Source organism: Streptomyces sp. NPDC025721 (genome assembly GCF_055558595.1).
On record NZ_JBVHMF010000020.1, the window covers coordinates 1 to 53,666 of the forward strand.

The window sequence follows — 53,666 nt, forward strand, 5'->3', positions numbered from 1 at the left end:
TGATTTGCGTTTTGCCTTTCGTGACTATGATGCAGTCCCTGCGAGGTACACGTTCTCCCCCCCCCCCCCCCCCCCCCCCCCCCCCCCCCCCCCCCCCCCCCCCCCCCCCCCCCCCCCCCCCCCCCCCCCCCCCCCCCCCCCCCGGCGCATTCCTTTACGGCTTCGCAATCCACCCCATGTTTAGCTGAATCCGGCGCGACGGGTGCGACGGCCACGACGTACCCCCACGCACGCCGTACGCCCCACGCATGCCCCACGCACGACGTACGCCCCACGCACGCCGTACGCGGCACGCGTGCCGTGCGGCCTGCGCCGGGAGAGCATCGCGGCTGACGTGGTGCACGGCGACCCGACCGCCGCCCTGAGCGGCTGAGGGCAACGACCGCTCGGGGCGCGGGAGTCGGAACCCCCGACGGGACGGGGAGTGCGCGCTACGCCAGCCGGGCCGGGAAGCCGCCGGTGGCGATGGGGCCCCACCGCTCCGGGGTGACGCGGATCAGGGACTTGCCCTGCCGCACCATCGCGGAGCGGTACTCGTCCCAGTCGGGGTGCTCGCCCGAGATGTTGCGGAAGTACTCGACCAGCGGCTCGACGGACTCGGGGCTGTCGATGACCTCGGCGGTGCCGTCGACCTGCACCCAGGGGCCGTTCCACTCGTCGGAGAGGATCACGAGCGAGGCGCGCGGATCGCGGCGGGCGTTGCGCGTCTTGGCCCGCTCGGGGTAGGTCGACACGACGATCCGGCCGGAGTCGTCGACCCCGCAGGTGAGCGGGGACGCCTGCGGGCGGCCGTCGGAACGGGTGGTGAGCAGGATCGCGCGGTGCCGCGGGCGCACGAACTCCAGCAGCTCATCCAGCGTGACGGACGTATTCGTGGCGATGTTGGGAGCCATGCCAGCACCCTACGTCGGGCACCCGCGGATGCGGCCGCAGGCGCCTGCGGCCTTACGCCGAAACGGCGTCCGACGAGAGGGGGCGGGCCGCCGTGCCGTGACATCGGCTCCGGCGGCACGCCCTTCGTGCTGGGTCCCGGTGGACGGCCTCGGCCGTCCCCTGCTCCGGCCGTCCTCCGGGACCCGGTCCCGTCCGCCGCCCTGGACCTCTCCGCTGTGGGAACAGGACAGTCGGCCGGGAGTTCCTGCGGGCCGGGTGACCGGCCCTCCCGGTTACCGGGTCTGGTCGCCCGACCGGTCCCGGACGGCTTCCGCCTCGGGCGTACCCGTCTGGGTGGCGGCGATGTCCGCCGCGCCGGTCTCGGCCGCCGCCAGCTCCGCGACGGCGACTTCCGCCGCCCGGCCCGTACCCGCCTCAGCCTGCTGCAAACCGCTGCGGGTGCGCAGGGCGGTCTCCTTGACGAAGATCACCAGCAGGAAGGAGAGCAGGGCGAAGGGCGCGGCGTACAGGAAGACGTCGCCGATGCCGTGGCCGTACGCGCTCTCCACGATCCCCCTGACGGGGGCGGGCAGTTGCTCGACGTCCGGGATGCCGCCGCCGGTCCCGGCGCCGGTGATGTGGTGGTCGGCGAGGCCCGTGGTGACGAAGTGCGTGACGCGGTTGCCGAGCACCGCGCCGAGCGCGGTGACGCCGACCGCGCCGCCCAGCGAGCGGAAGAAGGTGACCAGGGAGCTGGCCGAGCCGAGGTCCGCGACGGAGACCTGGTTCTGCACGGCGAGCACCAGATTCTGCATCATCATGCCGACGCCGAGGCCCAACAGGGCCATGTAGACGGCGACTTCCCAGTACGGGGTGTCGTTGCGGATCAGGCCGAGGGTCGCGGAACCCGCGGTGAGCAGGACCGCGCCGGAGACCAGGAACGCCTTCCAGCGGCCGGTGCGGGTGATGATCTGGCCGGAGACGGTCGAGGCGATGAACAGGCCGCCGATCAGCGGGATCGTCATGATGCCGGACATCGTCGGGGTCTTGCCGCGGGCGAGCTGGAAGTACTGGCTCAGGAAGACCGTGCCGGCGAACATCGCGATGCCGACGAAGAGGCTCGCGATCGAGGTGAGGGTGATCGTCTTGTTGCGGAACAGCCGCAGCGGGACGATCGGTTCGGCCGCGCGGGTCTCGGTGTAGACGAACAGCGCGCCGAGCACGAGGGACAGCGGCACCATCACGTAGCTCTGCCAGGACACCCACGCGTAGCTCTCGCCGGCGAGCGAGATCCACACCATCAGCAGCGAGACGGCCGCGGTGATCAGGAAGGCGCCGGTCCAGTCGATCCGCACCTTCCGCTTGACCACCGGCAGGTGCAGCGTCTTCTGGAGCACGACCAGCGCGGCGACGGCGAACGGCACACCGACGTAGAAGCACCAGCGCCAGCCGAGCGTGGAGTCGACGATGACACCGCCGATCAGCGGGCCGCCGACGGTCGCGATGGCGAAGGTCGCGCCGAGGTAGCCGCTGTAACGGCCGCGCTCCCGGGGCGAGATCATCGCGGCCATGATCACCTGCGACAGCGCGGACAGACCGCCCGCGCCGACGCCCTGGACCAGGCGGCAGGCGATCAGCATGCCGGGGTTGGTGGAGAAGCCGGCCACGATCGAGCCGACCACGTAGATCACCAGCGAGAGCTGGATCAGCAGCTTCTTGCTGAACAGGTCGGAGAGCTTGCCCCAGATCGGGGTGGTCGCGGTGACCGCGAGAAGCGAGGCGGTGACCACCCAGGTGTACGCGCTCTGCCCGCCGCCGATGTCGGCGAGTATGCGGGGCAGGGCGTTGGAGACGATCGTGGACGACAGGATCGCCACGAACAGGCCGAGCAGCAGCCCGGACAGCGCCTCCATGATCTGCCGGTGCGACATGGGCGCGGATTCCTGGCCGCCGTGGCCCGGTTCCGGTGCCTGCCCGTCCCGCTTGTCGGCCTGGGTTGTTGTTGCCATCTTCAGTCCTCTTCAGCCCGTCTGGGCGCGCGATATGTGGTGGGCGCCGCCGCGCGAGGCGGCGGAGCGGCAGTCGCCGAAGCTGTCACGCAGCCGGGCGAGCAGTTCGGAGAGCCGGGCCACGTCGGCGTCCGGCCAGTCGGCCAGATGGTCGGCGACCACGGCGGCGGCCCGGTCGGACGAGGACCGCAGTGTCCGCGTGCCGTGTTCGGTGAGCCGCAGCAGCCGTGAGCGGCGGTCCAGCGGGTCGGGGGCCCGGTCGATCCAGCCGCGCTCGACGCCGAAGGCGACATGACGGCTCGTCACGGACATGTCGACGTCGAGGAGTTCGGCGAGCCTGCTCATCCGCAGCTCGCCGTGGCGGTCGAGGGCGCCGAGCACCATGACCGCCGTGAGCGGGGTCTCGGGCGGCAGCCCCCGGGCGATCTCGCGGCTGACGACGAAGGTGGTGCGGAGCTGGTGTGCGAGTTCCACGCACTGCTCGCGGTCCGCCATGCGACGGTCACCTGTCCTTCCGCTGCGGGAGCTGCCTGTGAGTCCGCTGTGATCTTTGGTTGCCTGAAGCAACTGTAAAGTAGTTGGTTGTGCCAGACAAATTCTTTGCCCGGAATCGCGGCAAAGATTCAGCAAAGGAAACGCCTGTATCCGCCCAAGAGGTACGTGTCCGGGTTGCCTGAACGGCTCGGGCCGGAGGCCGTGTGGCCGCCGGGCGGGCCGGGGGTGCGGGCCCTTCCGTCGAGACGCTAGGGTCAGGCGGCATGTCGAACCCTGAGAACAACTACGACCCGGCCGGCAACACCCAGATGTTCCGTGCCTTCGTCGACGAGCAGCCGCCCGCCGCCGAGGTGCAGCGGGCGCAGGGCCGCAGCAAGGTCGGCCTGGTGATCGGTGTGATCGTGGCGGTGGCCGTGGTCATCGGAGTGGTCGCGCTCGCGATGCGCTGACCGCCCGGCCTGCCCGTCCCTACGCAGCAGGATGTGCCAACGGGGGCATATCGCCACGGATGTCCGTGGACAGGTCGGTAGACAGGTCGGTGGGCAGGTCCGTGGACGGGTCTTGACGGGTCCGTTGTCGGGGCTGTCCTTGGGTCCACGGGCGGATCGGGGGACAGACCGGGACCGGGTCGGCGCCAGGAGGCGCCGGTCAGGACAGCGTGACGTCCCTGGTCTCGATGTGCATGCCCAGCGGCACCCGCCAGGCGTCCACGCACAGGTCCCAGGAGGCGGTGCGCGACGCCCCGCCCGCCAGCGGCACCGGCACGGGCTTCGCCGTCTCCACGGTCGCCCAGTCGATGCCGAGCCCGCCGATGATGTGGGTGCCGAAGGTGACCGTGCCCGCCGTGACCGGCAGACCCCCGGCGTTGGTGAAGGTGACGGCGACCTTCTCGCACCAGCGGTCCGCGTCCGCCGTACGTGTGGGCGCGCTCATGGTCAGCCGCGCGGCCGTCGGCGGCGCCGTCGTGGCCCTGCCGGACCCGCCGCCCGAGCCCGTACCGCCCGGTCCCGTACCCCCTGAACCCGTGCCGCCTGAACTCGTACCCCCTGAACCCGTACCGCCGCCCGTAGCCGTGCCCGAGCCCGTACCGGAGTCCGTGCCGCCGCCCGCTTGGGCCGTCGAGCCGCTGGCCGGTCCGCCGGGGGTCGTGGGGGTCCCGTGGGGCGAGGGGGGTGTCCGGGGCGCTCCGGAGGAGGGTGTACGCGGCCCCGTGCCGGTGTCCGTGCCCGAGGGCGTACGGGACGGCTTCGCGGCGCCGGGGGCCGGGCCGTCGAGCGGGACCAGGACCACGTCGCCGTCCGGGGGGACGTCGTGGGGAGCGCTCGGGGAGGGGCCGACGCCGCCGATCGCGACATGGCCGGTGGTGCCGCCGCCCGCGCAGCCGGTGGCCATGACGAGCAGGCCCAGCGCGGCGAGCGCCGGAGCCGTGGTGCGCAGCAGTGCTTGGGTCTTCCTCAACGCGACGTACGAGACCAACGCGACCATCACGTCAGTTTACTGACGGGGTGTCAGGTCGTCACCACCCCGTCAGTGCCACCTCATGCCTCTGCGGTGAGGCCGTCACGGAGCTGTGCGAGGGTGCGGGTGAGCAGCCGGGAGACGTGCATCTGGGAGATGCCGACCTCCTCGCCGATCTGCGACTGCGTCATGTTCGCGAAGAACCGCAGCATGATGATCTGCCGTTCGCGCGGCGGCAGTTGGGCCAGCAGCGGCTTGAGCGACTCGCGGTACTCGACGCCTTCGAGCGCGGTGTCCTCGTAGCCGAGGCGGTCCGCGAGGGTGCCCTCGCCGCCGTCGTCCTCGGGCGGCGGGGAGTCCAGCGAGCTGGCGGTGTACGCGTTGCCCACCGCGAGGCCGTCGACGACGTCCTCCTCCGACACCCCGAGGCAGACCGCCAGTTCGGCGACCGTCGGCGACCTGTCCAGCTTCTGGGAGAGGTCGTCGCTGGCCTTGGTGAGCGCCAGCCGCAGTTCCTGGAGGCGGCGCGGGACCCGGACCGACCAGGAGGTGTCGCGGAAGAATCGCTTCACCTCACCGACGATCGTCGGCATCGCGAAGGTCGGGAACTCCACCCCGCGCTCGCAGTCGAAGCGGTCGATCGCCTTGATCAGGCCGATCGTGCCGACCTGGACGATGTCCTCCATCGGCTCGTTCCGACTGCGGAAGCGAGCGGCTGCGTACCGCACGAGTGGCAGATTCAGCTCGATGAGCGTGTCACGTACATAGGTGCGTTCCGGGCTGTCCACCGGCAGTTCCGCGAGGCGCAGGAACAGCGATCGGGACAGCGTGCGGGTGTCGATGGCCTCGCCGTGAAGAGCATCGTGCGGTGCGGTCGCCGTGTCGGGCTTGAGCACCTTGGGACTGCCCACCTGTACGGACATGCCACCCCCTTGAGGTCGCGGACGGGTGTCGCGAGCGACGGTTGTTCCTCCACTGGAATACCGGAGGCCGGCTCGCGACAAACGCGGTACCCGCAGAATGTCACATGTCGGCAACACGCTGTAGCGCCATGTCGACATATCCGTGCAGGTGACTTAATCCTCTTCAGCTACGCTTCGAGCTGGTTTGCGGACCTCAGCCGCGCGAAGCTCCGGGACAGCAGACGGGACACGTGCATCTGCGAAACCCCCAGTTCCGCACTGATCTGGGACTGCGTCAGGTTGCCGAAGTAGCGGAGCAACAGGATTCGCCGCTCCCGCTCGGGAAGTTGGACCAGAAGATGGCGGACGAGGTCGCGGTGCTCGACCCCGGACAGCGCCGGGTCCTCGTAGCCGAGCCGGTCGAGCAGCCCCGGCGCCCCGTCGCCCTCCTGCGCCGCCTCCAGTGAGGTCGCGTGGTAGGCGCGGCCCGCCTCCAGGCACGCCAGCACCTCCTCCTCGGCGAGCTTGAGCCGCTCGGCGATCTCGGCCGTCGTCGGCGACCTGCCGTGCAGCACGGTCAGGTCCTCGATCGCGCCGCTCACCTGGACCCACAGCTCGTGCAGGCGGCGCGGCACGTGCACGGTCCGCACGTTGTCCCTGAAGTAACGTTTGATCTCGCCGACGACGGTCGGCATCGCGAAGGTCGGGAACTGCACGCCGCGCTCCGGGTCGAACCGGTCGATCGCGTTGATCAGGCCGATCGTGCCGACCTGGACCACGTCCTCCATCGGTTCGTTGCGGCTCCTGAAGCGGGCCGCCGCGTAGCGCACCAGCGGCAGATTCACCTCGATCAGCGCGGCCCGCACCCGTGCGTGCTCGGGGGTGCCGGGCTCCAGCTTGGTGATCTGCTCGAAGAGCACCTGGGTGAGCGCTCTCGCGTCCGCCGCGTTGGCACTGGGCGTACGGGTTCTGCCTCGGGGATACGTTGTTGACGCCGTATGGGCCGACACCGGCACACCACACCCCTTATCGGTCCACTCATCCGGCAAAAGCGGTCATAGCATCACAATTCATGTCCGCTTTGTGCAAGCACCGCATATTGCCGTGTTGTACGAACCGGCGGCCCGGAAGTCCCCCGTCCGGCGGTGTGAATCCGGAGCGAAGGGTGCGCGGAGGTGGCGCGCGAGGGGGCTCAAAGGGCGCGAAAACGCCCCCCGCCGGTCGGCGGGGGGCGCGCGAACGCTCGTCGTGCGCTCGGCCGGGAGGTCAGATCTCCAGGTCCGCGATCACCCAGGTGGCGAACTCCGACCAGAGCGCGACGGCCGCCCGGTGCTCCGGGTGTTCGAGATACGCCGTCAGCGCCGCCGCGTCCGCGACGGTGGAATTGATGGCGAAGTCGTAGGCGATCGGGCGGTCCGTGATGTTCCAGCCGCACTCCCAGGAGAGCGTTTCCGGCACCTTCTCGCCGAGCTCGGCGAAGGCCCGCGCGCCCGCCTGGACACGTGGTTCGTCCTGCCGCACGCCCTCGTTGAGCCTGAACAGGACCAGATGCCGGATCATGGGACTCCCTCGCCGCCGGCATGCCGCCGCGTGCCGCTGGGTACTGGTGGTGCGCCGCCGGAGCGGCCGGGACGGCCCGCCGGTCAGTTGGCCAGGTCGTGCATGAACTTCCCGATGCTCTTCGCGGCGTTCGATATGCCCTGGAAGCCTACCTGGACGAGATCAGCGGCTCGGGCCGGCTGATTGATGATCGTGTAGAGGATGAAGATCACCAGTACGTACATGGTGATCTTCTTCGCCTGCGCCATGCGCCTTTGCCCTCCCCAGCCCGCAGCCCGCACCGACGGTCACAAGTGTGCAATCACGGAAGTCTATCCATCAGATGGCGTAATCAGACGGCCTGTTGTCCCAATCATCTTCTTAGAAGATGAAGGTCGGGCTCGGGTTCGTGGCAGGTCCGGAGCGTGGGATCGGCCTGTCGGCACCGCTTGCCGCCGCTGGCCGCGGCTTACCGCCCCTTGACCTCGCTTTGCCGTCGCTTTGTTCCGGCCGCCCGCCGTCACGTCCTGCGGCGCCGGAGCAGCAGCAGCCATGTGCCGCCCGCCGCCGCCAGCAGCACCACCAGGGCGGACCCGCCGGCGATCTCCGTGCCGGTCAGCCGGGCGTCCCGCCCCGAGGCGGCGGGCGCGCCTGTACCCGGTCCCGCCGTCGTGGCGTCCGCGGCCGACGCCGCGCCCCTGCTCGTACCGCTGCTGGTACCGCTGCTCGTACCCGTGGTCGTACCGCTGCTGGTACCCGTGGTCGTACCGCTCGCCGTACCGCCCGACGCGCCTTCCGGGAGCGGGGTCCGGCGGCCGGGCGCCACTCGTACCGGCACGGTCTTCGCGACCGAGCCGTCCGCGTTCAGCAGCACCGCGCGCTGCTGGGGCCGGGCGAAGTCGAACATCGGGTCGAGCGGGTGCGCGGTCGCGTCGAAGGAGCCGTCGCCGATCCGGCCCGTCCCCCAGTTGTCCTCGATGAAGCGCAGGACGGACGACTGGGTGGTCAGCGCGTGCTCGACGTGATCGCGCCGGGTGTAAGGGGACACGACCAGCAGCGGCAGCCGGGGTCCCGGACCGCAGCGGTCGAGGTAGCCGCCTGCCGCGGGCGGGCCGTCGGCGCACATCGCGGTGTCCGCGCCCGCGTCGGTGGAGCCGTTGGCGATCGCGGCGGCGACCTGGTCGTACCAGCCGTCGGAGTCGTCGTACGCCACGATTACCGCCGTGCTCGCCCACTGCGGCGACCGCTGGACCGCGTTGATCTCGCGGACCAGGAAGTGCTGCTCGTCCAGCGGGTCGGAGTAGCCCGCGTGCCCGTCCTGGTACTCGGCCGCCTTCAGGAACGACACCGCGGGCAGATTCCCGGCCGCGAGCGCCGTGTCGAAGTCGGTCAGGTCGTACTGGTGGTTGGCCCGGTCCTGGCGGCCGATCATCGCGGCGGACGTCGGCGGCAGGTGGTGCGGGTTCGCCGTCGACTCGTAGTACTGGAACGGCTCGTGGTGCGGCGAGTAGTCCACCGACGCGTTGCCGCCGACATTGGCGTGGGTCGCGCCGCAGACCGCCGTGCCGCCCGGCGAGGACGTCGGCGCGAAGCCGCCCTGGAACCAGCCCCAGCTCACGCCCTTGTCGTTGAGCAGGTCCCCGACGTTGCGGCCGCGCATCGCGGTGAGCTGGCCGCTCGCGGTGTGGTTGTTGTCCGAGCAGTCGTCGTACGCCGGGTCCGGGTCGGTGACGACCGTGCCGACCCCGGTCGTCGGGTCGGGGCTGCGTACGGTCGTGGACCGCTCCACCGGGACCTGCTCGCCGGTCTTCGGGTCGATCGAGACGCCGCCGTGCGTCTGCCCGGAGACCAGGCCGAGCGCGCCGGGCGTGGAGGGGCCGAAGACGTCGCCGAAGCTGTTGTCGCCCAGCGTGTAGTTCTGGGCGTAGTTCCACAGCGCGGTGACGGTGTTCCCGTCGAAGTAGTCCATCGTCAGGCCCGGACTCCCGTACAGGCCCGAGCACTTGTCGCTGCTCGTGTGCTGCACGAATTGGTCCATCGCGCCGCCGTCGTAGGCCTGCTGCTCGGGCGTGTAGCTGTGGTTCTGGTCGCAGGTGAGCGCCTGCGACGGGCTCAGGCGGCGCGGCTGGTACTGGTTCGGGTTGTGCGTCAGCAGCCGGGAGCCGTCGCTGAGCAGATTCACCGGGGCCGGGGTGCCGGGGGCGGCCGTGAAGCGCGTGCCGTCGGTGTTCGCGGCCTGCGGATACGTACCGAAGTAGTGGTCGAAGGAGACGTTCTCGTCGAAGATGACCACGACGTGTTTGACCGGCGTGGCCGTCGCGGCCTCGGGTCCCGGAGCGCCGGACGCCCCGGACGCCCCGGACGCCCCCGGCGCCACGGCCAGCACGGCGGCGGCGGTCAGGGCCGTCGCGGCCAGCGCGATCCGCCCGCGGTGCGCGTGTCCGCGGTGCGCGTACCCCTGATGTGCGTACCCCTGGTGTGCGTGTCCCTGGTGTACGTGTCCGCGCCGGACCCGCCCTCGGCTCCTCGTTCGCTCAGCCAGGTCCATGCTCCCGATCCCACCTTCGCTCTCGTGCCGCCCGCACCAGACATATCAGGACACACCGACCGTCGCGCCGCCTTCGCCGATCCGCCCTTCGGTGAACGCGACCCCGACTCCGTACGAACGTACGGAGTCCGCCCCCCAAGGGGAACGCCCCCGCCCGCCCCGGCCGCCCCCCGCGCGACGAGATCAGGCCACCCCGGCCAGCCCCGCGAGGTAGGTCGCGTTGAGGGACGGTTTGACGTATTGACGGGATGATGGTGTCATTGTGTCATGCTGTATGAAACGCCTGGCCTGGACGACGTGGATGAGCGGGTCCTCGGTGAGATCGAGGGGATGCGCGACCGGCTCCGGCTCCACCTGCGGACGCCGCGCCGTTGGGAGGGGCAGCTCCGCCGCAATCTGACAGCGCGGGCGATCGCCGGCTCGAACACGATCGAGGGATACGCGGCGAGCGTCGCCGATGTCGAAGACATCATGCTCGGCGAGGCGCCGATCGAGGCCGACCAGACGGTCTCCGCCGAGATCGAGGGCTACCGGCAGGCCATGACGTACATCCAGCGACTGACGGACGCCGGGCCGGACTTCGCCTACGGCAAGGGTCTGCTCAACGGTCTGCACTTCATGATGCAAGGCCACCACCTGCTCAAACGTCCGGGCTGGTGGAGGTCCGGTGCGGTGTACGTGACCTCACCCGAGGACCCGACCATCGCGGCCTACACCGCGCCTGACGCCGACTCGGTGCCGGATCTCATCGCGGAACTGGTCGTCTGGCTCAACGAGGGCGACCTGGAAGCGCCCGCTCTGGTGCGAGCCGCGATGGCGCACCTCAATCTCGTCGCGATCCACCCCTGGGCGGACGGAAACGGCCGGATGTCCCGCGCGCTCCAGACCTTGGTCCTGGCGCGGGAAGGGATCGTCGCGCCGGAGTTCTCCAGTATTGAGGAGTGGCTGGGCCGGGCCCGCAACACCTATCGCTACTACGACGTACTGGCGGAGGTCGGCGGCCCGGTCTGGACGCCGGACCGGGACACCCGCGCCTGGGTCCGGTTCTGCCTGCGCGCCCACCATCAACAGGCCCAGGCCGTACAGCGGCAGGTCGAGACCACCCGCACGGTGTGGTCCGCGCTTGAGGAGGCCGTCGAGCGACAAGGGCTGCCCGAGCGCACGCTGTACGCCCTGTACCCGGCCCTGATGGGAAACCGGGTCCGGCGGGCGACGTACCAGGCGGACGCGGAGTTGAGCGAGCAGCAGGCCCAACGTGACATCCGTGAACTCGTCAGGGCGGGATGGCTGTCAGCCCACGGTGAAGCGCAGGGGCGCTACTACGCACAGGGCCCCGGGGTGCCGGAGGAGATCGTTCGCGGAGTACGTGATCCGCGACCGCTCATCGAGCCGTACTCCGCGACGTGAGCCCCGCGAGGTAGGTCGTGATCGCTTCGGGGGGCCAGGTGTGGGCTTCGCGGAGGCCCGCGGCGAGGTGGGCGAGGTAGGCGGGGGACGGGGGGACCGGCTGGGCGTCGGGGGCGTGCCAGGGGGCGGTGAAGGTGAGGAGGGGGTGGGTTTCGAGGTCGCCGAGGTGGAGGAGGGTTTCGTAGCGGCCGGGGCCGAGGCGGTCGCGGCCCTCGGCGAGGACCCGGGTGAGGTCGAGGTCGTGGCCGGGGGCGGCGTACATCTCCTGGGCGGCGATGTCCGAGAACTGACCGAGGGTCAGGAGGTGGGCGCGGGCCCAGGCGCGGCCGGGGGCCAGCGGGTCGTAGAAGGCGCGTCCGCCGTGCCAGACCGGCGACCAGGTGGCGAAGTACACCGTCCCCGGCAGCTCGATCCCCACCGAGCGCTCCGGCATCCGCGGGTCGCGGCAACCGGGATACGTACGCCCGCCGCCGTCCGCGGTGTCCTGGGCCGTGCCGCCCGTCAGGTAGCAACGCAGGCGCGCCAGCGACATGTTGGAGCCGTACGACACGTACCAGACCAGGCGCTCCGACGTGGCGGGCATCGGTTACGGGCCGGGGGTCGTCGGTTCCGTCGCGGGCAGGCCGCGCGGGAGGACATCGGGGAAGAGGTCGAACCGCGGTTCGCCGTCGCCGGGTTCGAGGGCCTGGGGATTGCGCCGGTGCGGGCGCGAGGCGCGGGTCGCGTCACCCGGCACCGCGAGGAATTCGTCGTGCGTCGACCCCGCGGGCCACCGCGGCGCGCCCGGCGCCGCGCCTTCGCCGGTCGTGGCATGCACGGGGGAGGGCATGGCTCCGATTCTACCGGGGGAGCGGGCCGGGTTTATTGAGTAACCGCTGGTCACTGAAGAGGTGAGGCTCGGGAGCAGTGATGTCCCAGCTTCCTACTGCTGTTGTCGATGACTCCGTTCGCGGAAACGGGTTCCGACTCAATCGCCCCGCGCGGAGCTCAGCAGTGGTCCTCGACGTAGAGCATGCGGTGTCCCGGCTCGGCGCGGAACTCGTGAGCCAGGTAGCGGCCGGTCGACCATGTTCCGCCGGGGCCCATGTACTCGTCTTTGATCCGGTCCCAGAGCAGGGGACGTTCGGCCGCCGTCGTGAGCCGGGGGCTCATACCGCCCATGTCTCCCCAGAAGACAAGTGTGGTGGCGTCCTTGACCAGCCGACGGACGATGCGCAGGTCAAGCCGCTTGCGATGAAGAATCCAGCTCGTCCCTTCGTCGTCAAGGAGGGTCAGGGGTCCGCTCAGACTGTCGGGGCTGGCGGAAAAAGACTGCATACGTCGATTCTTCCATGCGCCTTCACCGCGGCGACGTCGGCGAAGGCCGCCAAGGCGTCTGGGAAGTCGAACCTGTCCAGGCTGCCACCGACGGCGGCGAGGAACTCGGCTCCGAGAGTCGTGCCGATGCCCGGGACGCTCAGCACGATGTCAGCGAGCTCGTGCTCGCGAAACCGGTCCTCGATGAGCTTGTCCAGCTCGACAACATGCTCGTTGAGAGCCATCGCCAGCCGAGTGACCCCGGCACGGCGGATCGCATGCGGAGTCTGGCAGCCCGTCAGCAGCCTGAGTGGGCCGGTGTTGGCCATGTCCAGGGCCCTCTCCAGGGCCGGGAACATGGACAGCGGGGTGCCGCGCAGGCGGTTGACCACGCGGGTGAGGACCTCCTGGCCGTGGCTGACCAGCAGCGCCAGCAGCAGCGCGGGCTCACCGCTGGTCACCCCTGGGCGACCCAACCCTACGAATGGCTCGATCAACCCGATCAAGAAGGTAGAGCCGTTTGGGGGGGGCGACAGGCGCGCGGCGCGGCTTGGGAGCCATGCGCTCATGGATCGTTGTTCTTCGGCCGGTCCCGGAACGCCGCAGGCCGGGGCAAGTCCGCCTTGGCGATGGCCGCGGTGGCATGCAGACTCGCAGGAGCAACCGCGTCAGTCGGTTGCAGGCGCTTCACTGGCTCGGGTGCCGGTTGAACCCACCGTACGGAGGAGTCGTGACCGAAGCAGCGGACCCGCAGGTCTACGCACGTATGCGGAAGATCGCGGAGGAGCTCTGGCCGCTGGCGGACCGCTTGCAAGGGGCTTGGGCGATCGAGATCGGAGCTGCCGGGGTCGTCGTGATGATGAGCCCGGTCAACCGCCACGAGGCCATCGCCACCCGCGTCGTCCGCCAGCTGAACGCTCAGCTCCCGGCCACGCATCCGGACCGTGACATCGTCGCCCAGTCAGGTGCCGAAGTGGAGCACCCGGCGGTGGGGCGGATGCGCCGACCGGACGCCGTCGTCCTCCCGCTCGACATCCTGGAAGAGCCGAAACCGACAGTCGACCCCGCTGACCTGCTCGCGGTGGTCGAGGTGGTCTCCGAGTCCAACCCGGACAACGACTACGTCGAGAAGGCCGCCGACTACCCCGCGATGGGCATCCCGCTCTACCTGCTCATCGACCCTCGCAAGGGTCTCGTCTTCACCTACGCCGACCCCGCCCCCGGCTCCAGCGGCCCGCACTACTCCACCGTGCTCCCCTACGTCTTCGGCGACCAGGTCCCCTTCGGCCCCTGGACCATCGACACCAGCGACTTCAAGCGCTACGACGACGAGTGACGGCCACGAAGGGTTCCCCGGCGAACGGCCCTCCCCGTCGCCAAAGCGCTGACAACACCGCACGTGGCGTCGTAGTTCAGAACGTTCCGCACGACCTGGCCCGACACAACCTGTGAAGCGCACGCCTCTCGGCCTCGGGTGCTCACATCGTGCGATGACACGGCCCTGGCACACTTTCGGCATGCTGGCAGGACGCGGGGTACGGCATTTCTCGCTCGAAGAGCTGCTGTTGGCGCTGCAAGCACCCCTGGACGGGTGTGATCTGGGCTACTCCGTTTTGGAGGCTTGCCTGTCGTCTGTCAGAGGGCCCTGGTATAGACGCATGGCTCCGGTGCAGGTAGAGGGCTTTCGTTGTCATTTGGCATATGCCAAGAGCCCTGTGTGGCATAATCAAGCGCGATGATCATGACTGGCATGCCTGGTCGCGCGCGGTATCAGCATTCGATCAGGCCTAGATGCACATGCATTGCGGTGGCATTATGTAGAGGCGTTGGCCATGGGACGGGGCGGTGCCAACCGAGATCAACCGTTCGAGGTATTCCTCAATGGGTGAATTTCTGGTGTTCAAGGCGCCTAACCGACTGTGATTTGCGTCACAGTTACCCTCTGTGGCCTGCACCGATTGCACTTTGTGCGGCTTTTCCCTAGAGCCGGTTCGTCGCGTGTTCGTGGCGGACCAGGTCTCCGGCAAGGCAGTATGAGAGAGGCGCATATTTTGCGTGACGCAGGTCACATGCGGTGATTTGCGTTGCTGTCGGGAAAACTGCACAAAGAAGGAGCGCCCCGCCGCTGCATGCTTGGTCGGCCGCACGGCGAAGCGCTCCAGTCGCAAGACGTGACCCTTGCCGGGTGACCCCGGTAAGGGTCACGTCGTCACAGGTGCCGGCTGATCACCTCGATCGCGTGCGTGACGTCCGCAGCTGCGGTAACAACCGCGGCGACTGTCACGACGATGCCGACGGCAGTGCGGGCCCTGAGTCGGGTCCATGCCTGCCACTTCTTACGGTTCTTGCCACCCTCACCCTGATCGGGCATAGGGGTCCTGCCTTTCCTCTGCGCAAAGGGCTGCACGGGATCGTGGGCCCCCGGGGGTCACGTTCACCTGGTCGCGGTCCAGCTCAGAGGACGAGCAGTAGCAAGATGTTACTCGGCTCCGACGCGAACTCCCGCGTAACTTCGCGGTCTCTCAGTCGACATGTCGGCTGCTACAACGCCACTGAGTGCAAAGGGCAGTTGAGGTGTAGACCACCCTAAGCCCTTTGGCCTGCAAAGTGCCTGATGGGACCACAGGTTCCGTTACGGCACCCTGTGCCAATGCTTCGCGCAGAGTGATGAACATCGCATCGGGCTGAACCCAACGTGACTGCGACGGGACATCTCGGTATGGCGTGGGACAGTCCGCCCACATGCCTTGAGATAGTCGCTGCTTCGCCAAAGGACGCGACGGCCTCTCTGTCACCTGATGGCGCAGGTCTGTGCCTGCCAGGGGCAGTCTTGCCGGACATCAACACACAAGGCGCTCGCACGTCATGGCCGCCGATCGTTGGGGCGCTTGTGCAAGTCAAGTTGGGTGGGAACTGAGGCGGACGTGGCTGAGGGCAACATGGAAGTTCCATGTTGCCCTCAGCCACGTGTTGCTCGTGGCGGTAGCGGTGGGATTTGAACCCACGGAGGAGTTGCCCCCTCACACGCTTTCGAGGCGTGCTCCTTAGGCCGCTCGGACACGCTACCGAGAGAGATCCTAGCCCACGCGGGGGGGTGGTCAGAAATCGGTTGTACGGAAGAAGCGGGTGAGGAGGGCGGCGGAGGGGGTGGGGAGGACGTCGGGGATGACTTCGGGGCGGTGGTTGAGGCGGCGGTCGCGGACCACGTCCCAGAGGGAACCGGCGGCGCCCGCCTTGTCGTCGGCGGCGCCGTAGACGACGCGGTCGAGCCGGGAGAGGACGATCGCGCCCGCGCACATGGTGCACGGTTCGAGGGTGACCGCGAGGGTGCAGCCGGTCAGGCGCCAGCCGCCGACGGAGGCGGCGGCGCGGCGGATGGCCAGGACCTCGGCGTGGGCGGTCGGATCGCCGGTGGCCTCGCGCTCGTTGCGGGCACGGGACAGCACCGTGCCGTCGGGGGCCAGCACGACCGCGCCCACCGGTACGTCACCGGTGAGCGGGGCCTGTGCCGCCTCTTCCAGGGCCAGCCGCATCGCGGCGACCCAGGGGTCCTTCAGAGGGTCTGTCAGCGGACCGCCTCCAGCACGTCCCCGCACCCCAGCGCGTCGGCGATCTCGCCGAGCGCCTCACCGGTCAGCGCGCCGTCACCGCTGAGCGCCAGCAGTTCCCTGGTGCTCATGCCGAGATCCGTGAGGATGTCGGTTTCGCCGAGCGGACCGGTCGGCACATGGTCTTCCGAGGGGCCCGCCACGGCGTCCTCGGTCTCGTCGTCCTCGCCGTCCTCGGTGCCGTCGAGGTCCACGAGTTCGTCCAGGTCCTCGGGGTCGCGGCCCAGCACTTCGTCGGTGAGCAGGATCTCCCCGTACGAACTGCGGGCGGCGGCAGCCGCGTCGGACACGTAGATCCTGGGATCCTCTTCACCGTCCACACGGATGACGCCGAACCAGGCGTCCTCCTGTTCGATGAAGACCAGAACCGTTTCCTCCTCGTCGCCGGCCGCGCGGGCCAGATCGCTCAGATCGGCGAGGGTTTCCACATCGTCGAGATCGGGTTCGCTCGCTTGCCAACCGTCCTCGGTGCGCGCGAGCAGTGCGGCGAAGTACACCGTGACTCTCCCACAGGGTCTCAGGCCGTCCGGACCGGATGGGGGCCGCTTTCGACTTCCGTTGGCCCCACCCACTCGGCATCGTGGCAGAAACCGGGGCGTTGCGAAGGGTCTTCTGCACCGCGACGTGCCAGGTCTTCGTCACTTCTCTGGAAAGTCCGGCCATCGGGGGCCCGGAACGGTCACCCGTACGGTACTGATCCGTCACGCTGTGTACGCGGCGCGTACGCGGCGTATACGTGATCCGTAACCGGTCACCCGCGCGGCGCGGTCACCAACGGAAGGTGCGCATCCGCATTTGCTGACGGAGCCGGGCGACCCGGGCGCGTCGCGGCTGGACCCGCTCGCGCAGTTCCTTGGCCTCGTTCAGCTCCCGCAGGAACAGCGCGCGCTTGCGGCGCCGCTCGATGTCCGTGTCGCGGGCGGGGGAACGGCCGGGGGACCGGTCCGCGGATCGGTCAGCGGATCGGTCGGCAGTACGGTCCGCAGATCGGTCCGCAGATCGGCCCTCAGATCGGTCCTCAGGGCCGGCGGGGGCGCCGTCGGTGGCGCGATCCGGGGTGCGATCGGTGCGATCCGCGTCACGGTCGATGGCTCGGTCGGTTGCTCGCTCGGCTGCTCGGTCGGGCTCCGGCATCTCGGGCACCATCCCTGGGGCTCGCTTCACCCGGAAGGCACACCGGGCGTATCTGGCCAGTTTCCCTCGTTCGCGCCGTTTACCCCACGCCAGGCGCAGAAGGTGCGCGGAGCCGGGCTGCTCATCGCACTGGCGACGCGCCCCCCACCCGGCGGATACAGTCATATTCATGCGTCTCCATGTTGTCGACCACCCGCTGGTCGCGCACAAGCTCACCACCCTGCGCGACGAGCGCACCGACTCGCCGACGTTCCGGCGGCTCGCCGACGAGCTGGTCACCCTGCTCGCCTACGAGGCCACCCGCGACGTGCGGACCGAGCAGGTCGACATCCGCACCCCGGTCGGCCCGACCACCGGGGTCAGGCTCTCCTACCCGCGCCCCCTGGTGGTGCCGATCCTGCGCGCCGGGCTCGGCATGCTCGACGGCATGGTGCGGCTGCTGCCCACCGCCGAGGTCGGCTTCCTCGGCATGGTCCGCGACGAGGAGACGCTGGAGGCGGCGACGTACGCCACCCGTATGCCGGAGGACCTGTCGGGACGGCAGGTGTACGTGGTCGACCCGATGCTGGCGACCGGCGGCACCCTGGTGGCGGCGATCGACCTGCTGATCGACCGCGGTGCCGACGACGTCACCGCGCTGTGCCTGCTGGCCGCGCCCGAGGGCGTCGAGTCGATGGAGCGGGCCCTGGCGGGCAAGCCGGTCACCGTGGTCACGGCCGCGGTCGACGAGCGGCTGAACGAGCGCGGCTACATCGTGCCCGGCCTCGGCGACGCGGGCGACCGGATGTACGGCACGGTGAGCTGACAATCGGCCCGGCCCGACCCGGCGTGTCGCGGACGCCCCGGAAGGGCTGGACGGTCCGGACACCCTGAACGCTGTCCGGCCGCTGATCCGACAAGCGGAGGGGCGGGACCTGGCTCAGGTCCCGCCCCTCTCGCACGTACGCTGTCGGCCGCCTTGAAGGCAGTCACCCGCGCCAAGCCACCCGCGCAAGCGCCACCCGCGCAAGCGCCACCCGCCAAGGCGGCGCCCGCCACGGCGGCTAGTGCTTCGCCGGCGCGCCCGCCTTCGTCGTGGCCCCCGTCTTGCCGGGGGCGCCCCCCGACGCGCTCGGGCTCGGCGTCACGCACACCGGCTTCGGCGGCGGCGGGTTCGCCGCCACGATCCGGGCCTTCGCCACGTCGGTCGGACCGGAAAGCGCCGTGAAGGCCGTGCCGATCATCACATCGACGGTCTTGTCGGTCCGCTTGGGGTCGATCTTCACGGTCGAGCCCGCCACCTGGGTGCCCGCCGTGCGGGCCGCCGCCTCGCCCGCGGGCCCGGCGACGATCAGCGCGGACTCGCCGACCTTCTTGTCGTACGGGTCGGGCGCGTTGCCGAATTTGTTGACCTTGAAGCCGCGCTTGGCCAGCTCGTCGGCCGTGGTCTTGGCCAGACCGCCCTTGGCGGTGGCGTTGAAGACGTTCAGCGTGACGCCCGCGGGCTGGGGCAGCGGGGCCGGTTTACCCGTGGGGGCGGTGGGGGCCACGGTGACGCAGGGGCGGTTCTGCGGTGCCGCGTTCGCCTTCGTGTCGCCGTTGTCGTCCCCGCGGAAGACATGGACGAGTTGCAGCGCCCCGTAACCGAAGAGGCCGAGCACGACGACCGAGGCGAGCACGGCGGTGACGACACGGCCGCGGCGGCGCGGGCGGCGCATCCTCGGGTACTGCTTGCCGGTGACCCGGTACTTCCCGCCCATACCGGAGGGGGTCAGCATGCTCATGAGCGCAGCGTAAGCGGATTGTCAGTCCATCTCCAGGACCCGGGCGTGGAGCACCTGGCGCTGCTGGAGCGCGGCGCGTACCGCCCGGTGGAGTCCGTCCTCGAGATAGAGGTCGCCCCGCCATTTCACGACATGGGCGAACAGGTCGCCGTAAAAGGTGGAATCCTCGGCGAGAAGTGTCTCCAGGTCGAGCTGTCCCTTGGTGGTCACCAACTGGTCCAGCCGCACGGGACGTGGGGCGACGTCGGCCCACTCGCGCGTACTCACCCGGCCGTGGTCCGGGTACGGCCGCCCGTTTCCGATGCGCTTGAAGATCACACGGAAAGCCTACCGGCCCGGCTTGTCCGGGCGCAGCACCGCTGCCGGGGTGCGATGGTGGCAAAAGCCTCATCGTCGTATGAATCGGGAGCATGTGATGACCGATCCCCAGCCGAATAGTTCCGCCGGTGAGGCCGTCACGGGTGAGGCGGCCGTGACACCGGGGTCGACTCCCGCACCGTCCGGGCCGACAGCCCCACCGTCCGGGCCGACAGCCCCACCGTCCGGGCCGACTCCCCCACCGTCCGGGACGACTCCCCCACCGTCCGGGCCATCAGCCGCGCCGTCCGGGCCGACTCCCGCGCCGTCCGGGCCATCAGCGGCGCCGTCCGGGCCGACACTGCCGTCCCCCGCCGCCGACATCGCCCGCGGCTACGCCTTCACCGGCCCCGCGCTGGACCTCGGCGCGCTGCTCTGGGAGGGCGAGTGCCACCCCGACGCGCCGGTCCGCATCCCGCTCGGCATGCTCAACCGGCACGGCCTGGTGGCGGGCGCCACCGGCACCGGCAAGACCAAGACGCTCCAGCTCATCGCGGAACAGCTCTCCGCGCAGGGCGTCCCGGTCTTCCTCGCGGACGTGAAAGGCGACATCTCCGGCGTGTCGGCGCCGGGCCAACCGGGTGAGAAGGTCCAGCGGCGGGCGGCGGAAGTCGGCCAGAACTGGACGGCCACCGGCTTCCCGGCCGAGTTCTACGCGCTGGGCGGCCTCGGCCCCGGCATCCCGGTACGGGCGACCGTCACCGCCTTCGGCCCCGTCCTGATGTCCAAGGTGCTCGGCCTGAACACCACGCAGGAGCAGTCGCTCGGCCTGATCTTCCACTACGCCGACACCAAGGGCCTCGAGCTGTACGACCTCAAGGACCTGCGGGCCGTCATCGCCTTCCTGACCTCCGACGCGGGCAAGCCGGAGCTGAAGGAGATCGGCGGGATCTCGTCGGCGACGGCCGGGGTGCTGATGCGGACCCTGACGGCCTTCGAGGCGCAGGGCGCCGCCGCGTTCTTCGGCGAGCCGGAATTCGACACGAGCGAGCTGCTGCGTACGGCGTCCGACGGGCGCGGGCTGGTCTCCGTGCTGGAGCTGCCCGCCGTGCAGGACAAGCCGCAGCTCTTCTCGACCTTCCTGATGTGGCTGCTCGCCGACCTCTTCCAGGACCTGCCCGAGGTCGGCGACCTCGACCGGCCGAAACTGGTCTTCTTCTTCGACGAGGCGCACCTGCTCTTCAACGGCGCCTCGAAGGCGTTCCTCGACGCGATCACCCAGACCGTACGGCTGATCCGCTCCAAGGGCGTCGGCGTCTTCTTCGTCACGCAGACGCCCAAGGACGTCCCCGGCGACGTGCTCGCCCAGCTCGGCAACCGCGTCCAGCACGCTCTGCGGGCCTTCACGCCCGACGACGCCAAGGCGCTGCGCGCCACCGTCTCCACCTTCCCCAACTCCGCTTACGACCTCGGCGAGTTGCTCACCTCGCTCGGCACCGGCGAGGCCGTCGTCACCGTCCTCAGCGAGAGCGGCGCGATCACCTCGCTCGGCACCGGCGAGGCCGTCGTCACCGTCCTCAGCGAGAGCGGCGCGCCGACGCCGGTGGCCGCCACCCGGCTGCGCGCCCCCGAGTCGCTGATGGGTCCCGTGGACGCGGCCGTGCTCGACTCCGCCGTCAAGTCCTCGCCGCTGTACGGGCGGTACGCCGAGGCGGTCGACCGCGAGTCCGCCTACGAGAAGCTGGCCGCCGCCGAAGCGGCTTCCGCCGCGCGGGCCGAAGCCGCCGAGAGCGCGCCCAAGGCCGCCCCGAAGAGCGGCCGTTCCTCCGCCAAGGGCGCCGCCGCCGACGCCGGAATCGTCGAACAGGTCGTCCACAGCGGCGCGTTCAAGTCCCTCGCCCGCTCCATGGGTACGCAGCTCGGCCGCGAGATCAGCCGCTCGCTGTTCGGCGTCCGCAAGCGGTAGCGACGCCAGGGGACATGGCGGCGGCGACGCTCACGGGCGCAGCGGGCGGCTCCATGCCTGGCGGGGGCCGTGGGTGTCGCCGAGGTAGGTCCACTCCCAGGCGCGCAGGGCGTGGACGGCGTCGGCGTCGGGCGCGGTGAGGACGGTGACGAGGGCCGCGTCGCTGCGCAGCAGGAGCTGGTCGAGCAGACCGGTCGCGATGCCCTGCCTGCGGTACGCGGGCACGACCATCAGCTCGGCGAGCGCGAAGACCTGTCCCGAGGCGGTGAGCTCCTCGATGTCCGTGCCGTCGGGCCCCGCGCCGTCGGTGCCCGCGACCGTGAAGTCCCGCCACCAGCCGTCGGCGCGGTCGAGGACGTAGCCGTACGCGACCCCGGTCAGCCGCCGCTCGCTGGCCACGATCATGTCGAAGCCGGGCCGCTGCGTGGCCTCGGCGAAGCGCCCCAGGAAATCCTCCCGGTCGTGGAATTCCTGGCCCGGCACGCCTCGGTACGCCTCGACGTAGACATCCGCGACGGCCTCGCGCTGCTGCTCCGCCTGCCATCTGGACATGCGGCGCGTGAAGACCTCGGCCACGTGTTCCCTCCCCCATCGGCCCCGTGTCCCGGCGGTCCGGAACGGTGACCTTCCATCATCGTCCCAGAGACCCCGGACGGAGTAGGGTGAACGGACCGAGGGCATTCCGTACACCGGCACTCAAGTCGGCGTCGTTCGCGGTGAGCGACGGTGCCGGACCCGTTCCAGCGGGCCCGTGGACGGATTTGTTCCATGCTCTCCTCTCAGGATTCCGCACACCCCTCGGCGGTCCGTACGGTCCCGCGGCCCCCTCCCGCGCCCCCCGCGCCGCGGCTCTCGCTGTCGCCCGGCGTCAGCGCCCTGCGGATCGGTTCGGCCGAGCTGGGCCACGGACCGGGGCCGCTGGACGGCGCCTGGTGGCCCAAGTCCCGTGACCTCTCCCTCGAACTGCCGTCCCTGGTCGGCGCGTTGGACCTGCTGTGGGGACGGATCACCCGGGTCACCGTCAACCCCCTGTACTGGCCGACCGTGCCGAAGAAGGTGCCGGTCGCCGGGCACGTGGTGCATGTCGGCTGGTTCGTCGAGGAGCAGGACCCGCACAAGCTGCTGGTGCTCTCGTACCGTACGGGCCGCTGGGATCTGCTGATCGTCCCGCCGCAGACCCCGGCGGCGACGGCGGCCCGGCTGATGGCCGCGGCGGCGGACCCGGCCAATGTCCGTACCGCGAGCGAGCTGATGGCCCAGGCCGACCCCGACCGCGGCGCGGACGCCGCCTGGGAGGCCGAGGGCGGTCCCGCGGGGCTGGCCCGGCCGGAGCGGGCGGCCTGATGTCCCCGCGCGAGAACGAGTCGGGCGAGCCACGCGCGGCCGGTGCGGGGACGGGGGCCGATCCGCGCATGGCGGGTACGGCCGGGCCGCCGCGGGACCGCGCCGGGGCCGGGCGCGACGACGCGGCGCGGGACGCGGCGGCGGCCACCGGCTCGGGCTCCGGCTCGGGCTCCGGCTCCGGCTCCGGCGGCGCGGAGCGGGCGCTGCCCGCGCCCGGCTTCGCCGAGGTCAGCATCGTGGCCGCGACCCCTGAGGCGGCCCGCAGGATCGCGCAGGTGCTGCGCTTCCGCTTCGCCGCGACCGAGCAGCCGCCCCCCGGCCGCCCGGTGGTGGACGAGGACGGCGGCACCCGGCTGCGGCTGACCGTGGACACCGTCCACTTCCCCGACGCGGGCCCCTTCCAGCTCCGCCTGGTCGGCGGCGAGGAGCGCGTACGGGACGGCACCGGGACGGCCGAGGTCACGGGCGTGACCGGCGTCACCGAGGCCGCCCAGGACCCGGACGTCAGCCGAGGCACGGACGTCACCGAGGGGACCGCCGCCGACGTACCGCCGCCCGTACGTCCGCCGTCGCCGCCCCGCCCGCCGCGGCCCGCCCCGAACACGCGCTTGGCACCACCCACCACCCCGGACGAACCGTCCGGAGACAGGCCGACACCATGACGATCACCACCGCGACCGAGACACCGCCGCCGCTGCCCGCCTGCGCCCTGCCGGTCTGGGACGGGCCGCCCGCCCGGCTGTCCCTGATCCACCCGGGCGGCAGCCCCGTACGGATCGACGGCGCCTGGTGGCCGCGGACCCGTGACGTGACCAAGGAACTGCCGCCGCTGCTCGCCGCGTTGAACGGCCGCTGGGGCCGGATCACCGACATCACCCTCGACGCGGCGAACTGGCTCGACGGGCCCTCCGCCCTGCTGCTCGGCGGCCACACCCTCCGTATCCACCGCTCCACCACCACCGGCCACCGCGACTCGGTGTGCCTGCTCTGCCGGGGCGTCGGCCGCTGCGACCTGCTCGTCGTCCCGCCCGAGACCCCGGAGCGCCAGGCCCGTCAGCTCCTCACCACCTCGACGGTCCCCGTACGCGGCTGACCGGGCCCGCCCCTAGACCGCTCGCGCGTACCCGTCCAGCGCGTCCCGTACGTGGCGGGACATCGTGGCGCTGCCCTTGTGGCCCGCGTCGTCCACGACGGTGAGGGTGGCCTGCGGCCAGGCGGCGGCGAGGTGCCAGGCGGTGTCGAGCGGCGAGCTGAGGTCGAGGCGGCCGTGGAGCAGGGTGGCGGGGATGCCCCGCAGCAGGGGCGCGTCGCGCAGGAGGGCGCCCTCTTCGAGCCAGGCGCCGTGCGAGAAGTAGCGGGCGCAGATCCGGACCATGGCGAGCCGGGCGGCGGAGGGGCGGTCGCTGTACGGGCGGGCGGAGCCGCTGGGTTCGAGGGAGAGCACCGCGTCCTCCCACGCGCACCAGTCGGCGGTGGCCCTGGCCCGTACGGCCGGATCGGGGTCCTCGGTGAGGCGCGCGTACGCGGCGACGAGCCCGCCCGCGATGCCGCCCGCCGTATCGGACGCCATGCCGAACGCTGAGCCGGTCGCTATGCCGGACGCTATGCCGGACGCCGTGCCGGGCGCCGTACGTGACCCCGTGCCGTCGTACGCCGGACCGGCCGCCGCGCGGAAGGCCGCCCACTGTTCGGGGAAGAAGCGGCCGACGCCCCGGTAGAGCCAGTCGATCTCCGCTCTGCGGGTGGTCGTGACGCCGTTGATGACGATCTCCGAGACCCGCTCGGGGTGCCGCTGCGCGTACGCCAGGATCAGCGTCGAGCCCCAGGAGCCGCCCGTCAGCAGCCAGCGGTCGATGCCGAGGTGGACGCGCAGGCGTTCCATGTCGGCGATCAGGTGGTCGGTGGTGTTGTGGGTGAGGTCGGTCGCCGGGTCGCTCGCGTGCGGCGTACTGCGCCCGCAGCCGCGCTGGTCGAACAGCACCGCCCGGTACCGCTCCGGGTCGAAGTCCTGCCGGTGCGACGGCCTGCACCCCGAGCCGGGGCCGCCGTGCACGACGAGCGCCGGCCTGCCCTCGGGGTTGCCGCAGGTCTCCCAGTACACGAGGTTCCCGTCGCCGACATCGAGCATGCCCCGGTCGTACGGCTCGATCGGCGGGTGGCTCCGCTGCGCCTCGGTCATGGCGGTCCGTTCCTCTCGACGGGCGCGACGCCTCAACCGTCGAAGCGCCGGGCGGCTAATCTAACAGCGCTGTTATATCAGCCCGCGCCCCGCGCCCCCGACCCCGCCGAGCCTCTCCGGACCCCGAATCCCCGGACCCCCGGACCCCGTAGGACCGGCCGCCGCGCGGCCCCTCCGCCGTCCCGATTCGCGGCCCCGCGGCCCTGCGTGCACTGTGGAACAGGTGAACGCGGATGAGTCGCTGTGGCGCGCGCTGCTGGAGGGGACGGCGGCGGGTGTCGCCGTACTCGGCCCCGACCTGCGCTACCGGTACGTCAATCCGGCGCTCGCCCGGATGAACGGCGTCGAAGCGGCCGCGCACATCGGCAGGACCATCGCCGAGACGGTGCCGGGCGTGGACGTGGGCGAGGGCGTCCTGCGGATGGTGCTCGCCGACGGCACACCGCGCGAGCTGCTCTCCAGCGGCCAGACCCGGGCCGATTCGCCGCACACCACGCGCTACTGGCAGTGCACGTACCACCGGCTCCAGGGCCGGGACGGCGGGGTGGGCGGGATCGGCGCGGTGATCATCGAGGTCAGCGAGGACCACGAGGCGCAGCGCGAGCTGGAACGGGCCAAGGAGCGGCTGCTGCTGCTCGACGCGGCGGCCGTCCGGATCGGCTCCACGCTGGAGATGGACCCGACCTGCCAGGAACTGGCCGACCTGCTGGTCGAGGTGATCGCGGACACCGCCACCGTCGAGGTGCTGGACAGCGGCCCGCGCGCCCGCCGCCGCCCCCCGCCGGACGGCGCGCTGCGGCTGCGCAGGGCCGCGATGGCCGCGCGGCCCGCGCTGCGCGAGCGGGTGCGGATCTTCGGGACGCCGGGGGAGTACGTGGTCTACCAGCGCGGCTCGGCGATCCCGACCTGCCTGGAGACCGGGCGTCCCGTGGTGCAGAATCTGCCGCGCGACGAGGAGATCGCCCACTCCGCGCCGAACGCCGAGCGGGTCGCCGCCTACCGCGCCGCGGGCATCCACTCCGTGCTGGTCGTGCCGCTGAGCGCCCGCGGCGACCGGATCGGCACGGTCACGCTGATCAGGGCCGGGACCTCGCCCGGCTTCGACGACGAGGACACCGCCATCGCCCGCGCGCTGGCCGACCGGGCCGCGATCAGCCTCGACAACGCCCGCCGCTACACCCGCGAGCACGGCATCGCGGTGGAGTTGCAGCGCGCCCTGCTGGCCACGCCCGGCGCCCCGCACCCCGGGGTCGAGGTGGCCACCCGCTATCTCCCGGCGGGCGCCACCGACCTGGTCGGCGGCGACTGGTTCGACACCCTGGCGCTGCCCGGCGGCGTGACGCTGCTGGCCATGGGCGACGTGATGGGGCACGGCGTCGAGGCGGCCGTCGAGATGAGCCACTACCGCTCGATGCTGCGCGTGGTCGCGGGCGAGGGCGACGCGCCGGACCGCGTCCTGCGCCGGATGGACGCGCTGCTGGCCGCCGCGGGCGCCCAGCGGCCGGGCACCTGCCTGCTGGGCCTCGCCGACCCGGCGCGCGGCGGCTGCTTCTTCGCCAGCGCGGGCCACCTCCCGCCCGCCGTCGTCACCCCCGACGGCCGTGTCCGGCTGCTCGCCGTACCGCCGGGACCGCCGCTCGGCGCGGACCTGCGGGGCACGTACGAGACGGTGTACGTGCCGTGGCGCGCGGGGGAGACGCTGCTGCTCTACACCGACGGGCTGGTGGAACGCCGTACCGAGGACATCGACGCCTCGCTCGCCCGGCTGGCCTCGCTCGTCCTCCCGCCCGACGGTGAACCGCTGGACGCGCTCCTGGCCCGGATCGTGCACCGCCTGGCGCCCTCCGCCGCCGAGGACGACGTCGCCCTGCTGGCCGCGCGGGCGCGGCCGTAACCTGGTACGTACGCCACCCGCTGCGTGCGCCCACGTGAGGAGCGAGGTATGACCGACCGCAAACCCGCCGGTGTCTCCTTCGAGACGTGGGTGGACAAGCAGATCCGCGAGGCGGAGCAGCGCGGCGACTTCGCCGAACTGCCGGGCGCGGGAAAGCCGTTGGCCTCGCTGGACACCCCGTACGACGACTTGTGGTGGATCAAGGGCAAGATGCACCGCGAGGGCCTGTCCGCGCTGCCGCCGACGCTCGTGCTGCGCAAGGCGGCGGAGGACGCGACGGCCGCGATAGCGCGGGCGCGCTCCGAGCGGCAGGTGCGGCAGATCCTCACCGAGATCAACGACCGCATCCGCGAGGCCCTGCGCCGTCCCCCGGAGGGACCGCCCCTCAACCTCGGCCTGTTCGACGTCGAGAAGGTCGTGGCGGACTGGCACGCGGCGCGGGCCGTCGGTACGGGCACGGACGACAGCGCGGATACGGATACGGGTACGGGTACGGGTACCGCCGCCGATAGCGATACCGATACCGATTCCGGCAGGGGCGGGCGGCGGACGGGGTTCGGACGGCTGTTCCGCAGGGACCGTTCCGCCTGATAGGGATGGGCCGTGCGCTTTGACTCCGTGCCGATGCCGCCGACCGTCGAGGTCAGGCCCCGCGACCCGCGCGGCTACCCGGTGCCCGCGATCACCCCGTGGCAGGACGACCAGCCGCAGTTCGCGCTGACCGACTACGACCGCAGCGCCAACTGCGCCCGGCAGCGGCTGTGTTCGGTGTGCGACACGCTGATGCCGCGCGGCCCGGTGTGGCGGGTGGTGGGCGGTTCCGAGAGCGCCGCGATCGGCGAGGCGCTGGCGGCCGGGCGCCCGTACCGCAATCTCGCGCCGACCCTCGAAGGGCCCGGCCACCGCGCCTGCATGCTCTACGCCTCGATGGTCTGCCCGTATCTGGCGCGGCCCAACGCGCGGCGCGGCCTGGACGCGCGGAACCCGGACGACATGACCGCTCATGTCGTCCGGGGCGCGGTGCGCGGCACGCTGGGCGCCGTCGTCGGTTTCGCCGACTACGAGTTCGCGGTCACCTCGTCACAGGTGCTGTTCCGCTTCGTCGACGTGGTGGAATTCCTGCCGCACGACACCGCCGACGCCCATCTGGACGCGCTGCGGGCCGAGTTGGCTCAGGCGCGGTAGGCCGGGAGCCCGACGTAGTCGGAGACCTTGACCGGCGCCTGCGAGCCGTCCACGGGCAGCCGCACGATGCCGTTGGGCGTACGGGCCACGACCGTCCTGCCGTTCGGCTCGAAGGCGGGCTCGGTGTAGTCGGTGGTCGCCTGCGGGGTCAGGTCCTTGTACACGGGCGCGCCGTCGTGGGGCGTCTCCAGGAACAGGTGGTCGTGGCCCCCGACGGACCGGACGAAGACGATGCCGTCGTCCTCGGTCGGCCCGATGGCGGGCTCGGACCCCGGGGTGAGCGCGTAGCCCTGCTGCCGCAGGTAGTCGTCGCGGATGTAGACGTTGCCGTCGCCGGTGTTGGCGTAGACGGCGGTGCCGTACTTCCCCGCCGAGCTGGGCCATACGTTGCCGGTCTGGGGCAGCGGCTTCACGTTCTCGTCCGACTCGTGGTTCAGGCTCAGCACCTTGGGCGTGCCGCCGTGCGCGGTGGCCGGGACGCCGTACAGCCGGGCGGTGCCGCCCTGGCGGCCGGCGAAGAGGATGTTGTCGAGGGCGGGAAGGCCGTTCTGCGGGTCCTTCGCGCGCACCTGCCAGGTCGGGTGCGACCAGTTCTGGTCGCCCGGGTTCCTGGCGACGATCACGCGCCCGCTGCCGTCGGGGTCGCTGACCGCCAGGTCGCCGTCGCCGTCGATGAAGGCGGCCTTCGCGCCGTTCGGCGACCAGGCCAGGTCGCGGACCTCGGTGCCGAAGTCCACCCGGGTGCCGTTCATGACGACGTAGCGGGTGCCGTCGCTGATGGTCAGACCGGAGTGCGCGGTGCCGTTGAGCTTGGTGCTGCTGCCCACCGGGCTGGCCCCCGAGCCGTTGGCGCCGTCGTCCCCCGCGTTCTCCCCGGTGCCGCCGCTGCCGCCCTTCCCGCTGGGGGTGGGCTGACCGCTCGCGCCGCTCGTCGCCGAGGGCGCCGGGTCGGAGGCGGTGCCGTCCGCGGGGCCGCAGGCCGACAGGAGCAGGGCGGCACCCGCCGTGATCCCGGCGGTGAGCGCGATGGCGGCGGCGGTGCTGCGACGGCCACGGGCACGAACGGACATATCGGGTTCCCCCCAGGAACGGATGCGGTGCGGCGTTCTCCGGCCGCTCGCGGCGGTCTCCCGCTGTTCCGGCCGGCTCCGGCTGTTCGTGCCGGTGACACAAAGAGTGCTCCCGCAACGTCCGTCTCCTGTGCTGCCGTTGTCACGCCAGTGCAACAGCGGGGGCGCGCGCGGCGGGAGGGCCCGCGGTCCCGCGCCGACCAGGACCGGTACGGTCCGCGTGCCCTGCGGGCGGTTCGCGCGTTGTATCGATCATGAACGTAAGCCGAATCCTCACCACCGCCGCCGCCGGTTCCTTCCTGATCGCGGCGGGCGCCCCCGCCGCCATGGCCGCCGAGCAGTCCGCCGACCTGGGCTCCACCCTGAGCAGCACCGCGATCACCGCGAGCGCCGCGGGCGAGCAGGCCAAGGGCGCCACCGCCAGCGTGCTCGGCGACTACAAGGTCGACCAGAAGGTCCAGGACGTGAAGAACGTCGCCCAGGCGGGCACCGACGCGGTCACCGCCGCCAACGACCTGGTCCACTGACCCGAGCCGGACGCCGTACGCACGGGACGCGTGCGGGCGCGTAGGCACAGACCCACCACACGCAGGGGCGCCCCGCGGGACTTCTCCGGTCCGGCGGGGCGCCCCTGCGCGCGAGTGTCGGGCTCTAACCCTTGAGGGTGCCCACCGGCACCAGGCAGTGCGCGGCGGTGCCCAGGACGTCGGTGTCCCCGGCGAAGCCCTGGAGGGTCTCCTCGGTCACCGGGGTGCCCGGCTTGGCCTCGGGCCACGGGCGGGTGGCGAGGATGAAGTACACCGCGCCCCGGTCCTGCGCCGCGGCCACCCACTGCTCGGGCACCGGGCACGCGGCGTGCAGGTACGGCATCGTCAGCACGGCCTTGCCGCCCTCGACCAGCACCTTCACCGGGACGTTCGGCGCCTGCTTGACGTCGAGGATCGCGCCGCCGACCGGCAGCCCGACCTCCTCCGCGACGGCCAGCGCCGCCTCCTGACCCGACTCCGGGCCGTCCGGCCCGTCACCGAGCGAATAGGCCATCAGGAACGGCATGTCGCGGCCGTCCTCGTGGTGTTCACCGGCCCACGGAATCACCACGAGGGTGCCGAGTCGGCGCTGGAGGGCGGAATTCAGGGCGGTATTGGTCTGGCTCATGCGCCGGACCCTAACCGCCGGGAGAGCCCGGCCGGGGCGGATATCACCTCCGCGGGCGACCCGAGGCTCCCGGATTCCTCCGTTAGGGGAGAAGTCGGCCGCGCGTACGCACCCTAACGGCCCATCAGGGTGATGTGGATCGGCAGCGGTTGAAAACGGGAAATCCGCAGTTCACACAGTTCGCGCCGCCACCCTGGTGGGCGGCGGCCATTCTCAGCAGTTGCGGTAATACCGTCTGCTTTTCACGGTGGTGGCGTAGCTGTTCACCACCGAAGGGAACTGTTTTCCATGCGTACCCACCGGATCACCGGCGTGGTCGTCGCCTCCGCGCTCGTCGCCACCATCGCCGGCGGCGCGCTCACGACGACCGCCGCTGCCGCCACCCCCGCAGACACCAAGCCCGCGGGCACAGTGACGGCACCGGCCGCGCCGGACGCGACCGCGCTGCTCGCGCAGGCCAAGTCACTGGGAGACGTGGCAGGCGTGCTCACCCCGGTCACGAAACTGGTCCAGGACGTGCTCGCCAAGCCCGGCACCGTCAAGCCCGAGACCATCACCGCCGACGCCGCCGGGGCCAAGTCGGCGATCGACGCGGCGAAGGCCGCCGCGCCGGCCGCCCCCGCCGCCCCTGCGGCTCCCGCTGCCCCTGCGGCTCCCGCTGCCCCGGCGGCTCCCGCGGCTCCTGCCGCCCCGGCTCTTCCCGCCGCTCCCGCCGCGCCCGCGGTGCCGAGCCTCGGCAGCCCCTCGGGCAAGGTCGCCACGCAGCCGTCGGCCAAGCCGTCCGCCACGCGGGACCTGAAGGCCGACGCCCTCACCGCGCTCCAGACGGCCGTCGACAACCTGGTCAAGGCGTCCACGGCCGGTGACCCGGCGGGGCTGCTGACCGCCGCCACGGCCGTCGTCACCGGCCTGGTCAACGTCGTCGTCGCCACCGTCCTCGGCGGTGGCCTGCCGGCGCCGAACCTGCCCGGTCTGCCCGCCCTCCCGACGCTGCCCGGCGGCCTCCCTTCGGCCCCCGGCCTCCCTTCGGCCCCCGGCCTGCCGCTCTGACCGAGCGCCGGGCGTAGCCGGAGCCGTGGTTCACAGGGTTCCTGAGCGGCGCCACGAGCCGTGCTCCGGCCGGATGTGACACCCGAAGGGGTGAGCGCGAACAGCGCTCACCCCTTCGGCCTATTTTGATACGCCGTCACCGATTCAGCCCAACATGCGTGACTATTCGTGATCTCCCCCCGTTGCGCACAGCGTCAACGCCGCAGGTATTTGCGGTTGGGTTTCGTCTCAGGGAGATCTTGATGTCGCGTATCGCAAAGGCGGCGGCCGTCACCGCCGCGGCGGGTGCCGTTCTGGCCGCCGGCGCCGGTATGGCTGTTGCCGACTCCGGCGCGCAGGGTGCCGCTGTCGGTTCGCCGGGTGTGCTGTCCGGCAACCTCATCCAGGTGCCCGTGCACGTCCCGGTCAACGTCTGCGGTAACACCGTCGACGTCATCGGCCTGCTGAACCCGGCGTTCGGCAACCAGTGCGCCAACGTCTCCGGGCACGACGGCGGCGAGTGGTAATTCCGCGCCACCGCGGCCTCCCGTCACCTTGTGTGCGGGAGGCCGTTTTCTTTTCCCTCGGCCCGTCACCCTCGGCCCGTCACCCGCGGCGCGAGCGCGTCAGCTCTCCTCGTAGCGGTAGAACGAGCGGTGGTCGAAGTAGTCCGACGGCTTCTCGTTCCACGGCGGCATCAGCTCGTTGCTGCTGATCACGCGGCCGTGCTCGGGGTCCTTGGCCGACAGCGGCATGGACGGCAGGTACGCGGACTTCGGGTGCAGCCGCTGCCAGCGGATCCACACCAGGTCGAGGAAGGCGTGGTGCATCCAGAACACCGGGTCGTTCGGCGAGGTGCCGCCGATCATGTGACCGCCGACCCACTGGTGGACCCGGTTGTGCAGGTAGCCGCCCTTGGTGTCGCTGACCGTCCAGCCCTCGATCTTGTTCCTGAAGCCCTTGGTGGACGGGGCGGAGTTCCACGGCGCGACGTCGTAGACCGGCATCGCGAGCGCGTTGTCCAGCTCCGCCTTCGTCGGCAGCACGATCGGCCGGTCGGGCCGCCCCATGTTGCGGGTCAGGTACTTCTCCTGCGTGACCCCGTAATTGATCGGCCAGTCGCCGGTCTGGTACGCGAACGGGCCCGTCATCACCTGGCCGTCGCTGTCGCGGCCGTTGCCGCCCATGAAGTCCGGGCCCCACAGAGAAGAGCTCTGCGCGTTGTCGTACGTCCAGTCCCAGTACGGGATGGTGACGCCCGGGTCGAACATCTGGAGATCGGCCTCGAACTGGAGCAGGAACCGGCGGTGCCAGGGGAAGAAGGTCGGTGCCATGTGGGCGACCCGCAGCCCGCTCTCGCCGTCGGCGGCGAAGTACTTGCCGTGCGTGATGACGTACTTGTCGTAGCCGCCCACGCGCTTGAGCTCCAGCACGGCCTCGACGAACCGGGAGCGTTGGCTGCTGGTCAGATGCCGCTGATTCATTCGCGTGTACACAGGAACTGACCCCTCGGCGGTCGTACGGCGCTCAGCCGTCAGTGGTGGCGCGTGGTGCCGCGCTCAGTGGTGGCGCTCAGTGCGGGCGCCCGTGGACGGCGCTCAGTGGTGGTGCTCCGCGGTCGTGGACAGCTGGGCGCGGCCGAGCACGTCGACCGCGCCGCGGGCGGTGCCGAGGGCGGTGGGGAAGGGCTGGTAGTGGTTGGCCATGCTGATGAAGCTGCCGTCCACGCGCCGCATCACGTGCAGCGGGCGCCCGTCGATCCGGATGTCGACGCCGCTGTCCCGCGCGGAGCTGAACCCCTGGATGCGGCGCCCGCGGTAGACCTCGTCGAAGAGGGCGGCCCCCGCGCCCGGCACCGGAGCGGGCTCGTACCCGGCGGCGGCGGTGTCGTACCCGGCGGCGGGCTCGGCGACCGCGGTGTCCGACTGCCTCGCGGCCAGCATCGGACGCAGCGCCGCGGTGGTCCCCGATACGGCGGCCACGGTCGTGATGCCGCGCCTGATCAACCGCCGTCGCGTCGCCACCCGGGGTCGTGAGTGTTTTCCGCTGCCGTTCTCGATGGCTTCGCTCATGTCCGACACACTCCTCTCCTCCGGCCGTTTCCGCGGCTCATCATGCCGCCGTAGGGGTGAGTCACCCGGATAATCGGTGGGCGATGCAAGGAATTTCATCCGCCCGAGTGATATCGCGATCGGCCCGGTGCCGGTATTGACGGACCGCCAGGTTGTTTGAGGCCGGGTAGGAACTGTCGTGGGAACCGCTTTTGGTCTACGCCAGGGGGCGCGCTTATTACTCATACGTTATGACTGATCGTTAGGAGTCCGATTTCCGTGCGGTCGCACGGCGGTCACCGCACCACGCACCACGCACCACGCACAGCGGACAGCGAACGAGGAGTGACCATGGCCAACCGACGCCAGTGGCTGACGGGTGCGGGCGTCGGGTTCGTGTCGGCCGCCTTGATCGTGTCAGGACTGTCCGGCATCGCGGGTGACCCGCCGGGCGCGGGCCGCCGCCTGGTCACCGCACTCGCCGGTGCCGTCGGCGCGGAGGGCGCCACGGGACCGGGCGGCCCGGACGGCGTCAACGGGTCGAGCGGCGCCAGCGGATCGAACGGCCCTGAGGGCCCTGACGGCTCGAACGGTCCCGCCGGTGCTTCCGGGTCCACGCCCACGCCCCCGCCGCGCGCCTCGTACGCCCCCATGGGCGCCTTCACCGACTCCGGCGCCGAGGGCGTAGCACGGATCGGCGCCCTGGAATCCTGGCTCGGCGGTACGGAGGCGACGGTCGGCCATACGTATCTGCCCGGTGACGACTGGTCCGGCATCGAGGGCAGCGGCGGGCTGCTCCAGCCGTGGGCCGCCTGGAAACGCGCGAAGCCCGACCGGCTCTTCGTCCTCAACGTGCCGATGCAGGAGCACAACGAGGACCGCGTCCCCGACCGCGACGTACGCGAACTGATCCAGGAGGGCGCGCGCGGCGACTTCGACGGCCACTTCACCCGGCTCGCCCACCGGCTGGTCGACCTCGGCGTGCCCGACACCGTGATCGTCCTCGGCTGGGAGATGAACGGCACCACGTACACCCACCGCTGCGGGCCCGACCCGTCCGGCTGGAAGACGTACTGGAACCGGATCGTCAAGGCCATGCGCGCCGTCCCCGGCCAGCGCTTCCGCTTCGACTTCACGCCCAACCGCGGCCAGGACGCCATCGGCTGGACCGAGTGCTACCCCGGTGACGCGACCGTCGACATCGTCGGCATGGACTCCTACGACCAGCCGCCCGGCGAGACCTTCTACGACCAGGTCAACGAGGCGTACGGGCTCCAGGCGCAGGTCGACTTCGCCGACCTGCACGGCAAGGAGATCTCGTACCCGGAGTGGGGCCTGTTCAGGAACGGCGACAACCCCGACTACATGCGGCAGATGCTCCAGTGGATCAACGACCACCAGCCGGTGTACCAGACCATCACCGACTACTGCCCGCACGGCGTGTGGCAGTGCACGGAGAACCCGAAGTCCTCGAAGGTGTATCGCAACGCGCTGTTCGACCTGAAGCCGGCGCCTGCTCCTTCAGAGACGCCGACGCCGACGGAGACGCCCACGCCTTCGGATACGCCGACGCCGACGGAGACCCCGACGCCGACCGGCACTCCGACTCCCACGGACACGCCGACGCCCACGGATACGCCTACGGTGACGCCGACGCCCACGGATACGCCTTCGGGCACGCCTACGGATACGCCGACCCCCTCGGTCAGCCCGTCCGCGACGCCGACCGAGACCCCGACGCCTACGGACACGCCCACGGTGACGCCGACGCCGAGCGGTACGCTCACCCCGGAGCCGTCGCTGTCGCCGAGCCCGACTCCGACCGCGCCGACGACGCCCTCGGTGTCGCCGTCCCCCGACCTGTCGCCGAGCCCGGCGGTCAGCCCGAGCGCGAGCCCGACGCCCAGCGTGCTGCCGCCCGTGACGCCGACCCCGGCGCTCACACCCGTGGCCGTACCGACTCTGCTTCCGGCCGTCACGCCGGGCCCGACGCCGGTGCCGCAGGCCGGGCCCTCGCCGCTGCCGCCCGTGGTGGAGGCGTGCCTGCCGCTCCAGCTCAGCGAGGAGATGCAGAAGCAGTACGCCAGCGGTCAGGTCTGCATCAAGCTGCAACCGAAGGCGCCGGGGGAGCAGACGGCGACGCCGACGCCGAGCGCGTCGACACTCGGTTCGCCGACGCCTGGTTCGCCGACGCCGACCGCGCCGACGTCCGAGTCGCCGACGCCTGAGGCGCCGACTCCGGCCGTGCCGACGACACCGACACCCACGTTGCCGCCGACGGCCACGTCCGCCGTGAAGCCGGAGTCGGTGCAGGAGGCCGCGCCCGCGACGAGCCCGACGCCGCCGGCCGGCTAGCCGCAGGGCGGCTTACGCGCCCTGACGCAGGGCGGCTCAGGCGCCGTGAGCCTTGCCGCCGCGCCTGGCGAGCCGGTCGTTCAGCCCGGCCCGCCAGGCGCGCAGCACCGGCAGGCGGCGCTTGGCGGTCGCGGCCAGGCGGGTGCGGGCGGCGGCCAGGGCGACGCGGCTGTGGAGGACGACGGCCAGCGGGCGGGTGGTCAGCAGCAGGCGGCGGTTGGCGAGGTGGTCGGGGCGCCAGTGGAATTTGTGCGGCTCCGCGCCGCGCAGCAGGCTGAGGGCGGCCCGGCCGCCGTCCTGGGTCTGCCGGACGCCGTGCCGCATCAGCAGCGTCGTGACGTCGACCTTGGTGGTGCGCAGGTCCGGGTGGGCGCCGTAGAGGTAGCCGCCGGCCAGGCTCGGGCAGAGCACGGTGAGATTCGCGGCCACCACCTCGCCTCCGAGGCTGAACTCGGTGACCGCCGCGTCGCCGTTCGCCACCATCAGCCGCGCGGCGCGGGTCAGGTGCTCGGCGAAGCGCGGGCGTACGTGCTCGGGGGTGACCCCTCGGCCCTGCCACTGGAGCAGGTGCAGCCGCAGCATCGTCTCGACGGCGGGCGCCACCTCGTGCGCGGGCACCGCGCGTTCCTCGACGCCCGCCGCGTCCAGCTTGCGCAACTGCGAGCGGATGCGCTGGCCGCGCGAGCTGCCGACCCTCGCGATCAGGCCGTCCATCGGCAGGCCCGGCAGCTCCAGGCAGACCGAGTCCTCCAGGTCCTTGCGCGGGCCGCGCCACGCGCCGTACACCCGCTCGGCCGCCGCGCCCGGCCGTACCTCGCGCAGGTCGATCACCGCCGTCCGCGCCAACCGCCGCAGCGCCCCGGTCAACGCCGCCGCGTACGCCGGATCCGCGTCGTCCACCAGCACGTCCGCGTAGTCCGTGATCGCCCCGCCGAGCGCCACCAGCACCGGCACCGGCCGGTACGTCACCATCAACGGCGCCGCCGCGACCAGCTCCTCGCCTCGCCGCACCACCACGACCCGCAGCCGCCCGCGCTTGCCGTACGACAGCCACCACGAATACAGCCACGCGTGACTCTGGAACGGCGTCGCCGCCCCGCACCGCCCGTACAACCGCCCCCACTGCGCGGCCATCCCCCCGAACGCCTCGCCGTCCCGGCACACCTCCACCCTGAGCCCGCCCCCGTCCCCGTCCGGTGCGCCGATGTCGGCGCCGGGGGCAGTGCGTGGCTCGGATACGCGTCCGGCCGCGTTGCCGCCCGTGCTGCCGGTGGTCGCTTGCGGTGCCTGCGCTGGCGTGGGCGCAGCCGTCGGCGTTGTGGCAGGCCCGGGGGTGGGCGGGGGCTTCGGGGGTGTCTCGGGCGTGGGCCGGGGGTGGGCGGAGGCGGGGGTGGTCATACGGATTCCCTGGGGATCGCTGTCGGGGCGTGGCCCGGGGTGGGGGCCGGGAGGGAGGCGCCGTAGGCGGGCTCGCGGCGGGAGCGGGGGCGGACCAGGAGGAAGAGGGCGCCGAGGAGGCCGCCCGCGCTCGCGCCGACCGCCGCGGACAGGGCGGTGGAGGGCGAGGAGGGGGAGGTCGGGGCGGTGGCGGGGGAGAAGACCAGCAGGCGGACGCCGGTGCTGCCGGCGTTGCGGTTGCCGGTCGCGGCCAGCGAATCGGCCACGGCGTTGGCGACCTTCGCGGCGGTCGCCCCGCGCCGGGCCGTCCCCGTGATCGAGATCATCGGCGCGTCGGGCGAGGTCGCGGCCTGCACGCTGCCCTTGAGGTCGTCCACCGCCATCCCGGACGCGGCCTGCGCCCCCGCGAGCACCGCGGAACCGGTGACGACCCGCCCGTACGCCTGCGCGAAACCGGTGGTGGTCGTCGCGTCGCCGTGCTGCGGCACCACGATGACGTAGCTGGTGGCGGCGTACTGCGGGGCCGCCGTCAGGCCGTAACCGAGGCCGCCCGCGAGGCCGATGCCCAGGCACAGGGGCAGCGGCAGCCAGCGCGGCGGCGTCCGCCACGAAGCGCGGCGCCCGCGCCCCTGCCTGCCCGCGGGGGCGCGGCTCTCGTCGCGGATCGCGGCCTTCTCCTGCACTGCGGTGTCCTGCATGAGCGGTCTCATTTCTTCTGTCCCGGCCCCACGCCGGTGGCGGATGCGGATGCGGATGTGGTTGCCGTTGCGTACAGCCGCATCACGCGGTCGGCGGTGTGGGCGATGTGGTAGCTGTCGACGGCGGCGGGCACCGGCAACCGCCGTACGCCCGCGCCCTGTTGGGCGTGGAGCGCGGAGACGAGGTCCCGCGGGCCGGTGCCGATCCGGCGGGCGCCGGGCGCGCTGTCCGGCGGCAGGTCCTCGATCGCGGGGCACGCGGTGTGCAGCACCGGCAGCCCGGCCGCCAGCGCCTCGATCATGGCGAGCCCGAAGGACTCCTCGCGCGACGCGGACACGAAGACGTCCATCGCGGCCAGCAGCGCGGGCATGTCGGGCATGACACCGCTGCCGTCCTCCCCGCCCGCCGCGCCCACCAGATGCACGCGCGGCGCGACGCCGGTCGAACGGGCCAGCCGCAGCAGGGCGTCGTGCTCGGGCCCGGTGCCCGCGACGAGGAGATGGGCGTCCGGGACACCGGCCAGCGCGCGGATGACGGTGTCGAAGTTCTTGCCCGGTACGAGCCTGCCGACCCCGCCGACGACGAACGCCCGCTCGGGCAGACCGAGTTGGGCCCGCGCGGCGGCGCGCACCGCCGGGTCGAAACGGAAGCGGGCCGGGTCGATGCCGTTGGGCACCAGGTGGATACGCGGGTCGGGCACGCCCCACTCGCGCAGCCTGCGCGCGACCGTCGCGGAGACGGCGACGGTGGCCACGCCCAGCCGTTCGGTGGCCCGGTACAGCGCGCGGGTGCCACGGGTGAGCGGGCGGCCCTCGATCTGGGAGTCGCCGAGCGAGTGCTCGGTGGCCACGACCGTACGCACCCCGGCCAGCCGCGCGGCGAGGCGGCCGTAGACGCACGCGCGGTAGAGGTGGGTGTGCACGACGTCGTACCGGCCCGCCCTGATCTGCCGGGTGAGCCGGGGCAGCGCGGACAGGTCGCGGTTGCCGGTCATGCCCAGGTGCGTGACGCGTACGCCGTCGGCGCGCAGCGCGTCCGCGACCGGGCCGGGGTTGGTGAGGGTGATCACCTCGCTCTCGCAGGAGGCGGGCAGGTGGCGTACGAGCAGCCGCAGTTGCTGCTCCGCGCCGCCGATGCCCAGACCGGTGATGACGTGCAGGACCTTCACCTGGGCTCCTCCGGAGCGGCCGTCCCCCGGCCGGACCCCGGGCCGGACCGCGCGCTGGTCTGCCCGCCGTCCCGCACGCCGGGCAGGACGCTGATCCCGTCTCCCGGCACGGGCGTCGGCGCGGGCGCGGCGGGCGGCCCTCCGGCGGCCGTCGCCGTCCGCAGCTTGTGCAGCAGCCGCTTGGCGTTCAGCCGTCCCGCCGCGTCCCGTTGGCCGACGTACGCGCGCGGCAGCGCGAACGTCCCGGCGAGCGGGCCGGGGTCGACCGAGCACGCGTAGCGGTAACCGGCGCTGCGGGCGGCGGCCACCGTGCGGGCGTCGGTCGCGCCGTACGGGTAGCAGAAGCCGTCGGGCTCGTGGCCGGTGATCTCCCGCAACAGCTCGCGGCTCTCAGTGAGTTCGACGGTCAGCTCGTCCTCGTCGACCGCGGTGAGGTCCAGGTGCAGCAGGCCGTGCGAGCCGACCTCCATCCCGGCCGCCGCCGCCGCGCGGATGCCGTCGGCGGTCAACAGCGGCTTGCGCGGGCCCTGTTCGTCCCAGGCGTTGACGCCGCCGAGCCTGCCGGGCAGCACGAAGACCGTCGCGGTGTGGCCGTACCGGAGCAGCAGCGGGACGGCGTACTCCAGGAAGTCGGCGTAGCCGTCGTCGAAGGTCAGCCCGACCATGCGGCTCGCGCGTCCGGCCGCGTGGGCGCGCATCAACTCGCCGACGCCGACGCCGGTCAGGCCCCTGCGGCGCAGCCACTCCAGTTGGCGGCCGAGCCTTTCGGGCGAGACGGTCACCAGATACGGGTCGTCCCGGCAGTCGCCCACCGAGTGGTACATCAGCGTCCACGGCAGCGCGGCCTGCCGCCTGCGGCTGCGCGCGGCGCTGTGCGCGCGGGCCCGGTCGGCGGCGCTGTCGGGCCGGGGACCTGGGACGGGTCCTGAGCCGGAGCGGGCGCCGGAGACGCGCACGGGCGACGGGCGGAACGCGGTCGTCCGCGCGGTGGTGCGTACCGAGGCCGGTCCGCTGGGGGACACGGGCGCGGATTCGGGGGCCGGGCCGGGGGACGGCCTGCGTACGAATCGGAGGACGGATTCCGGCGCGGAGCCGGGCATGGCGTTCGAACTAGGCATGGGACAGCCTTCGTTTCGCTGTGGCGAGCAGGTGCGGAACCTCCGGCACCCGCACCGCGGCGGCCGCCGCGGCGAAGGTGACGGGCACGGCGATGCAGCACACCGCCGTCGCGGCCAGCGGATCGGGGATCAGGGATCCGAGGCCCCAGCCGGCGACGGTGGCCACCGCCGCGGCAAGCGTGATCCGGCCTACGCCGGTGAGGAGTTGGCGTGCGCCGATCGCGATGGTGTGCGCCGCGAGGCCGCGGACCAGCAGTCCGGCGGTCACGGTGATCCCGGCGGCGTTGCCCGCCGCGATGCCGTACGCGCCCCACGCGCCGACCGTCGCCGCGTCGGCGCCGATCGTGACGAGCAGGCCCGCGGACATGGCGGCGGCCGGGTACCAGGTCGGCCGGGCGGCCGAGAAGTACGGCCTGATGAGCGCGCCCACCAGGCTCTGGCCGAGCAGCCCGAGCGCGTACACCCGCATCACGGCGGCCGTCGCCGCGGTGTCGGAGGCGTCGAACGCGCCGCGCTGGAAGAGCACCTGGATGATCTGCGGGGCGCAGCCGATGATGAAGGCGGTGCCGAGCAGCACCACGACGCACACCACCGTCAGGTCGCGCTGCACCTGCCGTCTGGCCCGCTCCCGGTCGCCGCGGGCGAGCGCCTGCGAGACGACGGGGAAGGTGACCGTGCAGATCATCACCGACAGCACCATCGGCATCTGCGCCACTTTCTGCGCGTAGTTGAGGTGCGAGATCGCGCCCGACGGCAGGGGCGCGGCGAAGAACCGCTCGATCAGCACCTGGGCCTGGCGGCTGACGGTGAAGAAGATGACGGGCGCGACCAGGGCGAGGCCGAGGCGGGACGCCTTGGGCCGCGTGGGGAGTTGGGGGCCGGTCCGGACGCGGGGGGCCCGGTGGGAGCGGGCTCCGGCGCTCGCTCGGCCGCCTGCCGGGGCGGATTCGCTTGCCAGGGACGGCGCTTCGGTCCCGGACCGGCCCGCGTTCCTCAACTGCCCCTCTCGCTGGGGCTGTTCGGGAATGGCTGCGGTCTTCGCCGGTACGGTCCGCCGCCCGGTGCGCAACTCGGCCAGAAACGCGGGCAGTTGGATGAGCACCATCAGCAGCCCGCCGACCGCGACACCGGCCGCTGCGGCCCGCGCGCCCCAGCGGGCGTGCAGCGCGAACAGCGTGCCGATGATGCCGACGTTGTACGCCACGTAGATCGCGGCGGGCGGCAGGAAGCGGCGGTGGGCGCGCAGCGCGGCGCTCAGGTACCCGGCGAGGCCGAAGGTGAAGACCGTCACGGCGGTCAGCCGCGTGCAGTCCACCGCGAGGCGGTGGTCGGTCAGTCCGGGCGCGAGGACGTCGACCACGAGCGGCGCGGCCACCGCGATGGCGGCTCCGACGGCGGCCAGCAGCAGCGTCAGCCGCGGCAAAGTGGCGGCCAGCAGGGCCCGTACGGGATCGCCCGCCCGCGCCGCCCGGCCGTCGGCCGCCCTTCCGTCCGCCCGCCTGCTGAGGGCGGCGGCGAAGGCCGGTACGAGCAGCAGCGCCATCGCGTCCTCGATCAGGACGGTCGCCGCCAGCTCCGGGACCGTCCACGACACGAGGAACGCGTCGCTGGCCGCCCCGGCTCCGAAGAGGTGGGCGATGGCCTGGTCGCGCACCAGCCCCAGCACGGAACCGGCCACCGACAGCACGGCGGTGACCAGGGCGGCCCGCGCGAGCCCCTTCGACCCCCGGTCGCCCCCGGAACCGGAACCGGAGCCGGGACCGGAACCGGAGCCGGAGCTCGGGCCGGATTCGACGCCGGTGTCGACGCCGCTTCTGGCGCCGCTTCCGTTGCCGTTGCCGTTGCCGTCGCCAGGAGCCGGGTCCGGGGCTCGGAGCGTACGGCCGGTCGGCGCGTCGTCCTCGTGGGCGGCGGTCGCCGCACTCGCGGTCATCGGCGGCGGCCGTCCGTGGCGTCGGCGCTGAGGTCCGCACCGGCAGCGGCGTCCGCCGCGGGCGACAGCGCCCACCAGGCCGTCAGGCCGAGCAGCACCGCGGTCAGCACGGTGGAGGGCCCGCCGATGTCGGCGTAGAGGAAGTCGACGCACTGCCAGATCAGCAGCCCGACGGCGGCGAGCCCGCTCGCGGCGGCGCCCGGTGCGCGGTTGCCCGCGCGGCGGGCGCGCAGCAGACGGTCGGTGCCGCGGGTGAGGAAGGCGGCCCAGCCGCCGACGAGGAGAGCGAAGCCGATCAGACCCTGCTCGCTGAGCGCGAGCAGATACATGTTGTGCGGCGACAGCAGCGGTTCACGGGTGAAGCGCTGCCCGGCCCCCGCCGTGTCGCTGCCCGACGACAGCGCGAGCGAGGCGTGCCCGTCGCGCTCGTCGGGGAAGCGCTTGAGGCCGACGCCGGTCGCCGGGTGCTGGCGCCACATGCTGACGGCGGCGGCCCACAGCGTGTACCGGTCGGTGACCGAGGGGTCCGGGTCCGCGGTGACCTGCGTGATGCTGCTGACCCGCTGCCCGATCATCTGCGAGCCCACGCCGAGCCCGCCGACCAACAGCACGGCGGAGGCGGTCAGTACGCCGAAGACGCGCAGCGCCTGACGCCGTCCCGACAGCACGATCATCGCCGCGCACGTGACGGCCGTGGCGATCCACGTACCGCGGCTGAAGGACACCGCCAGCGGTACGAGCAGCGCCGCCGCGCAGGCCAGCGCGGCGGGGCGCAGCCAGCGGGGCGCGCCCGCCGCGGCCGGTACGAGCGCGCAGCCGGTGGCGATGACCAGGCCGTACGCGACGACCGTCGCCATCCCCATGATGTCCGAGGGGCCGAAGGTGCCGACCGCCCTGATGTCCTCGCCCATGTAGGAGGCGCCGGTCGCGGTCGCGTACTGCCACACGCCGATCGCGCCCTGGACGAGGGCGACCGCGACGACGGCTCCCGCCACCACCGCGAAGTCCCGCCGGTCGCGCAGCAGCAGCACCAGCGAGGCGGGCACCAGGACGAACACCTGGGCGTAGCGCAGGAATCCGGCGAGGCCGGCCGCCGGGTCGACCGAGGTCATCGCGGACAGCGCGAAGCCGACGACGGGCGCGCCCAGCACCACCGCGGCGGTCGCGGTCAGCGGCCGTGCCCGGTCGCGCAGCAGCCGTACGGCGACGGTCAGGATGAGTACGGCGGACGCGGCGTCGGCCGGGGTGACCTTGCCCGAGGTGCTGACGTCGCCCGTGCTGACCGGCGCCGCGAGCAGCAGCACGGTCGCCAGGGCGGGCAACAGCGGTGCCAGCCAGCGGTATCGGGCGAGGCCCGGGGGGATACGAGGGGCGGGTTCGGCTCTGTGCGCGGGCGCCGTGTTTCGCGCGGGCGCGGGCGTGGCGATCGTGGCCATGATTCAGCTCCCACCGAACCGGAAGAGCGAAGTCGCCGTGCGGGCGAGGATTCTGACGTCCTGCCAGAGCGACCAGCTGTCGATGTAGTGGTTGTCGAACCGCGCGCGGTCGGCGATCGAGGTGTCGCCGCGCAGCCCGTGCACCTGGGCGAGCCCGGTGATGCCGACCGGCATCCGGTGCCGGTCCTGGTAGCCGGGGTGGGTCTGGCTGAACTGCTCGACGAAATACGGGCGTTCGGGGCGCGGACCGACCAGGCTCATGTCGCCGCGCAGCACGTTCCAGAACTGCGGCAGCTCGTCGAGCGAGGTGCGCCGCAGCAGTCGGCCGACCGGGCTCACCCTGCGGTCGTGCGCGATGCTCCAGCGCGTCGCGGACTCGCCGGGGTCGGCCGGCCGCAGCGTACGGAACTTCAGGAGGGTGAACGGGCGTCCGCCCAGGCCGATGCGCTCCTGCCGGAACAGCACACCGGGGCCGTCGGTCAGCCGTACCGCGAGGCCGCAGCCCGCGAGGACCGGCGCGAGCGCCAGCAGGGCGGCCGAGGCGAGCACGATGTCGAGGGCGCGCTTGCCCCAACGGCCGGGCGGTGCGGGCGGATACGGGTCGAGGCGGCGGCACGCGAAGCCCCACAGGTGGCCGGGGGCCGCCTGGCCGTCGCCGGGGCCGGGACCCGCGGTGACCTGCCACACGCAGGCGCCCTGCGCGGCCAGCAGCCGTACCGTCGCGGTCGTACGCGCGTCGAGCGGCTGCGGTCCCGCGACGACCGCGTACCGCACCGAGTTCTGGATCACCGCGCGCGTGATGTCGCCGTGGCCGGTCAGCACCGGCAGCGGGAAGTCGTCGGGCGCGGTGCCGTGTCCGGGCCCCGGGCCCTGCTCCTGCCCCGGCACCTGGCCGGTGGCCGCGATGCCCACCGGGTGCATCCCGTACTCGGGATGCGCGTGCAGCACGGCGGCGACCTCGCGTACGGACCCGTCGCCGCCCACGATCAGCGTCGATCCGGGGTGCAGCCGCGCGTACCGGCGCCGCGCGCCGTGCACGACCCCGCGCAGCACCCACTGGCCGAGCACGGTCAGCACGAGCGCCGTCAGCAACTCGCCCCATCCGAGGGCGCTTTCGGGCGCGGTCGCCGCGGCCGTCACGGCCACCAGGCCCCACGCCAGCGTCGCGCACAGCGCCAGCGCCGGCACCTCGTCCGACGCCGTCGGCGCGAACCCCGGCCGGTACAGCCGCGCCCTGCGCAGCGCCGGGACCAGGCACCCGAGCAGCGGCGCCAGCAGCAGCGGCCCCACATCCGCCCGCACCGCGAACGCGCCCATCAGCGCCGCCGCGCAGTCCGCCGCCACCAGCGGCCCCGCCACCCGCTGCCGAAACGCCCGATGCCGCGGTCGGGACACCGTCGCGGGCGTCTGCCGCGGTGCCGACGCGGGCGTCTGCCGCGACGCCAACACGGGAGCCCGCCCTCCGCCGTCGCCGCCCTGCCCCACGACCACCCCGAGCACCCGCCCGGCCGAGGACGCCTCAGCCGCCTGCCCGTTGCCCCGCCCGGCTGAGCCGGTCCCGGGCCCCGTGTCCAGCGCGACACCGACCCCCCGGTCGACGGCCCGCCCGGGCGCCGGGCCCGCAGCGGCTTCCGGCTCCTGGCCGCGCGTGACGGCGCGGGGGCGTTCCGGGGTGCGGGTGGCAGTCGCGGGGGTCGTGGACTCGGGGCGTGGGCCGAGGGTGAAGCGGAGGCTGCGGTCGCCGCCCCACCTCGGGGGCGTGCTGGATGCGGTGTCGGAGGCCGGGGCGAGCGCGAAGCTGAGCCTGCGGCCGGCGGCGCGCGCGGGCGCCGGTTCGGGCCCGCCCCCTTGGGCGCGGTCACCGCCCTGGCCGGGCGTCGCCGTGGCGTTCTCCGCAGCCTGGCCGACGACGCCCAGCACGCGCTCGCCACGGCCCCCGCTCGCGGGCGCGCGGTCGGCCGTACGGGCCCCGGGTGCGGGTGCGCGGTCGGACGTACGGGCCCCAGGTGCGGGTGCGCGGTCGGCCGTACGGGCCCCGGGTGTGGCTGCACCGCCTCCGGACGTGGGCGCGCGGTCGGGCGTACTGCCTCCGCGGTCGGGCGTACGGCTCCCTGGCGCGGGTGCGCGGTCGGCGGGGCGGCCTCCTGAGGGGAGGGGGCGGCCGGTGGGGGTGGGCGGCGGCACGCGCGCGCTCTCCCACGTCATCGGGTGACCCTCTCGGTGGGGCGGCCCGGCTGGGGCAGCGCGAGGACGTCGCGGTAGAGGTCGGCGACGGCGGCAGCGGTTCTTCGTACGTCGTGCCGTTCGCGGACGTGCGCGAGCGCGCGGCGACCGGCGTCGGCGCGCCGTACCGGATCGGTGAGGAGCCGCAACAAGGCGTCGGCGAGGGCGCGTTCGTCCTCGACCGGGACGACGGAACCGGCGGCGTCGGCGGGCGGCACGCTCTCGCGGGCGCCGCTGACGTCGGTCTGGACGACCGGCCGTCCGCAGGCCATCGCCTCCAGGGGCGCGAGCGCCATCCCCTCCCAGCGGGACGGCAGGACGACGACGTCGGCCGCGCGGTACCAGGGCGCGGTGTCCACGGTGCTCCCGGCGAACAGCACACCGGGCGGCGCGTCCCGCAGCAGCGGCCGCAGCGCCGGGCCTTCGCCGACGAGCACGAGACGGGCGTCCGGCAGCCGCTCGCTGACCCGGGGCCACGCCCTGAGCAGCACGTCCTGGCCCTTCTGCGTGCAGAGCCTGCCGACGCACACGACCAGCGGGGTGTCGGGCCCGAGGTCCGACAGCGCGGGCAGCGCGGCCCGCGCCGAACCGACGTCCGCCGAGGGCGTGAAGTGCGTGAGATCCACGCCGTTCGGCACGACCGCCCACGTACCCCGTACCCCCGCGTCCTGTCCCGCGCGCCGCTCCGCGTCGCTGACGCACAGCACCCGGTCGGCCCAGCGGGCGGCGTACCGCTCCCAGCGCAGCGCGGCCCGCGCGGTCGGTCCCGTGACGGCGTCGAACGACCAGGCGTGCGGCTGGAAGACGGTCGGCAGGCCGCCGCGTACGGCCAGCCGTACCGCGAGCCCGGCCTTGGCGCTGTGGACGTGCAGCAGGTCGGGGCGGACGGCACGGATCAGCCGGGCGACGGTACGGACCTCGCGCGGCAGGCCGGGCCCCGGCGAGCGGCCGGCCTGCCACCGTACGACGTGGCCGCCGGCCGCCGTGACGGCTTCGGGGAGCGCGCCGTGCGGCGGACAGGCCACCACCGCGCGCGTACCGCCGTCGAGCTGGGCCCGGACCAGGTCCGTGACGACGCGGGCGACTCCGCCCTCGACGGGCTGGGTCACATGGAGCACCGTCAGCCCGGCGAGTTCGTACTGGTGTTGCGGCATCGCGCGCCGTCTCTCTGTCCGTGACCATCTCCGTGACCGTCTCCGGTGGACCGACCGGGGCCGAGGAGAAGCCGATGGGTTTGCTGCGTGTCATGTGCGCGCCCGCGCGTTCGAGCGGGCTGCGTGGAGTCAACGAATCCCGTGCCTGTCAGGTAATCCTCGTGAAACAGGAATGCACGGTCGCAGACCTCGGCGCACGATTCACGTAAGGCGCGCGGCCCGCCGAGCAGGACGAATGTCTTATGACGATCACATGACCGGTGTTGACGAGACGTCAACCCACGTCACCGCCGTCACCCTTCCGATACGCCCTGGCGCCCGGCCTCCGGGGGTTCTATCCATTCGGGTGAAACATCATTACTAATCGCCTGGGAGCCGGTTGGTCAGTGCGACCCATGTAGACCCATGTACAGGGCAATCTCACCCAAGAAGGACCAACCGTGATCAAGAAGTTCCTCGCCACGGCCGCCGTCGCCGTCTCCATCGCGGGCGTCTCGGCGTCGGTGGCCCCCTCCGCAATGGCCATCGGTGACGACCACGGAACCACCACCGCCAACGGCAACGGTTCCGAGCAGAGCTACGGCAACACGTACACCAGCGGTTACATGAGCCCGTCGTTCGCGCTGGTCCAGGGCTCGCTCAACAAGCCCTGCCTCGCGCTGCCGCTCAAGGGCAACGTCGGCTCGCTGGTCGGCGTCGTGCCGGTCACCGTCCAGGACATCAACGTCCTGTCGTCGCCGCAGAACCAGCAGTGCACCGAGAACTCCACCCAGGCCAAGGGCGACGAGCCGCTGTCGCACATCCTGGACAACATCCCGGTGCTGTCCGGCAACGGTGCCGCCAACCACTGAGCCATTCCCCTGGCTCCGTACGGCCCCGGCCGTCGACTTTCCGTCGACGGCCGGGGCCGTACGCGTTTTCCGCGCCGGGTTTCCGCGCCGGGTTTCCGCCCCGCGCCTTCCGTCCCGCGCCTTCCGCCTCGGGGTTTCCGCTCCGGGCGGAAAAAGCCGAGCCATTCGAGTGGATGATGGAAGGCGCCGCACGCTGGGGAGTTGCTTACGGTCGGCACCCGTCGTTAGCCCGGTCGGTAGTGGTGTTCACGGACGCGGATTTCCTGTGTCCGGCCCGTACGAAGGACGTGCTGGTGCCAGACACCGCTCCGGAAAGGGAGCTCAACGTGAAGTACTCGAAGGTCGCGGCGGTCGCTGCCGGAACGCTCATGGCTGTGGGTGTCGCGGCCCCCGCGTTCGCCGACTCCGACGCCAGTGGCATCACCTCGCACTCCCCGGGCGTCCTGTCCGGCAACAGCATCCAGGTGCCGATTCACATCCCCGTGAACGTGTGCGGCAACACCGTCAACGTCATCGGTCTGCTGAACCCCGCGTTCGGCAACACCTGCGTCAACAAGTGACGAAGTGAAGTGACGTCGTCCTGTCAGGCCGTCAGGTTCTGATCCCGGACCGCCCCGGAGCGTGTGCGTCGCGCTCCGGGGCGGTCCGTCTTACGGGATGGGCACGGGACGGCCGCGGGACGTATTCGGCGCAGCCGAAGAACCGAGCGGAGAAAAGAAGTCGATGCGACACATCTTGAGCCGGAGCCTGCTCACCGTCGCCGCCGCCAGCAGCATCCTCGCGGCCACCGGGGGGTACGCGAACGCGGATTCCGACGCGCAGGGCGGTGCGTCCAACTCACCCGGCCTGCTGTCGGGCAACAGCGTCGAGGCACCGGTCGACGTCCCGCTGAACGCGTGCGGGAACAGCGTGAACGTCGTGGGAGCCGACAACGCCGCGCTGGGCAACCACTGCTCCAACGAATCGCATTCCCACCACCACGCCGCTTCCGGCGCCCCCTCCTCCGCCCATTCGTCGGGCACCCAGGGCTCCGCGGGCGTGGCCTCAGGGAACTCGGTGCAAATTCCGGTCGACGTTCCGCTCAATGTGTGCGGAAACACCGTGGACCCCCTGGCGCTGCTGAATGCGGTGTCCGGAAATTCCTGCGACAACGACGGCACGGGCGCGCACGCGGTCACCGGCACCGACACCAGTTCGGTGCACACCGATCCGACGGTCGACGTCCGGAGGCTTCCGTCGGCTCCCGAGCCGAACCACGCGGTTCCCGCCGTCCTGGACGGGGTTGACCAGCAGTCGCTCGCCGAGACCGGCGTCGCCGGCGGCGAGTTCGGGGCGGCCGGGGCGACCAGCGCCGCGCTGCTGCTCGGCGGCGCCATGCTCTACCGCCGCGGGCGCGGACCGCGGGTCGCGCACGCCGCCGCCCACGGCGCGCACGCCGCGTCGGGCGCCCACGCGGCCTCCATGGCCCGTATTCGCCGCACGTATTCGTAACCCTGGGCAACGGAATTAATACGAGAATTGGGCGAGGCGGCTCTCACGTTCGGGTGATTGTCGAGAGGCCGGTTTACTCCTCGTTTCCGTTGCTATCCGCGGTCGTTGACCATGCCGACAGACACCGGCACTGAAAGGGTGGCAATGAAGTACTCGAAGGTCGCAGCAGTCGTGGCCGGATCGATGATGGCGGTCGGCGTCGCCGCGCCTGCCTTCGCCGACGGTATGACGGCGCCCGAGATGCCCACCGCGGCCACGATGCCCACCAGCATCAACGGCGGTGTCGAGCAGGCCCTGAACGAGCAGCCGCTGCAGCAGCTCAGTGACGGCCTCAAGGTCGACTCCGCGCTCCGGACGGTCAGCGCCGCCGCCGACCGCCTGCGCGGTGAGACCTCGACCGACGCGCTCCTCGGCCAGGCCACCTCCGCCACCAAGGATGCCGCCACCTCCACCGTGACCGGTGCGGTGCCCGGTGCCTCGCTGCTGGGCGGACTCCCGCTCGGCCGCTGACCCGGCCCCGGCTCCCCCACCTGCCGCGCGTCGGCTTCGGCCATCCTCGCGGCAGCACTCCGCCATCGGAGTGAATCGCCGGAACCAAACCCCACGTGAGCGGTTGATCAGATCGCTCCAGAACCGTGCAATCGAGCACCAAAAAGGGATTTCAGATGATCAAGAAGATGCTGGCCGGCGCTGCGCTCGCCGCCTCGGTTGTTGCTGTCGGCGTCACCGCCGCCCCGCAGGCCATGGCCCTCGGCGACGACCAGGGCACGACCACGGTGAACGGCAACGGCGCCGAGCAGAGCTACGGCAACACCCACACCGGCGGCACCCAGAGCCCGCAGATCGGCCTCATCCAGGGCACCCTGAACAAGCCCTGCCTCGGCGTCCCGGTCAAGGCCAACGTCGGCTCCCTCGTGGGCCTCGTGCCGGTCACGGTCCAGGACATCAACGTCCTGGCCTCCCCGCAGAACCAGCAGTGCGCCGAGAACAGCAGCCAGATCAAGGGTGACGAGCCCGCCTCGCACATCCTGGACCAGATCCCGGTCCTGTCCGGCAACGGCGTGCACAACGGCTGATCCGCCCCCCACGGCTGATCTGCTCCACCGCACCGCACAGCGAACTGCCCGACCCGGCCGCACCGGCCGGATCGGGCAGTTCGTCGTTGAGAGGTGTTCCTAGCGCAGCGTGGACGCGTCACGGCGGCGGGTGACGCGGGTGACGTACCAGTGGATGAGCAGGCCGGTCGCCATGACGATCGTGACGATCTGGGACCACACGGCGAGCTTCTTGTCGTAGAACCAGACCGGCTCGTACATGTTGGGGAACGGGCCGTGCGCGCCGACGTCCACATAGCGGTAGAGCATCAGGGCGAAGAGGCCGCCCGCGGCGACCAGCCAGGCCAGGGCGGCGCTGAGCGGGCGGCGCCAGACCAGGATGAGCAGGGCCGCGAACGACGCCATGCCCGCCTCGATCCGGAAGAGGGTGCCCTGGCTGATGTCGGCGGACACCGCGTCGTACTGGTCGGCGAGCTTGGCGTGCACATAGGCGTCCACGGCGAGCCCGGCGGCGGCGACGAGGCGTGCCGCCAGGTCGAGCGCTCGGCCGGTGGAGCTGACCCCGGCTGACGGCATGACGGATCCTCGTTTCCTCGTACGGCGCGTACCGGTCGTACGGCCACGGTGGGGGGAGCGGAACGCGCGGTGATCCGACGGCGCGTCAATTCACGGTGAGCGTGCCCTTCATGAACTGGTGGATCGTGCAGATGTAGTCGTACGTGCCCTTGGCCGAGGGGGCCTTGAAGGTCACCGTCTTGCCCGGCGCGATGTCGTTGGTGTTGAACTGGCCGCTCTTGACCGAGGTGACCGTGTGCGCCGTCGAGTCCTTGTTGGTGACCGTCACGGTGGCGCCGGCCGCGACCGTCAGCGACGCGGGCGTGAAGGCGAAGTTCTGGATGACGATGGTGTCCGCGCCACCGCCGCTGGAGGCCGACGCGGAACTCGACGCGGAACTCGACGCGGACGAGGACGCCGACGTGGCAGCCGCCGACGTACTCGTACCGCTACCGCCGCTCGAACCCGAGCTGGAGCAACCGGTCAGGGCCAGCGCGGCGCAGGCGGCGGCCAGCAACGGCGCACGGCGTACGCGTACGGGGACGCGCGAAGGCACGCGTACGGGGACGGGAGCGGTGCGTGCGTGGAGCCGGGTGACGATCAACTCGGGCTTTTCCCTTCGGAATTCGGGCGAGGCACGGGACGGCCCGTGTGGGGGTGCGGGCCGTCCCGTACAGGTGGGGTCAGACGGTGAGCAGGGTCGGGCTGGCCGCCTTGTCCACGGGCAGGAAGTCGTCGGGGACCGGGTACTGGCCCAGGACGAAGTTGAGGATCGCGGCGTGCTGCGCCTCGACCGGCGCGATGGTGGCGGCGGTCGCGATCCCGGCGGGGCTGGTGACGTTGTAGGTCGCGAAGAGATACGTCTGCGCGGCCTGGTCCTCCAGTTGCAGGGCCAGCTTGGCGACGGCGCCGTAGGTCTTCGCCTCGCCGAGCGCCTTGAGGGTGGCGGCCTGGTTGGACAGCGGCACATTGGTGATGGCGGGCTTGCCCGCACCCGTGAGTACCGCGTTCCACGCCTTCGCGTGGTCCGCGTGCTGAGCCATCGCGGTCGTCACGAAGGTGGCGACGGCCGGCGGCACCGTACCGAGCTTGCCCGCCTTGGCCGCCTCCAGCGTCGCCTTGTAGGCGCCGACGGCCTGGTTCTCCAGCGCCGTCGCCAGCGCGACGACCTTCAGGTCACCGGTGTACTGGCTGCTCCCGGACGCCGACGCCGAGGCGGTCGGCGAGCCGCCGGGCGCACCGGTCGCGGAGTCCGCGGAGGTCTTCTTGTCGCTGCTGGAGCACGCCGCGAGCGCGAACGCCGCCGCCACCCCGCCGGCGCCGAGCAGGAAACGCCGCCGGGAGGCGTCGGCCACCCCGCCGCGCCGGTCGCTTTGTGCCTTCTCGCGCTGTTCCGCTGCGAGGTCCGCGGCCGCCGCACGCATCGCGGGCAGCGTGTCGCGGTGGGCCTCTTCCATGTCCTGGGTGAGACGGGCGAGCTCGCGCTCGCTGATCTGCAGCTCCCAGCCGTCGCGTGCGGTGGTCACTTCACGGCCCCCTCAGAGATCGGTGAAGCGTTCTTGGTCGGGTAGAAGGCGTTGGGGAAGCCGACGCTGCCTGCCGCGGCGGGCAGCTTGGCGACGTCCGTCGGGATGGCGATCAGGTCGCCCATGTTCCCGGCGAGCAGCGCCTGTACGGCCAGCAGCGTCGCGCGGTGCTGGGCCTCGACGGGCGCGACGGAGGCGAAGAGCTTGCGCAGGTCGCCGTTGCTGACCTGGCTGACGTTCTTCGTGTACGTCTGGGCCGCGACGTCCTCCAGCGTGATCGCCAGCTTCACGACGTCCGCGGGGGTCTTGATCGACGGCAGCGCCTGCTTGACCACGGCCGCGTACTTCGGGTCCGGCTGGTCCTGCGCCTTGCCGCCCGCCTGGGTGGCGGCGGAGTTGAACGCCTTCGCGTGCGCCTGGTGCTGCGTGGTCGTCTTGGCGATGAACGCCGCGATCGTCTTGTTGCCGTCCTTGATGAACGGCAGTCCCGCGGCCGTCTGGTAGACGCTGATCGCCAGGTTCTCGATCGACGCCGCCGTCTGCAGCGCCATGATGTCGTCGCTGGAGGAGGCCGCGGCGACCCGCGAGGTGTGCAGCAGAGCGGCGGCGCCCGCCACTCCGGCGACCGCTCCGCCGCGGTGCCACCAGCGGCGCGAGGACGCCGGCGCGGGCTGTGCCGCCGCGCGGAAGTCGTCCAGCGCGCTCGCGGTGATCCGCAAGGCGTCACTGTTCAGGTCTTGTGACTGCTCCGTCAGTTCTTCGAGCAGCCGGGTGTCGATGCGCTCTACGCCCATCACGCCCCATCTCTCACGGTGCCCGCTCTTGTGAGGGCACTCCTGCGACAGGTTCGTGGCGGCGGCTCATCCGGATTGGTCCCGTCCTCCGTACGGGCACCGAGACCACTCTTCCGGGTGACGGCAGGGGGCCGTTCCGCCCAGTAAAAGCGTCTGTACGGTGCGTGGCGGTACCGCCAGGTGTCACATCGGGCCCGTCCGGCGGGTCACTGCCACGACGACGAGGTGACGGAGGTGGGTGGCCCGATGGACGAGTACGAGTTCCTGGCGGCGCGTTTCGAGGAGCAGCGCGGCCGGTTGCGCGCGGTGGCGTACCGGGTGCTCGGCTCCACCGGCGAGGCGGACGACGCGGTGCAGGAGACCTGGCTGCGGCTGAGCCGGATCGACGCCGACGAGGTCGACAACCTCGCCGGGTGGCTGACCACGGTGGTGGCCCGGGTGTCGCTGAGCATGCTGCGCTCGCGCGGCAGCCGCCGCGAGGAGCCGCTGGAGACGCCCTCGGGAGGCCCGGTCACGCGCGCCGCCGCGGCCGAGGACACCGACCCCGAGCAGCAGGCGCTGCTCGCCGATTCGGTCGGGCTCGCCCTGCTCGTCGTCCTCGACACGCTCGGTCCCGCGGAACGGCTCGCCTTCGTCCTGCACGACATGTTCGCCGTTCCCTTCGACGAGATCGCGCCGATCGTGGAGCGCTCGCCCGCGGCCACCCGT

The 53,666-nt window shown here is 72.1% G+C and carries 55 protein-coding genes, 1 tRNA gene and 3 pseudogenes (1 of these 59 running past the window's edge); 21 read left to right on the forward strand and 38 right to left on the reverse strand.

Annotated features, from left to right (window positions below; genetic code table 11):
- Positions 1-431: 431 nt before the first annotated feature.
- From ACZ4EF_RS25115 to ACZ4EF_RS25125, 3 genes are all read right to left on the reverse strand, one after another.
- Positions 432-893: a PPOX class F420-dependent oxidoreductase gene (locus tag ACZ4EF_RS25115; protein WP_355336536.1), complete on the reverse strand. Its 462-nt coding sequence runs from the start codon at positions 891-893 to the stop codon at positions 432-434.
- A 273-nt stretch (positions 894-1,166) separates the two neighbouring features.
- Positions 1,167-2,804: an MDR family MFS transporter gene (locus ACZ4EF_RS25120; RefSeq protein ID WP_467350924.1), complete on the reverse strand. Its 1,638-nt coding sequence runs from the start codon at positions 2,802-2,804 to the stop codon at positions 1,167-1,169.
- A 90-nt stretch (positions 2,805-2,894) separates the two neighbouring features.
- Positions 2,895-3,377, reverse strand: a complete 483-nt coding sequence (locus ACZ4EF_RS25125) for a MarR family winged helix-turn-helix transcriptional regulator (protein WP_355336535.1) — start codon at positions 3,375-3,377, stop codon at positions 2,895-2,897.
- A 263-nt stretch (positions 3,378-3,640) separates the two neighbouring features.
- Between ACZ4EF_RS25125 and ACZ4EF_RS25130 the strand changes: the two genes are divergently transcribed.
- Entirely contained in the window at positions 3,641-3,826 is a 186-nt protein-coding gene (locus tag ACZ4EF_RS25130; protein WP_355336534.1) for a hypothetical protein, read from the forward strand.
- A gap of 199 nt (positions 3,827-4,025) precedes the next feature.
- Here the strand turns inward: ACZ4EF_RS25130 and ACZ4EF_RS25135 are convergent, their stop codons facing one another.
- The 6 genes from ACZ4EF_RS25135 to ACZ4EF_RS25160 all read right to left on the reverse strand — a co-directional run bounded on the left by ACZ4EF_RS25135 (position 4,026) and on the right by ACZ4EF_RS25160 (position 9,824).
- Positions 4,026-4,862: a hypothetical protein gene (locus ACZ4EF_RS25135; protein WP_467506443.1), complete on the reverse strand. Its 837-nt coding sequence runs from the start codon at positions 4,860-4,862 to the stop codon at positions 4,026-4,028.
- A 53-nt stretch (positions 4,863-4,915) separates the two neighbouring features.
- A complete protein-coding gene (locus ACZ4EF_RS25140) occupies positions 4,916-5,758 on the reverse strand; it encodes an RNA polymerase sigma factor SigF (protein WP_093712083.1) in 843 nt (280 codons plus the stop codon).
- Positions 5,759-5,925: 167 nt separating this feature from the next.
- Entirely contained in the window at positions 5,926-6,747 is an 822-nt protein-coding gene (locus tag ACZ4EF_RS25145) for an RNA polymerase sigma factor SigF (RefSeq protein ID WP_391042301.1), read from the reverse strand.
- Between the two features lie 256 nt (positions 6,748-7,003).
- The gene (locus tag ACZ4EF_RS25150; protein ID WP_355336532.1) at positions 7,004-7,297 is read right to left on the reverse strand and encodes a Dabb family protein; all 294 of its coding nucleotides are present in this window, start codon (positions 7,295-7,297) and stop codon (positions 7,004-7,006) included.
- Positions 7,298-7,380: 83 nt separating this feature from the next.
- Positions 7,381-7,545 (reverse strand): hypothetical protein, encoded by a 165-nt coding sequence (locus tag ACZ4EF_RS25155; protein ID WP_188284483.1) that lies wholly within the window; start codon positions 7,543-7,545, stop codon positions 7,381-7,383.
- 251 nt (positions 7,546-7,796) lie between these two features.
- The gene (locus ACZ4EF_RS25160) at positions 7,797-9,824 is read right to left on the reverse strand and encodes a phospholipase C (protein ID WP_467506444.1); all 2,028 of its coding nucleotides are present in this window, start codon (positions 9,822-9,824) and stop codon (positions 7,797-7,799) included.
- A gap of 267 nt (positions 9,825-10,091) precedes the next feature.
- Between ACZ4EF_RS25160 and ACZ4EF_RS25165 the strand changes: the two genes are divergently transcribed.
- Positions 10,092-11,231, forward strand: coding sequence for a Fic family protein (locus tag ACZ4EF_RS25165; protein WP_355336530.1), 1,140 nt, complete (start codon positions 10,092-10,094; stop codon positions 11,229-11,231).
- Here ACZ4EF_RS25165 and ACZ4EF_RS25170 read toward each other — a convergent pair.
- From ACZ4EF_RS25170 to ACZ4EF_RS25185, 4 genes and pseudogenes are all read right to left on the reverse strand, one after another.
- Positions 11,206-11,814 (reverse strand): histone deacetylase, encoded by a 609-nt coding sequence (locus ACZ4EF_RS25170; RefSeq protein ID WP_391159017.1) that lies wholly within the window; start codon positions 11,812-11,814, stop codon positions 11,206-11,208. The genes ACZ4EF_RS25165 and ACZ4EF_RS25170 overlap by 26 nt on opposite strands.
- A 3-nt stretch (positions 11,815-11,817) precedes the next feature.
- Complete coding sequence (locus ACZ4EF_RS25175) at positions 11,818-12,060, reverse strand: hypothetical protein (protein WP_467506445.1); 243 nt, start codon at positions 12,058-12,060, stop codon at positions 11,818-11,820.
- Positions 12,061-12,218: 158 nt separating this feature from the next.
- Positions 12,219-12,548: a hypothetical protein gene (locus tag ACZ4EF_RS25180; RefSeq protein WP_355336527.1), complete on the reverse strand. Its 330-nt coding sequence runs from the start codon at positions 12,546-12,548 to the stop codon at positions 12,219-12,221.
- 29 nt (positions 12,549-12,577) lie between these two features.
- A pseudogene (locus tag ACZ4EF_RS25185) lies at positions 12,578-12,988 on the reverse strand (transposase); the annotation flags it as partial.
- Between the two features lie 269 nt (positions 12,989-13,257).
- On the opposite strand from ACZ4EF_RS25185, the gene ACZ4EF_RS25190 reads away from it, so the two are divergent.
- Positions 13,258-13,863 (forward strand): Uma2 family endonuclease, encoded by a 606-nt coding sequence (locus tag ACZ4EF_RS25190; RefSeq protein ID WP_355336526.1) that lies wholly within the window; start codon positions 13,258-13,260, stop codon positions 13,861-13,863.
- A gap of 873 nt (positions 13,864-14,736) precedes the next feature.
- Here ACZ4EF_RS25190 and ACZ4EF_RS25195 read toward each other — a convergent pair.
- The 5 genes from ACZ4EF_RS25195 to ACZ4EF_RS25215 form a co-directional block, all read right to left on the reverse strand.
- Complete coding sequence (locus ACZ4EF_RS25195) at positions 14,737-14,898, reverse strand: hypothetical protein (RefSeq protein WP_401305263.1); 162 nt, start codon at positions 14,896-14,898, stop codon at positions 14,737-14,739.
- Between the two features lie 606 nt (positions 14,899-15,504).
- Positions 15,505-15,594, reverse strand: a tRNA-Ser gene (locus ACZ4EF_RS25200).
- 31 nt (positions 15,595-15,625) lie between these two features.
- The gene (locus ACZ4EF_RS25205; RefSeq protein ID WP_355336525.1) at positions 15,626-16,060 is read right to left on the reverse strand and encodes a nucleoside deaminase; all 435 of its coding nucleotides are present in this window, start codon (positions 16,058-16,060) and stop codon (positions 15,626-15,628) included.
- 32 nt (positions 16,061-16,092) lie between these two features.
- Positions 16,093-16,632 (reverse strand): tRNA adenosine deaminase-associated protein, encoded by a 540-nt coding sequence (locus ACZ4EF_RS25210; RefSeq protein ID WP_355336524.1) that lies wholly within the window; start codon positions 16,630-16,632, stop codon positions 16,093-16,095.
- 271 nt (positions 16,633-16,903) lie between these two features.
- Complete coding sequence (locus ACZ4EF_RS25215; protein ID WP_467506500.1) at positions 16,904-17,224, reverse strand: hypothetical protein; 321 nt, start codon at positions 17,222-17,224, stop codon at positions 16,904-16,906.
- A gap of 214 nt (positions 17,225-17,438) precedes the next feature.
- Between ACZ4EF_RS25215 and upp the strand changes: the two genes are divergently transcribed.
- Complete coding sequence (upp, locus tag ACZ4EF_RS25220; protein WP_355336522.1) at positions 17,439-18,074, forward strand: uracil phosphoribosyltransferase; 636 nt, start codon at positions 17,439-17,441, stop codon at positions 18,072-18,074.
- Positions 18,075-18,312: 238 nt separating this feature from the next.
- Here the strand turns inward: upp and ACZ4EF_RS25225 are convergent, their stop codons facing one another.
- A complete protein-coding gene (locus tag ACZ4EF_RS25225; protein WP_391042312.1) occupies positions 18,313-19,032 on the reverse strand; it encodes a LytR C-terminal domain-containing protein in 720 nt (239 codons plus the stop codon).
- A gap of 21 nt (positions 19,033-19,053) precedes the next feature.
- Positions 19,054-19,350, reverse strand: coding sequence for a type II toxin-antitoxin system VapB family antitoxin (locus tag ACZ4EF_RS25230; RefSeq protein WP_188284476.1), 297 nt, complete (start codon positions 19,348-19,350; stop codon positions 19,054-19,056).
- Between the two features lie 97 nt (positions 19,351-19,447).
- Here ACZ4EF_RS25230 and ACZ4EF_RS25235 point away from each other — a divergent pair, with 97 nt between their 5' ends.
- Complete coding sequence (locus ACZ4EF_RS25235; RefSeq protein WP_467506446.1) at positions 19,448-21,295, forward strand: helicase HerA-like domain-containing protein; 1,848 nt, start codon at positions 19,448-19,450, stop codon at positions 21,293-21,295.
- A gap of 30 nt (positions 21,296-21,325) precedes the next feature.
- Here the strand turns inward: ACZ4EF_RS25235 and ACZ4EF_RS25240 are convergent, their stop codons facing one another.
- Positions 21,326-21,847, reverse strand: coding sequence for a GNAT family N-acetyltransferase (locus tag ACZ4EF_RS25240; RefSeq protein ID WP_355336519.1), 522 nt, complete (start codon positions 21,845-21,847; stop codon positions 21,326-21,328).
- Positions 21,848-22,063: 216 nt separating this feature from the next.
- Between ACZ4EF_RS25240 and ACZ4EF_RS25245 the strand changes: the two genes are divergently transcribed.
- The 3 genes from ACZ4EF_RS25245 to ACZ4EF_RS25255 all read left to right on the forward strand — a co-directional run bounded on the left by ACZ4EF_RS25245 (position 22,064) and on the right by ACZ4EF_RS25255 (position 23,732).
- Positions 22,064-22,639 carry a DUF5994 family protein gene (locus ACZ4EF_RS25245; protein WP_355336518.1) on the forward strand — a complete coding sequence of 192 codons (576 nt, stop codon included), beginning with the start codon at positions 22,064-22,066 and terminating at the stop codon, positions 22,637-22,639.
- 68 nt (positions 22,640-22,707) lie between these two features.
- Complete coding sequence (locus ACZ4EF_RS25250; protein WP_467506447.1) at positions 22,708-23,301, forward strand: hypothetical protein; 594 nt, start codon at positions 22,708-22,710, stop codon at positions 23,299-23,301.
- Positions 23,298-23,732: a DUF5994 family protein gene (locus ACZ4EF_RS25255; RefSeq protein WP_355336516.1), complete on the forward strand. Its 435-nt coding sequence runs from the start codon at positions 23,298-23,300 to the stop codon at positions 23,730-23,732. The genes ACZ4EF_RS25250 and ACZ4EF_RS25255 overlap by 4 nt, the downstream gene beginning before the upstream one ends.
- A gap of 12 nt (positions 23,733-23,744) precedes the next feature.
- Here the strand turns inward: ACZ4EF_RS25255 and ACZ4EF_RS25260 are convergent, their stop codons facing one another.
- Positions 23,745-24,818 (reverse strand): alpha/beta fold hydrolase, encoded by a 1,074-nt coding sequence (locus ACZ4EF_RS25260; protein ID WP_467506448.1) that lies wholly within the window; start codon positions 24,816-24,818, stop codon positions 23,745-23,747.
- 223 nt (positions 24,819-25,041) lie between these two features.
- Here ACZ4EF_RS25260 and ACZ4EF_RS25265 point away from each other — a divergent pair, with 223 nt between their 5' ends.
- From ACZ4EF_RS25265 to ACZ4EF_RS25275, 3 genes and pseudogenes are all read left to right on the forward strand, one after another.
- Positions 25,042-26,712 carry a SpoIIE family protein phosphatase gene (locus tag ACZ4EF_RS25265; protein WP_355336514.1) on the forward strand — a complete coding sequence of 557 codons (1,671 nt, stop codon included), beginning with the start codon at positions 25,042-25,044 and terminating at the stop codon, positions 26,710-26,712.
- Between the two features lie 48 nt (positions 26,713-26,760).
- Positions 26,761-27,153 (forward strand): annotated as a pseudogene (locus tag ACZ4EF_RS25270) (DnaJ family domain-containing protein); the annotation flags it as partial.
- Positions 27,154-27,315: 162 nt separating this feature from the next.
- Positions 27,316-27,897 (forward strand): hypothetical protein, encoded by a 582-nt coding sequence (locus tag ACZ4EF_RS25275; protein ID WP_391126729.1) that lies wholly within the window; start codon positions 27,316-27,318, stop codon positions 27,895-27,897.
- Here ACZ4EF_RS25275 and ACZ4EF_RS25280 read toward each other — a convergent pair.
- Positions 27,885-28,967, reverse strand: coding sequence for a TolB-like translocation protein (locus tag ACZ4EF_RS25280; RefSeq protein ID WP_467506449.1), 1,083 nt, complete (start codon positions 28,965-28,967; stop codon positions 27,885-27,887). The two genes, ACZ4EF_RS25275 and ACZ4EF_RS25280, sit on opposite strands and share 13 nt — an antisense overlap.
- Before the next feature lie 254 nt (positions 28,968-29,221).
- On the opposite strand from ACZ4EF_RS25280, the gene ACZ4EF_RS25285 reads away from it, so the two are divergent.
- Positions 29,222-29,494, forward strand: a complete 273-nt coding sequence (locus tag ACZ4EF_RS25285; protein WP_188284469.1) for a hypothetical protein — start codon at positions 29,222-29,224, stop codon at positions 29,492-29,494.
- A 124-nt stretch (positions 29,495-29,618) separates the two neighbouring features.
- Here ACZ4EF_RS25285 and ACZ4EF_RS25290 read toward each other — a convergent pair whose 3' ends face one another.
- Positions 29,619-30,122 (reverse strand): DUF5949 family protein, encoded by a 504-nt coding sequence (locus tag ACZ4EF_RS25290; RefSeq protein WP_355336511.1) that lies wholly within the window; start codon positions 30,120-30,122, stop codon positions 29,619-29,621.
- 288 nt (positions 30,123-30,410) lie between these two features.
- Between ACZ4EF_RS25290 and ACZ4EF_RS25295 the strand changes: the two genes are divergently transcribed.
- Complete coding sequence (locus ACZ4EF_RS25295; protein ID WP_467506450.1) at positions 30,411-31,172, forward strand: hypothetical protein; 762 nt, start codon at positions 30,411-30,413, stop codon at positions 31,170-31,172.
- 242 nt (positions 31,173-31,414) lie between these two features.
- Positions 31,415-31,678 (forward strand): chaplin, encoded by a 264-nt coding sequence (locus tag ACZ4EF_RS25300; RefSeq protein ID WP_188284466.1) that lies wholly within the window; start codon positions 31,415-31,417, stop codon positions 31,676-31,678.
- Positions 31,679-31,777: 99 nt separating this feature from the next.
- Here the strand turns inward: ACZ4EF_RS25300 and ACZ4EF_RS25305 are convergent, their stop codons facing one another.
- Together ACZ4EF_RS25305 and ACZ4EF_RS25310 are read right to left on the reverse strand one after the other, a co-directional pair.
- Complete coding sequence (locus tag ACZ4EF_RS25305; RefSeq protein WP_355336509.1) at positions 31,778-32,647, reverse strand: tyrosinase family protein; 870 nt, start codon at positions 32,645-32,647, stop codon at positions 31,778-31,780.
- Between the two features lie 102 nt (positions 32,648-32,749).
- Positions 32,750-33,223, reverse strand: a complete 474-nt coding sequence (locus ACZ4EF_RS25310) for a tyrosinase family oxidase copper chaperone (protein ID WP_391042324.1) — start codon at positions 33,221-33,223, stop codon at positions 32,750-32,752.
- A 330-nt stretch (positions 33,224-33,553) separates the two neighbouring features.
- Between ACZ4EF_RS25310 and ACZ4EF_RS25315 the strand changes: the two genes are divergently transcribed.
- A complete protein-coding gene (locus tag ACZ4EF_RS25315) occupies positions 33,554-35,557 on the forward strand; it encodes a glycoside hydrolase family 26 protein (protein WP_467506451.1) in 2,004 nt (667 codons plus the stop codon).
- A gap of 36 nt (positions 35,558-35,593) precedes the next feature.
- Here the strand turns inward: ACZ4EF_RS25315 and ACZ4EF_RS25320 are convergent, their stop codons facing one another.
- The 8 genes and pseudogenes from ACZ4EF_RS25320 to ACZ4EF_RS25355 all read right to left on the reverse strand — a co-directional run bounded on the left by ACZ4EF_RS25320 (position 35,594) and on the right by ACZ4EF_RS25355 (position 46,686).
- The gene (locus ACZ4EF_RS25320; protein ID WP_467506452.1) at positions 35,594-36,691 is read right to left on the reverse strand and encodes a GNAT family N-acetyltransferase; all 1,098 of its coding nucleotides are present in this window, start codon (positions 36,689-36,691) and stop codon (positions 35,594-35,596) included.
- Between the two features lie 260 nt (positions 36,692-36,951).
- Positions 36,952-37,653 carry a YveK family protein gene (locus ACZ4EF_RS25325; RefSeq protein ID WP_467506453.1) on the reverse strand — a complete coding sequence of 234 codons (702 nt, stop codon included), beginning with the start codon at positions 37,651-37,653 and terminating at the stop codon, positions 36,952-36,954.
- Between the two features lie 8 nt (positions 37,654-37,661).
- Positions 37,662-38,822, reverse strand: coding sequence for a glycosyltransferase (locus ACZ4EF_RS25330; RefSeq protein ID WP_467506454.1), 1,161 nt, complete (start codon positions 38,820-38,822; stop codon positions 37,662-37,664).
- 140 nt (positions 38,823-38,962) lie between these two features.
- Positions 38,963-39,646: pseudogene (locus ACZ4EF_RS25335) on the reverse strand (polysaccharide deacetylase family protein); the annotation flags it as partial.
- 286 nt (positions 39,647-39,932) lie between these two features.
- Positions 39,933-41,873, reverse strand: coding sequence for a murein biosynthesis integral membrane protein MurJ (gene murJ, locus ACZ4EF_RS25340; protein WP_467506455.1), 1,941 nt, complete (start codon positions 41,871-41,873; stop codon positions 39,933-39,935).
- A complete protein-coding gene (locus ACZ4EF_RS25345; protein ID WP_401851088.1) occupies positions 41,870-43,309 on the reverse strand; it encodes an O-antigen ligase family protein in 1,440 nt (479 codons plus the stop codon). The genes murJ and ACZ4EF_RS25345 overlap by 4 nt, the downstream gene beginning before the upstream one ends.
- A 3-nt stretch (positions 43,310-43,312) precedes the next feature.
- Entirely contained in the window at positions 43,313-44,626 is a 1,314-nt protein-coding gene (locus ACZ4EF_RS25350; RefSeq protein WP_391159573.1) for an exopolysaccharide biosynthesis polyprenyl glycosylphosphotransferase, read from the reverse strand.
- An 884-nt stretch (positions 44,627-45,510) separates the two neighbouring features.
- Entirely contained in the window at positions 45,511-46,686 is a 1,176-nt protein-coding gene (locus ACZ4EF_RS25355; RefSeq protein ID WP_467506456.1) for a glycosyltransferase, read from the reverse strand.
- Positions 46,687-47,126: 440 nt separating this feature from the next.
- Between ACZ4EF_RS25355 and ACZ4EF_RS25360 the strand changes: the two genes are divergently transcribed.
- From ACZ4EF_RS25360 to ACZ4EF_RS25380, 5 genes are all read left to right on the forward strand, one after another.
- Positions 47,127-47,537 carry a rodlin gene (locus tag ACZ4EF_RS25360; protein ID WP_355336500.1) on the forward strand — a complete coding sequence of 137 codons (411 nt, stop codon included), beginning with the start codon at positions 47,127-47,129 and terminating at the stop codon, positions 47,535-47,537.
- A gap of 326 nt (positions 47,538-47,863) precedes the next feature.
- Positions 47,864-48,097: a chaplin gene (locus tag ACZ4EF_RS25365; protein ID WP_355336751.1), complete on the forward strand. Its 234-nt coding sequence runs from the start codon at positions 47,864-47,866 to the stop codon at positions 48,095-48,097.
- Between the two features lie 163 nt (positions 48,098-48,260).
- A complete protein-coding gene (locus ACZ4EF_RS25370) occupies positions 48,261-49,028 on the forward strand; it encodes a chaplin (RefSeq protein ID WP_467506457.1) in 768 nt (255 codons plus the stop codon).
- Between the two features lie 144 nt (positions 49,029-49,172).
- Positions 49,173-49,538, forward strand: coding sequence for a hypothetical protein (locus ACZ4EF_RS25375; protein ID WP_355336498.1), 366 nt, complete (start codon positions 49,173-49,175; stop codon positions 49,536-49,538).
- Between the two features lie 155 nt (positions 49,539-49,693).
- Positions 49,694-50,104 carry a rodlin gene (locus ACZ4EF_RS25380; RefSeq protein WP_467344593.1) on the forward strand — a complete coding sequence of 137 codons (411 nt, stop codon included), beginning with the start codon at positions 49,694-49,696 and terminating at the stop codon, positions 50,102-50,104.
- A gap of 99 nt (positions 50,105-50,203) precedes the next feature.
- Here ACZ4EF_RS25380 and ACZ4EF_RS25385 read toward each other — a convergent pair whose 3' ends face one another.
- The 4 genes from ACZ4EF_RS25385 to ACZ4EF_RS25400 all read right to left on the reverse strand — a co-directional run bounded on the left by ACZ4EF_RS25385 (position 50,204) and on the right by ACZ4EF_RS25400 (position 52,958).
- On the reverse strand, positions 50,204-50,659 hold the full coding sequence (locus ACZ4EF_RS25385; protein ID WP_355336496.1) for a hypothetical protein: 456 nt from the start codon (positions 50,657-50,659) through the stop codon (positions 50,204-50,206).
- 85 nt (positions 50,660-50,744) lie between these two features.
- Entirely contained in the window at positions 50,745-51,194 is a 450-nt protein-coding gene (locus ACZ4EF_RS25390) for a cupredoxin domain-containing protein (protein WP_355336495.1), read from the reverse strand.
- 127 nt (positions 51,195-51,321) lie between these two features.
- The gene (locus ACZ4EF_RS25395) at positions 51,322-52,164 is read right to left on the reverse strand and encodes a ferritin-like domain-containing protein (RefSeq protein WP_401718257.1); all 843 of its coding nucleotides are present in this window, start codon (positions 52,162-52,164) and stop codon (positions 51,322-51,324) included.
- On the reverse strand, positions 52,161-52,958 hold the full coding sequence (locus ACZ4EF_RS25400; RefSeq protein ID WP_355336493.1) for a ferritin-like domain-containing protein: 798 nt from the start codon (positions 52,956-52,958) through the stop codon (positions 52,161-52,163). Before ACZ4EF_RS25400 ends, ACZ4EF_RS25395 begins: the two co-directional genes overlap by 4 nt.
- Before the next feature lie 246 nt (positions 52,959-53,204).
- Here ACZ4EF_RS25400 and ACZ4EF_RS25405 point away from each other — a divergent pair, with 246 nt between their 5' ends.
- Positions 53,205-53,666, forward strand: the 5' portion of a protein-coding gene (locus ACZ4EF_RS25405; RefSeq protein WP_467344590.1) for a sigma-70 family RNA polymerase sigma factor. The gene runs 423 nt beyond the window's last position; 462 of the gene's 885 nt are visible here — the first part of the coding sequence; its start codon is at positions 53,205-53,207; the stop codon falls past the right edge of the window.

What these genes read in the sequence shown, in the direction of transcription:
- ACZ4EF_RS25260 (WP_467506448.1), bottom strand. Translation starts at nt 24,818, where the DNA reads ATGACCGAGGCGCAGCGGAGCCACCCGCCGATCGAGCCGTACGACCGG.
- ACZ4EF_RS25115 (WP_355336536.1), bottom strand. Translation starts at nt 893, where the DNA reads ATGGCTCCCAACATCGCCACGAATACGTCCGTCACGCTGGATGAGCTG.
- ACZ4EF_RS25120 (WP_467350924.1), bottom strand. Translation starts at nt 2,804, where the DNA reads ATGTCGCACCGGCAGATCATGGAGGCGCTGTCCGGGCTGCTGCTCGGC.
- murJ (WP_467506455.1), bottom strand. Translation starts at nt 41,873, where the DNA reads ATGACCGCGAGTGCGGCGACCGCCGCCCACGAGGACGACGCGCCGACC.
- upp (WP_355336522.1), top strand. Translation starts at nt 17,439, where the DNA reads ATGCGTCTCCATGTTGTCGACCACCCGCTGGTCGCGCACAAGCTCACC.
- ACZ4EF_RS25250 (WP_467506447.1), top strand. Translation starts at nt 22,708, where the DNA reads ATGGCGGGTACGGCCGGGCCGCCGCGGGACCGCGCCGGGGCCGGGCGC.
- ACZ4EF_RS25240 (WP_355336519.1), bottom strand. Translation starts at nt 21,847, where the DNA reads ATGTCCAGATGGCAGGCGGAGCAGCAGCGCGAGGCCGTCGCGGATGTC.
- ACZ4EF_RS25155 (WP_188284483.1), bottom strand. Translation starts at nt 7,545, where the DNA reads ATGGCGCAGGCGAAGAAGATCACCATGTACGTACTGGTGATCTTCATC.
- ACZ4EF_RS25300 (WP_188284466.1), top strand. Translation starts at nt 31,415, where the DNA reads ATGTCGCGTATCGCAAAGGCGGCGGCCGTCACCGCCGCGGCGGGTGCC.
- ACZ4EF_RS25375 (WP_355336498.1), top strand. Translation starts at nt 49,173, where the DNA reads ATGAAGTACTCGAAGGTCGCAGCAGTCGTGGCCGGATCGATGATGGCG.
- ACZ4EF_RS25385 (WP_355336496.1), bottom strand. Translation starts at nt 50,659, where the DNA reads ATGCCGTCAGCCGGGGTCAGCTCCACCGGCCGAGCGCTCGACCTGGCG.
- ACZ4EF_RS25245 (WP_355336518.1), top strand. Translation starts at nt 22,064, where the DNA reads ATGCTCTCCTCTCAGGATTCCGCACACCCCTCGGCGGTCCGTACGGTC.
- ACZ4EF_RS25345 (WP_401851088.1), bottom strand. Translation starts at nt 43,309, where the DNA reads ATGGCCACGATCGCCACGCCCGCGCCCGCGCGAAACACGGCGCCCGCG.
- ACZ4EF_RS25280 (WP_467506449.1), bottom strand. Translation starts at nt 28,967, where the DNA reads ATGTCCGTTCGTGCCCGTGGCCGTCGCAGCACCGCCGCCGCCATCGCG.
- ACZ4EF_RS25150 (WP_355336532.1), bottom strand. Translation starts at nt 7,297, where the DNA reads ATGATCCGGCATCTGGTCCTGTTCAGGCTCAACGAGGGCGTGCGGCAG.
- ACZ4EF_RS25165 (WP_355336530.1), top strand. Translation starts at nt 10,092, where the DNA reads ATGCTGTATGAAACGCCTGGCCTGGACGACGTGGATGAGCGGGTCCTC.
- ACZ4EF_RS25285 (WP_188284469.1), top strand. Translation starts at nt 29,222, where the DNA reads ATGAACGTAAGCCGAATCCTCACCACCGCCGCCGCCGGTTCCTTCCTG.
- ACZ4EF_RS25310 (WP_391042324.1), bottom strand. Translation starts at nt 33,223, where the DNA reads ATGAGCGAAGCCATCGAGAACGGCAGCGGAAAACACTCACGACCCCGG.
- ACZ4EF_RS25355 (WP_467506456.1), bottom strand. Translation starts at nt 46,686, where the DNA reads ATGCCGCAACACCAGTACGAACTCGCCGGGCTGACGGTGCTCCATGTG.
- ACZ4EF_RS25370 (WP_467506457.1), top strand. Translation starts at nt 48,261, where the DNA reads ATGCGACACATCTTGAGCCGGAGCCTGCTCACCGTCGCCGCCGCCAGC.
- ACZ4EF_RS25295 (WP_467506450.1), top strand. Translation starts at nt 30,411, where the DNA reads ATGCGTACCCACCGGATCACCGGCGTGGTCGTCGCCTCCGCGCTCGTC.
- ACZ4EF_RS25225 (WP_391042312.1), bottom strand. Translation starts at nt 19,032, where the DNA reads ATGAGCATGCTGACCCCCTCCGGTATGGGCGGGAAGTACCGGGTCACC.
- ACZ4EF_RS25290 (WP_355336511.1), bottom strand. Translation starts at nt 30,122, where the DNA reads ATGAGCCAGACCAATACCGCCCTGAATTCCGCCCTCCAGCGCCGACTC.
- ACZ4EF_RS25380 (WP_467344593.1), top strand. Translation starts at nt 49,694, where the DNA reads ATGATCAAGAAGATGCTGGCCGGCGCTGCGCTCGCCGCCTCGGTTGTT.
- ACZ4EF_RS25205 (WP_355336525.1), bottom strand. Translation starts at nt 16,060, where the DNA reads ATGCGGCTGGCCCTGGAAGAGGCGGCACAGGCCCCGCTCACCGGTGAC.
- ACZ4EF_RS25325 (WP_467506453.1), bottom strand. Translation starts at nt 37,653, where the DNA reads ATGCAGGACACCGCAGTGCAGGAGAAGGCCGCGATCCGCGACGAGAGC.
- ACZ4EF_RS25195 (WP_401305263.1), bottom strand. Translation starts at nt 14,898, where the DNA reads ATGCCCGATCAGGGTGAGGGTGGCAAGAACCGTAAGAAGTGGCAGGCA.
- ACZ4EF_RS25315 (WP_467506451.1), top strand. Translation starts at nt 33,554, where the DNA reads ATGGCCAACCGACGCCAGTGGCTGACGGGTGCGGGCGTCGGGTTCGTG.
- ACZ4EF_RS25255 (WP_355336516.1), top strand. Translation starts at nt 23,298, where the DNA reads ATGACGATCACCACCGCGACCGAGACACCGCCGCCGCTGCCCGCCTGC.
- ACZ4EF_RS25125 (WP_355336535.1), bottom strand. Translation starts at nt 3,377, where the DNA reads ATGGCGGACCGCGAGCAGTGCGTGGAACTCGCACACCAGCTCCGCACC.
- ACZ4EF_RS25170 (WP_391159017.1), bottom strand. Translation starts at nt 11,814, where the DNA reads ATGCCCGCCACGTCGGAGCGCCTGGTCTGGTACGTGTCGTACGGCTCC.
- ACZ4EF_RS25135 (WP_467506443.1), bottom strand. Translation starts at nt 4,862, where the DNA reads ATGGTCGCGTTGGTCTCGTACGTCGCGTTGAGGAAGACCCAAGCACTG.
- ACZ4EF_RS25140 (WP_093712083.1), bottom strand. Translation starts at nt 5,758, where the DNA reads ATGTCCGTACAGGTGGGCAGTCCCAAGGTGCTCAAGCCCGACACGGCG.
- ACZ4EF_RS25320 (WP_467506452.1), bottom strand. Translation starts at nt 36,691, where the DNA reads ATGGCCGCGCAGTGGGGGCGGTTGTACGGGCGGTGCGGGGCGGCGACG.
- ACZ4EF_RS25130 (WP_355336534.1), top strand. Translation starts at nt 3,641, where the DNA reads ATGTCGAACCCTGAGAACAACTACGACCCGGCCGGCAACACCCAGATG.
- ACZ4EF_RS25175 (WP_467506445.1), bottom strand. Translation starts at nt 12,060, where the DNA reads ATGCCCTCCCCCGTGCATGCCACGACCGGCGAAGGCGCGGCGCCGGGC.
- ACZ4EF_RS25160 (WP_467506444.1), bottom strand. Translation starts at nt 9,824, where the DNA reads ATGGACCTGGCTGAGCGAACGAGGAGCCGAGGGCGGGTCCGGCGCGGA.
- ACZ4EF_RS25350 (WP_391159573.1), bottom strand. Translation starts at nt 44,626, where the DNA reads ATGGGCGCGTTCGCGGTGCGGGCGGATGTGGGGCCGCTGCTGCTGGCG.
- ACZ4EF_RS25235 (WP_467506446.1), top strand. Translation starts at nt 19,448, where the DNA reads ATGACCGATCCCCAGCCGAATAGTTCCGCCGGTGAGGCCGTCACGGGT.
- ACZ4EF_RS25180 (WP_355336527.1), bottom strand. Translation starts at nt 12,548, where the DNA reads ATGCAGTCTTTTTCCGCCAGCCCCGACAGTCTGAGCGGACCCCTGACC.
- ACZ4EF_RS25400 (WP_355336493.1), bottom strand. Translation starts at nt 52,958, where the DNA reads ATGGGCGTAGAGCGCATCGACACCCGGCTGCTCGAAGAACTGACGGAG.